This is a genomic window from Halomonas sp. BC04 (assembly GCF_000568385.1).
The window spans coordinates 1-50632 of record NZ_AZQX01000133.1; the positions used below are offsets into that span (position 1 = coordinate 1).

At 56.7% G+C, this 50632-nt stretch carries 48 protein-coding genes and 2 pseudogenes; 30 read left to right on the top strand and 20 right to left on the bottom strand.

Annotated elements, in window-relative coordinates:
* Positions 1-236 (top strand): annotated as a pseudogene (locus Q427_RS09280) (IS1595 family transposase); the annotation flags it as partial.
* Positions 237-395: 159 nt separating this feature from the next.
* A complete protein-coding gene (locus Q427_RS09285) occupies positions 396-1640 on the top strand; it encodes a hypothetical protein (protein WP_043513240.1) in 1245 nt (414 codons plus the stop codon).
* A 15-nt stretch (positions 1641-1655) separates the two neighbouring features.
* Here the strand turns inward: Q427_RS09285 and Q427_RS09290 are convergent, their stop codons facing one another.
* The 10 genes and pseudogenes from Q427_RS09290 to Q427_RS09335 all read right to left on the bottom strand — a co-directional run bounded on the left by Q427_RS09290 (position 1656) and on the right by Q427_RS09335 (position 9425).
* Positions 1656-2222, bottom strand: a complete 567-nt coding sequence (locus Q427_RS09290) for a dTMP kinase (RefSeq protein WP_051496252.1) — start codon at positions 2220-2222, stop codon at positions 1656-1658.
* A 1-nt stretch (position 2223) separates the two neighbouring features.
* The gene (locus Q427_RS33700) at positions 2224-3036 is read right to left on the bottom strand and encodes a B12-binding domain-containing radical SAM protein (RefSeq protein WP_269321215.1); all 813 of its coding nucleotides are present in this window, start codon (positions 3034-3036) and stop codon (positions 2224-2226) included.
* Positions 3037-3059: 23 nt separating this feature from the next.
* Positions 3060-3449: pseudogene (locus Q427_RS33705) on the bottom strand (cobalamin-dependent protein); the annotation flags it as partial.
* Positions 3446-3685 (bottom strand): hypothetical protein, encoded by a 240-nt coding sequence (locus Q427_RS09305; protein WP_051496253.1) that lies wholly within the window; start codon positions 3683-3685, stop codon positions 3446-3448. The gene Q427_RS09305 and the pseudogene Q427_RS33705, both read right to left, overlap by 4 nt.
* 96 nt (positions 3686-3781) lie before the next feature.
* Entirely contained in the window at positions 3782-5992 is a 2211-nt protein-coding gene (locus Q427_RS09310) for an ankyrin repeat domain-containing protein (RefSeq protein WP_043513245.1), read from the bottom strand.
* Between the two features lie 235 nt (positions 5993-6227).
* Entirely contained in the window at positions 6228-6647 is a 420-nt protein-coding gene (gene radC, locus Q427_RS09315; protein ID WP_442905470.1) for a RadC family protein, read from the bottom strand.
* 89 nt (positions 6648-6736) lie between these two features.
* Complete coding sequence (locus Q427_RS09320; protein ID WP_043513249.1) at positions 6737-7348, bottom strand: lambda exonuclease family protein; 612 nt, start codon at positions 7346-7348, stop codon at positions 6737-6739.
* A gap of 57 nt (positions 7349-7405) precedes the next feature.
* Entirely contained in the window at positions 7406-8152 is a 747-nt protein-coding gene (locus Q427_RS09325; protein WP_051496254.1) for an ERF family protein, read from the bottom strand.
* A 10-nt stretch (positions 8153-8162) separates the two neighbouring features.
* On the bottom strand, positions 8163-8348 hold the full coding sequence (locus Q427_RS09330; RefSeq protein WP_043513251.1) for a hypothetical protein: 186 nt from the start codon (positions 8346-8348) through the stop codon (positions 8163-8165).
* Positions 8349-8456: 108 nt separating this feature from the next.
* Positions 8457-9425: a DUF932 domain-containing protein gene (locus tag Q427_RS09335; protein WP_043513253.1), complete on the bottom strand. Its 969-nt coding sequence runs from the start codon at positions 9423-9425 to the stop codon at positions 8457-8459.
* A 1006-nt stretch (positions 9426-10431) separates the two neighbouring features.
* On the opposite strand from Q427_RS09335, the gene Q427_RS09340 reads away from it, so the two are divergent.
* The 24 genes from Q427_RS09340 (at position 10432) to Q427_RS31155 (ending at position 35973) form a co-directional block, all read left to right on the top strand.
* Positions 10432-11142 carry a YagK/YfjJ domain-containing protein gene (locus Q427_RS09340; protein WP_081785911.1) on the top strand — a complete coding sequence of 237 codons (711 nt, stop codon included), beginning with the start codon at positions 10432-10434 and terminating at the stop codon, positions 11140-11142.
* A gap of 695 nt (positions 11143-11837) precedes the next feature.
* Positions 11838-12152 (top strand): helix-turn-helix domain-containing protein, encoded by a 315-nt coding sequence (locus Q427_RS29955; protein WP_081785912.1) that lies wholly within the window; start codon positions 11838-11840, stop codon positions 12150-12152.
* Positions 12149-12649 (top strand): S24 family peptidase, encoded by a 501-nt coding sequence (locus tag Q427_RS29960; RefSeq protein WP_081785913.1) that lies wholly within the window; start codon positions 12149-12151, stop codon positions 12647-12649. Before Q427_RS29955 ends, Q427_RS29960 begins: the two co-directional genes overlap by 4 nt.
* A gap of 152 nt (positions 12650-12801) precedes the next feature.
* Positions 12802-14478, top strand: a complete 1677-nt coding sequence (locus Q427_RS09345; protein WP_043513259.1) for a DUF3987 domain-containing protein — start codon at positions 12802-12804, stop codon at positions 14476-14478.
* Positions 14479-14635: 157 nt separating this feature from the next.
* Positions 14636-14857: a helix-turn-helix transcriptional regulator gene (locus Q427_RS29965; protein ID WP_081785914.1), complete on the top strand. Its 222-nt coding sequence runs from the start codon at positions 14636-14638 to the stop codon at positions 14855-14857.
* Positions 14858-15452: 595 nt separating this feature from the next.
* A complete protein-coding gene (locus Q427_RS33710) occupies positions 15453-16247 on the top strand; it encodes a hypothetical protein (protein WP_231613578.1) in 795 nt (264 codons plus the stop codon).
* 326 nt (positions 16248-16573) lie between these two features.
* Entirely contained in the window at positions 16574-16963 is a 390-nt protein-coding gene (locus tag Q427_RS36780; protein WP_442905471.1) for a hypothetical protein, read from the top strand.
* Complete coding sequence (locus Q427_RS36785) at positions 16933-17487, top strand: WYL domain-containing protein (RefSeq protein ID WP_442905472.1); 555 nt, start codon at positions 16933-16935, stop codon at positions 17485-17487. The genes Q427_RS36780 and Q427_RS36785 overlap by 31 nt, the downstream gene beginning before the upstream one ends.
* A 25-nt stretch (positions 17488-17512) precedes the next feature.
* Positions 17513-19678: a DEAD/DEAH box helicase gene (locus Q427_RS32130; RefSeq protein ID WP_197030565.1), complete on the top strand. Its 2166-nt coding sequence runs from the start codon at positions 17513-17515 to the stop codon at positions 19676-19678.
* Positions 19651-21063 carry a DUF3883 domain-containing protein gene (locus tag Q427_RS32135; RefSeq protein WP_197030566.1) on the top strand — a complete coding sequence of 471 codons (1413 nt, stop codon included), beginning with the start codon at positions 19651-19653 and terminating at the stop codon, positions 21061-21063. The genes Q427_RS32130 and Q427_RS32135 overlap by 28 nt, the downstream gene beginning before the upstream one ends.
* Before the next feature lie 39 nt (positions 21064-21102).
* Complete coding sequence (locus tag Q427_RS31150) at positions 21103-22014, top strand: hypothetical protein (protein WP_155833505.1); 912 nt, start codon at positions 21103-21105, stop codon at positions 22012-22014.
* Positions 22015-22016: 2 nt separating this feature from the next.
* A complete protein-coding gene (locus Q427_RS32140) occupies positions 22017-22523 on the top strand; it encodes a DUF1156 domain-containing protein (RefSeq protein ID WP_197030567.1) in 507 nt (168 codons plus the stop codon).
* Entirely contained in the window at positions 22523-24670 is a 2148-nt protein-coding gene (locus Q427_RS09365) for a DUF1156 domain-containing protein (RefSeq protein ID WP_197030568.1), read from the top strand. The genes Q427_RS32140 and Q427_RS09365 overlap by 1 nt, the downstream gene beginning before the upstream one ends.
* The gene (locus tag Q427_RS32145) at positions 24667-24903 is read left to right on the top strand and encodes a hypothetical protein (protein WP_197030569.1); all 237 of its coding nucleotides are present in this window, start codon (positions 24667-24669) and stop codon (positions 24901-24903) included. Before Q427_RS09365 ends, Q427_RS32145 begins: the two co-directional genes overlap by 4 nt.
* Positions 24903-25625: a hypothetical protein gene (locus Q427_RS09370; protein WP_043513263.1), complete on the top strand. Its 723-nt coding sequence runs from the start codon at positions 24903-24905 to the stop codon at positions 25623-25625. Before Q427_RS32145 ends, Q427_RS09370 begins: the two co-directional genes overlap by 1 nt.
* Positions 25619-26458, top strand: a complete 840-nt coding sequence (locus Q427_RS09375; protein WP_197030570.1) for an AAA family ATPase — start codon at positions 25619-25621, stop codon at positions 26456-26458. Before Q427_RS09370 ends, Q427_RS09375 begins: the two co-directional genes overlap by 7 nt.
* 204 nt (positions 26459-26662) lie before the next feature.
* The gene (locus tag Q427_RS09380; protein WP_043513265.1) at positions 26663-27184 is read left to right on the top strand and encodes a hypothetical protein; all 522 of its coding nucleotides are present in this window, start codon (positions 26663-26665) and stop codon (positions 27182-27184) included.
* A 33-nt stretch (positions 27185-27217) separates the two neighbouring features.
* A complete protein-coding gene (locus tag Q427_RS28740; protein ID WP_051496255.1) occupies positions 27218-29719 on the top strand; it encodes an McrB family protein in 2502 nt (833 codons plus the stop codon).
* 7 nt (positions 29720-29726) lie between these two features.
* Entirely contained in the window at positions 29727-29981 is a 255-nt protein-coding gene (locus Q427_RS09390) for a hypothetical protein (RefSeq protein ID WP_043513267.1), read from the top strand.
* 68 nt (positions 29982-30049) lie between these two features.
* Complete coding sequence (locus Q427_RS09395; protein WP_043513269.1) at positions 30050-31720, top strand: DUF2357 domain-containing protein; 1671 nt, start codon at positions 30050-30052, stop codon at positions 31718-31720.
* Positions 31721-31725: 5 nt separating this feature from the next.
* On the top strand, positions 31726-32151 hold the full coding sequence (locus tag Q427_RS09400; protein ID WP_155833506.1) for a hypothetical protein: 426 nt from the start codon (positions 31726-31728) through the stop codon (positions 32149-32151).
* Positions 32151-32945 carry a DUF499 domain-containing protein gene (locus Q427_RS35225; RefSeq protein WP_197030572.1) on the top strand — a complete coding sequence of 265 codons (795 nt, stop codon included), beginning with the start codon at positions 32151-32153 and terminating at the stop codon, positions 32943-32945. Before Q427_RS09400 ends, Q427_RS35225 begins: the two co-directional genes overlap by 1 nt.
* A 26-nt stretch (positions 32946-32971) precedes the next feature.
* On the top strand, positions 32972-35014 hold the full coding sequence (locus Q427_RS09405; protein WP_269321216.1) for an ATP-binding protein: 2043 nt from the start codon (positions 32972-32974) through the stop codon (positions 35012-35014).
* Positions 35015-35100: 86 nt separating this feature from the next.
* A complete protein-coding gene (locus tag Q427_RS31155; protein WP_155833507.1) occupies positions 35101-35973 on the top strand; it encodes a hypothetical protein in 873 nt (290 codons plus the stop codon).
* Between the two features lie 84 nt (positions 35974-36057).
* Here the strand turns inward: Q427_RS31155 and Q427_RS09410 are convergent, their stop codons facing one another.
* A complete protein-coding gene (locus Q427_RS09410; RefSeq protein ID WP_155833508.1) occupies positions 36058-37926 on the bottom strand; it encodes a hypothetical protein in 1869 nt (622 codons plus the stop codon).
* A 327-nt stretch (positions 37927-38253) separates the two neighbouring features.
* Between Q427_RS09410 and Q427_RS31160 the strand changes: the two genes are divergently transcribed.
* From Q427_RS31160 to Q427_RS09425, 4 genes are all read left to right on the top strand, one after another.
* On the top strand, positions 38254-38421 hold the full coding sequence (locus tag Q427_RS31160; RefSeq protein WP_155833509.1) for a hypothetical protein: 168 nt from the start codon (positions 38254-38256) through the stop codon (positions 38419-38421).
* Between the two features lie 316 nt (positions 38422-38737).
* The gene (locus Q427_RS09415; protein WP_043513272.1) at positions 38738-41116 is read left to right on the top strand and encodes a hypothetical protein; all 2379 of its coding nucleotides are present in this window, start codon (positions 38738-38740) and stop codon (positions 41114-41116) included.
* A complete protein-coding gene (locus Q427_RS09420; RefSeq protein WP_043513273.1) occupies positions 41113-41304 on the top strand; it encodes a hypothetical protein in 192 nt (63 codons plus the stop codon). Before Q427_RS09415 ends, Q427_RS09420 begins: the two co-directional genes overlap by 4 nt.
* The gene (locus Q427_RS09425; RefSeq protein ID WP_043513275.1) at positions 41301-41591 is read left to right on the top strand and encodes a hypothetical protein; all 291 of its coding nucleotides are present in this window, start codon (positions 41301-41303) and stop codon (positions 41589-41591) included. Before Q427_RS09420 ends, Q427_RS09425 begins: the two co-directional genes overlap by 4 nt.
* Positions 41592-41612: 21 nt before the next feature.
* Here Q427_RS09425 and Q427_RS28745 read toward each other — a convergent pair whose 3' ends face one another.
* The 9 genes from Q427_RS28745 to Q427_RS33720 all read right to left on the bottom strand — a co-directional run bounded on the left by Q427_RS28745 (position 41613) and on the right by Q427_RS33720 (position 50257).
* A complete protein-coding gene (locus Q427_RS28745; RefSeq protein WP_051496256.1) occupies positions 41613-41927 on the bottom strand; it encodes a hypothetical protein in 315 nt (104 codons plus the stop codon).
* Positions 41924-42682 (bottom strand): tetratricopeptide repeat protein, encoded by a 759-nt coding sequence (locus Q427_RS09430; RefSeq protein WP_051496257.1) that lies wholly within the window; start codon positions 42680-42682, stop codon positions 41924-41926. Before Q427_RS09430 ends, Q427_RS28745 begins: the two co-directional genes overlap by 4 nt.
* 344 nt (positions 42683-43026) lie before the next feature.
* Positions 43027-43641 (bottom strand): condensin complex protein MksE, encoded by a 615-nt coding sequence (locus tag Q427_RS09435; RefSeq protein WP_043513277.1) that lies wholly within the window; start codon positions 43639-43641, stop codon positions 43027-43029.
* Complete coding sequence (locus tag Q427_RS09440; protein ID WP_043513279.1) at positions 43638-45056, bottom strand: hypothetical protein; 1419 nt, start codon at positions 45054-45056, stop codon at positions 43638-43640. The genes Q427_RS09435 and Q427_RS09440 overlap by 4 nt, the downstream gene beginning before the upstream one ends.
* Positions 45053-48052 (bottom strand): hypothetical protein, encoded by a 3000-nt coding sequence (locus Q427_RS09445; RefSeq protein WP_155833510.1) that lies wholly within the window; start codon positions 48050-48052, stop codon positions 45053-45055. The genes Q427_RS09440 and Q427_RS09445 overlap by 4 nt, the downstream gene beginning before the upstream one ends.
* Positions 48049-48498, bottom strand: coding sequence for a hypothetical protein (locus Q427_RS09450; RefSeq protein WP_043513283.1), 450 nt, complete (start codon positions 48496-48498; stop codon positions 48049-48051). The genes Q427_RS09445 and Q427_RS09450 overlap by 4 nt, the downstream gene beginning before the upstream one ends.
* Positions 48495-48902, bottom strand: a complete 408-nt coding sequence (locus tag Q427_RS09455) for a hypothetical protein (protein WP_043513285.1) — start codon at positions 48900-48902, stop codon at positions 48495-48497. The genes Q427_RS09450 and Q427_RS09455 overlap by 4 nt, the downstream gene beginning before the upstream one ends.
* 126 nt (positions 48903-49028) lie before the next feature.
* On the bottom strand, positions 49029-49532 hold the full coding sequence (locus Q427_RS33715) for a tyrosine-type recombinase/integrase (RefSeq protein ID WP_331280585.1): 504 nt from the start codon (positions 49530-49532) through the stop codon (positions 49029-49031).
* Complete coding sequence (locus tag Q427_RS33720; RefSeq protein WP_231613579.1) at positions 49505-50257, bottom strand: tyrosine-type recombinase/integrase; 753 nt, start codon at positions 50255-50257, stop codon at positions 49505-49507. The genes Q427_RS33715 and Q427_RS33720 overlap by 28 nt, the downstream gene beginning before the upstream one ends.
* Positions 50258-50632: the final 375 nt, after the last annotated feature.

A 50632-nucleotide genomic window follows, 5' to 3' on the forward strand; every position in this document is an offset into this window, starting at 1 on the left:
ATCATCGCCTGATCACACTCGATAATCAGCGAGTGATCGGCAAGGAATACCACATTCAGAACGTCAACAGTTATATCAGCCGATTGAAGGGCTGGATGGGGCGCTTTCATGGGGTGGGGACAGCGTACTTGCCGAATTACCTGGCATGGCGGCGGTTGTTTGAAACGGCGAAGCCAGCCGAGGAGTCGTGGCTACGCGCGGCGATAGGCGCCGACCAACAACAGATACCAACATAGCCCATTTTATACAGTATTCTCGACATCGTCGCTTCCAGGCAACAGGTAAGTGCTAATGAAAGTTAGCCACTAGGCTTTCCGGTGAGACTCGACAGAGCAGTGAGGCATCGGCGACCGCTGGCATGGCAACGCTCACTGTGGGCGACGTTATCTATTCTGTTGCCGCCGTCGACCCCACTGTCATCGCGGCTAGATATTGGTATCGGTCTTAGCTTTGGCGAACTCGCAGAACAGATTCTGGATGGCAACGACAGGGAGGTTCTAGGGGGTATCAGCCAGCTAAAGGGCTATGTGGCGGAAAAGGCTGTAGCCGCCCAACTGGCTGCAGCGGGCCACACCGTCAGCTTTCCTGAGGCTACCAACGAGCCCGGCTGGGACCTGCTGGTAGATGGGCAGGAGTTCCAAGTCAAATTTCATTCCACGCTAGATGGCCTGAGACAACACTTCGCGCGCTACGACTTTCCGTTCATCACGAATACCGAACTGGCCGGCCAGATTCCCGCAGTGTGGGCCGACAAGGTCTTTTTCGTTGATGGACTGAGCAACGAGCTGGTGGATCAGGTGACCCGTGAATCCCTGGGTGCCGGCGCAGAGATTCTCAACCCCAGTGTGATCAGCATTGCTGGCTCGATCAGCGCCGCTAGAGGCCTGCTAGCCTATCGTCGAGGTCAGTTGACCGGAAAGCAGGCTCTGGAGCAGATTCTGCTGGATGGCATGGTGCGCATGGGCTTAGCGGGCAGTGGCAGCGTGGTTGGGGCCAGCGTGGGCCTAATGATGTTTGGACCTGCTGGCGCCTGGGTGTTTGGCGCAGGTACGCCGGTGCTGTCGCAGATGCTGACCGCCAGGGTAACCGAAGTACTGCGCAAGCAGATCAAGGGAAAAGCTCATAGTTACTGGGAGGCCCAGGCCCATCTTGAGTTGGCCGCCCTGCAGTCACAGGTACTGGGGGCGTTGATCCACAAGCAGGATCAGTTGCAGAAAAAGCTGGCAGAGATACCAGACAACCTGGCTGGTGATTATCTGCGTTGGCGCCTGCAAGACGACTATTGCTTCTCCCAAGAGTGCCATCAGCGCTTGCTGCGCCTCGACTCTGTCACCCGCCCTCAGCCAGAACAGCGCTTGGCCGATACGTTACGCGTAATGACCGTGTGTGGCGTTCACCCCGCGATCTATCAGTCTGAGCTGCATGCCGTGACTGATAGGCTCAAAGAGCGTCCCGGACTGACCGGCCTGCTCGAACAGCAACGTTTGGAGCAGGCCGCTACCCAAGCGCGCGGTTTGGCCGAACAGCTTTGGCAGACGGCCAGCGAGAAGGCTCAGGAGCGAGGTTGGAAGGATAAGGCGAACGCACTGGCGGCCCGACGCTGGAAAAAGAGGAGGGGAAAGCGCGATGACAAGTTGTGATGACCCAACAGAGCGCTAAGCCTCGCCCAGCTTCTCCCGAATGGCTTGCGCAAGTATTGAGCAAGCGGCCTCTGGCTTGTGGTTACTAATGTCAACTACAAGGTTGGCACGAACCTGGAGCTCATCCAGCACGCATTGACGAAAGCCAAAACCCAAGGTCTCCATATCCTCACCGGTGGCGCCACGGAAATGAAGACGCTGCCGACGCTCTGGTTCGTCTAGGAGCAGCAAGACAGTCAAATCAGGCTGAGTTAAGATTTGAGTTAGCTGACCCAGGTCTTCTGTCATTCCACGTGCCTTTGCGTAGGCCAGCGTCGACGCCCAGTAACGATCCATGAATACCCAGCTTCCGCGCTCTGACAGGCTGCGTGCCTGCTTTCCCTGGCTGGAAACACTGGCCGCATAGAACAGTGCTTTGGCCAATTCATCATCGGTAAAGGCTTCCAGCACGGTCTGTCGGCAATCGCGCAACGCGGGACCTGGCGTACACATGGCGTGACCAGAAAAACGCTCTGCCAGCAGACGGACTAGTGTTGATTTTCCAACGCCATCCAACCCCTCAATTGCAATAAAGCCTCCCATTTCAACTTTCCTCCAGCGCCAGAGCGATGCGGGCCATCTCGGCATTATCCGCTTTGGAAAAACTATTGCTTTCTACCACGACAGGAATACGCTGATCGAGGCTTTCCCTAAACCCGTAGCGCTCTTTCTGCTCGTAGAGCGGCGTGCCGCGAAGCAGCATCAAGGGCCAGGCCCGCACACGCGGAACTTGCTGCTGGAGGCACCAGTCAATGCTAGCTTGGAAACTAGCGAGGGTCTGATTGGGCAGTCCATAGATTAAGGAAACCTCGAAGTCTATCTGGCGCTCATGCAGTTCCTGGATCTTCTTCCCAACGATCTGCATGTTGTTGGGCCGGTCGATAGCGCGATACTCGGCCTCTATGGTGGTCTGCAGACCAAACTCCAGCGTCACATCAAGCCCTTCGAGCGCAGCCAGAAATTCGGGTTTACAGGTCTCGAAGCGACACTGCAGCGATAGCTTGGCATCAACGCCAGCAGCCTTGATGCTGTTCAGGACATCGACGGCACGTGCTGGATTGGTGTGAAAAACCGGATCCAGCACCGAGATGCGCTCTACCCCTGCAGCGGCAAACATTGCCAGCTCCCGTTCCAGACGCCGTGCGTCGAACCTCTGATGCTTAAGCCGATTGCCCGGCTCGCGGTGCTGACAGAAGGCACACCTGAAGGGACAGCCCCTCTGGGTCTCCCAGCGAATGCTGGTTCGTGGCTGGACCGTCCCCTGCAGGTACGGTGAAGGCAGGGCCAGCAAATCGTGATCTGCCTTGCGGCCCAAATCAGAGGAACCAGCGACATGGATGCCACAATCTTCGGGCAATTCCCTATGGCTATTGCCACCATCCCCATTTCCCCCTGACCACGAACGAAATAGTCCGCTTCTGGGTATATGGATTCTAAATGTCCTTTTCCCATGTAGGAGATCTGCGGCCCGCCGAGAACGATTCTTGCACCGGTGCCTTTGATCTGATGGATCAGAATCTGGACCTCTTGGTCGTTCCATACATAGGTGCCGAAACCGACCAGGCACCCGGGACCAGCCTCGGCAATCGCCTGGAGCAACTCGTGGAGCACATGATCTAGGGAGAATCCGGGGCTGTTGACTTGTGCGTCGATGATTCGGCATGGCACCTGATTGGCCTGCAGGGCCGCGGCAATCGAGCCGATACCAAGGCCGGTCTTGCCGTCCTGCGGCCGTCGCCAGTCCAGCGACACCAAAATGACCGGGTTCATGGCATCATCTCCTGCCGAGCATGCCGGTATTCCTCGGCGTGGCCTCGCAGGCGATGGCGTACATCGCGACGGAAGTTCTGGAAGGCTCGCCGGTCACTCGGTGTGAAGGGCACGATGACCATCCCGCTGTCATCGGGCGCGTAAAGCTTGTAGTGCCGTCCTTTGGAATAAGTCCAGCCAAGTCGAATCAGATCTTGCACGAGCTGATTGATATCCTTGTCCCTGCTGAAATGCATGGTGGTTCCTCCGTTGCGGTGTCTTGCTCGAAAGATGCAACAGAGGGGGAGTCGAAGCCCGACAGGTGACCGAAAAAAAAATCCAAAAGTGGCCGATCAGCGCGTGGCGCATTCGGGCAGGAGCATCAGCAAGTACTCGACGACCGCATGGCGCTGGTAGGAAACGGCAACCCACAGCGCATTCTTCTCGCTCAGGGGCGAGTCTTCCTCCAGCGAGGCCCAGGGGTCGCCACCCGCCTCGATCATGGCCTTGAGTACCTCCAGGTCGCCGATTTGGGCGGCAAACAGCGTGGGAGTCCAAGCCCCCTGGCTTCCATTGAAATCAGCATAGCGGCAATTCGGATCGGCACGGTTTGCTAGCAGCGTCATTACCACCTGCCGGCGCGCAGCGACAGGTCGATTGTAGTACTGCCTAATCGCTTCCAAGCCGTTCCTTTTCCACGGCTCGTCAAATTTTGCCATCCTCGTTTGACGCAGGACTGACAACTCACAGTCTAGAATGGCACCACCCTTGGCATCGAAGGCGTCCGCCGGAACACGCCCCTCCCGATAGGCGCTTCGTTGGCCAGGATCGCTGACATGGATGCTGTCATGCAACAACGCCATGGCATAAGCCAGGGCACTGGGAGACGTGAAGCATGGTTGTTCGACTTTCCCGCCCAGAGCGATCAGCCGGTCTGCAACGTCGGCATCGGCCATTTCGAGTGCAATCTTCAGCGGTGTTTCCCGCTTGGTGGAGACCGGGCGATTGACCGTGTCCGAGCTGACATCCAGTGTCAGCAGATACTGCAGGATACCTGGATCCTTGTGGTGGTAGGCACGGTGCAGCGCCAAGATCAGGGCATTCTCACCGGACTCGGGAATGGACACGTTCGGGTCGCCACCGGCCTGCACCGCTTTTCGGACGTCTTCGAGAGAGCCTTGCTTGACCGCATCCATCAGTGGTGTATAGCGGTCTCTCCCTTCGGCATGGGTACGTTTGCGGTTCGGATTGGCGAGATCTCTTGATGTCAGGGAAAAAGGCGTGCCAATCACCTCGAATCGCATGGTGGGTGGAATGCGCTGTTTGGCCTTCTGTGACGGGAACAATCTTTCGAACTCGAATGAAAGACGCCGCATCGCTTGCTTATCCAGTTCGCACTTAGGTGGGCGGTTCAGTCCGAGCAGAAAGCATTTGTCCCAGTAATGCTTGGCTCGCACCTTGTCGTCCACGCCGACTGCATGGCACAACGCCTCGTGGAGAATGGGGCGCTGATTAGGGCCAGCTCGCCACCAGGCCTGCCTGCAGGCCTCTTCATATAGCTCAAGTGCTCTCTTTTCCTCACCGAGATTGGCTTTCAGGCGTGCCGAGTGCCAGGACCATAGGTAGTGAAAGGCCGCACGATGAATCGAGCTGCCACGCTCATAGAGTTTACGGAACCAGTCGAGTCGCTCACGGATCCGCTGCTCGTTGCTCGAGACATCGCCGAACAGCTGATCGAGCTCGGCCAGCATGGGGGCTACCTGAACATGCAAGGCCAGGCTGCTGCGGTCGGCTGCCTCTCGCTTCAACTGCTCTCGGGCCTGCTGTTCGCTTTTCAGTTGATTCGAATCTTGCCTATCGTAGTCACGCTTGATGCTGTCGCGCAGGTCCACCGGCAAGGATTGAAGCGCTACCACCATAGCCAGCCAGCCGGTGAGTCGCTCTGCCTGTGTCGCTGACAGGCTGCTGCCGACAAACATATGCTGTGTCGTGGTGCGGTAAGGCCACAGTCCTTTGCGTACAGAGCTTCCTTGTTGCCAGCGCTTCAGCGTGCTCTCGTCAATCTCCCGAGTGTTGGCGAGCCGGTCCAGCAGCTGCATTTTTGACACGTCGCTCTGGCTCTCCGCTGCTTTTAGCCAGGCGGCGAAGGGTGCTTCCCACAAGGTTCTCATATCAAGGAGAGGGACTTCATGGCTGGCTCGGCGAATGAAGCCGGACAACTCGGGAATTACTACCAAACGCAGCAACACTTCCTTGGCTTGGGCAGAAATCATACCGGTGGTATCGGTGTCGCGAGCAAAGGATCGTAAGATATCGATGTGGCGCTGCCACGCCGAGTCAACCAGACGGTACCACTCAGCCCCGCAATCCTCGCGAATAGCCTGCAGCCACATGTCCCGACACTTCTGCAGCAGGTCAAAATTGCTTCCCTGACGCTTCTCGAGGGCTAGGTCGTCCAGATCCTTATCGAACCCTTTCTCCACGAAGTAGGGGCGATAGCCAGAGGTACTGATCAGGGCGCGTATAACTTCACTGGGCGTTTGAAGAATTATTCGGTTAGACATGGCTTTGTTTTCTCGGCTTATTATAACGATAACATCTCACAAGAAAATTGCTTTTGCACCTGTCCTTTGGTCCATGTTTATAATCAGTAGAGCCAATATCTACGCTCGTTTCGACTACTGTCATAGCCAAGGATGTTCCAATCAGGGAGCACAGTGAGATAAATAAAAAAATATGTATACAGAATGCCGGCACCATCCCATAGGGACGGCACCGGCTTTATGTGAGGATGTAAACTTAAAGATACCCGAGTTCCGCAAACGACTCACATCTCTCGCTACCGACCACGATGTGATCGATAACACGGATCTCCACCAGGTCCAGTGTTTCCTTCAGTCGCTGGGTGATGCGCCGGTCGGCGTCACTGGGCTCGGGATCACCGCTTGGGTGATTATGGACCAGAATGACAGACGCGGAATTATTGGCCAGTGCCTTCTTGACCACCTCTCGCGGGTAGACGCTCGCCGAGTCAATGGTGCCACGGAACAGCTCTTCAAATTTGATGACCCGGTGCTGACTGTCGAGGAAGATGGCACTGAAGACCTCATGCTCATAGTCTTGGAGCAGCACCTGAAGGTACTCGAAGGCCAGCGCCGGCTGGGTGATCTTGCGTCCTTTGGCCAGGCGTCGGCGGGCAAAGGCCTGGGCGATGCTCAACAGCTCCGCTTCGGTTATGGGGGCAGTGATATCGTAGGTGCCGGCGATTTCGCCGGCACTCAGCTTGCGATGGTTCTTGGTGTCTCTCCTCAGGCGGCCATGACCATGGCCATGCGACGCTCCAGTTCCTCGTAGAACGCCTCCACGCGCTCAGCGATGGTGCGAATCATTCCCTCGTCCCGGTAGGCACGCTTCACGAACAGCGGCATACCGGGCCAGTAGCTGACGAAATCGATCCACTCCCGCTCGCTGACCCACAGGCCACCCTGGCACTGGGCTACGTGCTCCTGGGGCAGCTCACCGTCCAGCAGCAGTTCGATCTGGTACTTGGGTAGCTTGGTCTTGATCTCGGCGAGACCGTTGCTGTCCACCAGGCAGTCTGGCGAGTAGCCCACCCCGTGGTTGAGGATGATGCCGACCTGCTCCAGCCGTGGTAGGCCGGCGGCCTCCTGGTAGAGCTCTCGCGCCACCGGTTCCAGCTGGTGCCCGCGCTGGGTGTGGGCATTCCCCTGGAAGGCCTCCAAGGGCTCACCGGTGATGCGCTCACCGATCAGTTGATGCATGTAGCTGATGGCGCCGGTACCGGAGCCTCCTGGCCCCTTGCCCTTGACCAGCAGGGTCTTCAGCTCGGACATGGTGACGATGCCCAGACGGGCGGCATGCCACTCGGGCGTGCCCTGTTCCAGTGTCAGGATCTGCATGACGATCTCCTTGTGACATGACGGCATAGCGGCGAGGGAGGCCCCCTCGCCGGTGACTCAGTGACGGTGATGGATGGAGGCCCGCTTCTGCAAAGAAGCGCGTAACTTGTCGAAATCACAGCGGGGGACCCGCTCGACCTCGCCGTACTTGCCGACGAACCACTCTTGAGTAGTGACGGGGCAGGCGGTGATCAGCTGCTTGAGCTGAGCCGCCTGGAATGCTGTGACCACCTTCCTCGGTGGCGCGGCGCCCTGGCCGTTGTCGTCCTGCCCCCGGGTGGTGATGTTGAGCAGCGCGCACAGCACGTAGCGTTTGCCATAGCTGGTGGAGGAGCCAAACGCCTGCACGGCGTTCTTGTTGCCGCTGACATCGGCCGGCAGCAGCATGCTGGTCTCTTCCCGATGCCCTTCCTGGTGCATCAGCACACCGGTGACCTGAATACCCCGCTCCTGGGTCTGGATACGGAAGCTCACCGCGAAGCCGTGTCGCTGCATGATGGGCCGCACGGTGTCGACGATATCCTCCAGGGTGGCGTAGGCACCGTTGTTGCCCTGGCCACGCTCGGTAATGCTTGGCAGTTCCGTCTGCATGGCCGCCATGGCGGCGCTGTAGGCCATCAGTGCCTGGCGGTCGAGCACGCGCTCCTGCATCTGCAGCAGGCGCTCCATCTTGTCGATATCGACATCAGGATTGAGTGCCGCACGTTCGATCACCTGGATGATCGCGGTGCTCTCCTGGAGGGGTTGGGCAACCGGCACCTGGCCGGCGGATTTGGCGTGCTTGGGGTGAATAGGCGTTGCCATGGAATTCTCCTTAGCGGTAGCGGTTGATGACTTCGTGAAGCTGGTCGACAGGGACCGGCTCCAGTGACACGACCACGCGATAGACCTGGCCCTCGGCCATCACGTGGGTTAGGGCTTCTGTTTCACCGGCCCCCAGCAGCTGGCGGGTCAGCAGAGTCAGGGCGCGGCAGATCTCGAATGTCATGGGCGGTTGCATTGGCACCTCCGAAAACAGAAACGCCCGGCCTTGAATGGGCCGGGCGCTATGACGTGATGAGGATGTGGAGTCGATAGGGGATGGAATGCACAGAACGGCTGACGACGATCAGGCCACCAGGGCCATGGCGGATTCCAGGGCCTTGTCCTTGAGGCTCGCCCCCTGGCCGAACCAGGCAGAGTCCATGCGGTAGTCGTTGCTGCGTGCCCGCTTCTCGTGATCGACGTACTCGGTGATGGCGTTGAGAAGGCCCCAGGCGGTGCCTTGAGCGGTGCATAGCTGAGAGCCCCGTCCTTCACCGTGATAAAGCTTCTGGACCCGATTGAGCGCTCGGTAGTTGGGCAGCTTGGAGGGATCGTCCAGCGGCGCCTCGGCATTGCAGATCACCGACTGGAAGTACGTCGCCACTTCCTCCTGGCTGACCTTGCGCTCGGCCAGGGTCTTGATGCGATACATGAAGTCATCCCACTGGGCGACCGAGATGCCCAGCTGCTGCTTGACCAGTTGAGGACGAAACTCGGTGCTGTGCGGCACCTTCACGCCTTGTGTCATGCCGTCCACGGCGATGGTCAGGGTGTTGTTGCACACCACCCGTACCGAGGTGGGTGTCGCCACCGTCGCCAGCGAGCCGTCACAGGACGTGGCCAGCAGCAGATAGGCGTTGACCTGATCCTGCCCCTTCAAGGCCGTGCCCAGCCCGCTGCGAGCCAGGGCCCAGAACTTGCGCCCGCCCTTGAGCACACCTGCTGTCTCCAGCTCATAGCCGGCGTACTCGGTCAGATCCCGGTAGAACTCCAGCACCTCCTCGGGCTGGACCACCTTGTAGCGCTGCGAGACCACCGACAGCGGGGCCTTGGTATCCGAGCGATGAAGCACCTTCTGCTCCGGGAAGGAGTGGATGCTGCCGAGGTGCCCCGCACCATCGGCGATAAAGCGCACCGGGGATTCCTCGATGTGCCAGTCCATACCGGCCTGCTGCCGCCAGACCTCCAAGGGTTGATGACGCGACAGCTGCTGTCCCAGGCCGTGCCAAGGGGTGTCGCCGACGTAAGCCATTTGTTCGATCAGATGTGCCATGAGAAATCTCCTCAACGGAAAAAAGCCGGCAGAGTGCCGGCGAGTAGATAGGTGCGAGAAACAGGATCACTTCAAAATACGGAAGGCGTGCCCACAGCCCAGACACAGCCAGGGCGTACCCTCACCGGGTGGAAACAGGCTCTGGATCATCTGCTTACCGGCGGTGGCGCCCGCGATTCCGCCCGTCGTGGCAGCCACTACCGCAGTAGCGACTCGACTGAGAGGGAACTGGGCTGATGACACCAGTAAGCGACCGGGTGAGTAGAGCGACGCATAGGCGCCCTTGAGAGAGCCAGCCAGTGCACCGGCGGTGGTGCCAGCTTGCGGGCGGTCTCAAGGCTAATGACGCGCTGCGAGGCACAGCGTGAGCAGGGTGGGGGCATAGCAGGTCTCCTGTACCGATGAAAAAGCCCCGGGGAGGGCTCAGCTCACAGGAGTGATATAGATCTGAAATAAATTCTACTGGCGAGCGTCATGTTATGAACGACTGTGGCCAGAGCGTCTGGCTTGCAATTATCTAGCTGAATAAATTGAAATTGTTTTTTAAAGCAAAACATCTTCTTCCAGAGAACAACGAACCCTTATCAGCGTTGTCGCACGGGGCTTTGCTTCTCCTGCTGGCTTTATTTCAATCCTGATATTTGCTCGGTAAGTAGTAGTATACATCAGCTAATGTAGGGATCGCGTGTCAGGGAGGAGGCCCCAAGCCTCCGACCGATCCATGTCGCAATAGCAAGTCATAACCGGCAAAGACCCTGCACTATCCAGAGCAGTAGCACCTCTCCGCTAGATATCGCTTCACCGACGTACTTGCCATCATACGTTCCATATCGCCCGCTTGGGCAAGTCCTTCCAATTGCTTCGGACGATGGCCGCGGAAACACGCGAGGTCTCGTCGTGATGTGAACTTCCCTTCCCGCTTTAGAAAACGATACCGCTTACACATACGGGCCACGACTCCATCGTCGTGGGCTTGACCGTGGGCACGTGTCGGGAGATAGACAGCATGAATATAACCACTACCGTAGGACAGCGCCTCCGTAAACGCCTCCCGGGCAACCCCGCTCTTCGCCTCTGGCATGAACCAAGTTATTGCGGCATGGCGGTACAAACGGCATCTGGCCCCTTGATCGAAAATTATCTAGAAACGACCCATCGTGTGTTGAGCCTGGCACTAGACGCCCACAGTAAGATTCTGGCCGTGCCTGTTCTCCTGTGTTATCCCAAAACCATGCCGCCGGGTAAGCTACTTCCCAACAACCTCGCCATCAGCCGTTTCCTGTATCTCTTGAACTGGGAGATGGACCTGATTAATACCGCCCATGCGCCCGACATGCGCGATCTCTGGTGCCGTGAACAGGTTACCAGCGATAAGCCCCACTATCACGCCTTGCTGTTCTTCAACGGCAATGCACTACAACGCCTCGGGTCGCTAAATGCCTTTTCGAAAGGCAGTATCGAGGCTTATGGTAGCGACTGCCTGTATCATCGTATTGTTCGTGCCTGGGCCTGGGCGATAGGTTGGCCGTTAGAGCAGATGCAAGGGTTGGTGGATGTCGCCGCAGATACCATCACCGACGAACTCTATGTGTATCATTTCCACCGTGACGATCATAACGCGATCCAACAGGTGTTCTATGCGGCCAGTTACATGTGCAAGGCATATTCTAAACCCATTGGCGACGGGGTACACTGCTTCGAGGGGAGTCGGAGATAGCGATCGATAACATCTCACATGTGGGCGTTTTGTTCTTATCCCTCTGCAAGGTGAACTTCAAGCCAATCAAGTCTGACGGTCTGATATGCATGTCTTCTCACTTGAAGGATTCGGGGGTCTTGGAGTGCGGAAACAGACCCCCTGTGAACTATCGAGACTTGCGAGTATTAAAGCAATAAGGAGGTAGCGTCCTGCGGTGGGCGGTTCGGCTCAGAAAAGATCAGTGTGAGGTTCAGGTTGGGTGGCGGTCATCGCTTAGGGTCGAGACCCTTGGGTCTTTGGGACGAAGCCCGCCTGCTAGGATCCGGGGCAGCGCAGCCTGATGTCCCGCTGTGAGCATGTTGCGCGTCAACTGAGGGTTTTGGGTCAGAATAAATTTAGACGAAAGTATTACCCTAGATCTCGCTGCTCTCCCAAGCCTTGGCGTGGCATCTGGTCGGAGAAGAGCGTCGCTGGGCCGATGCACAGTCAAATTACCTTGCAATAATGCGAACTTTTGCATTATTGCATCGAGGAAACAGCCAGCAGTAATTCTAAATTACATTTTGAAAGCACGTGCCGTGGAAAAAGTCCAGAATAAACATGTTGCGGGAGGCACCTGCCTTCACCTCAGGTCATCCATTGACTCGCAGGTTATTCAGCGGACACAATATTCATTGTGGTTAACTGAGCGCACTGATTAAAAAGGAATATAGATGACGGGTCTTAGAACTATTGGCTATCGATTGAGAAAGCTGATGGATGAGCACGGCATCAGCGAGAACGAACTAGCCAAACGTTCAGGCGTGCCACAGCCCAGCATCCACCGCATCGTCAACGACAAAATAAAGTCGCCAAAATACGAGAATGTGACGAAGTTGGCACGGGCCTTGGGGGTATCTCCTGAGTATCTGATGCATGGAGAACCAAGTACTGACGACACAGGTAGTGATGGTCCTGCCCAGGGAGAAGCTTTACACACCTTGGCAAGTGTATCCCTCGGTAAATCTTTAGCAGTCGGGCCTCCATGACCTCCTTTCCGTGGTCAGCTGTCGGGCCTATTGGTGGAACCGTTATCAGTGCGTTAAAAGCTCTGAAAGGGAGAAATCTCCCGACACCACCACCCGTCTATCTCTACCCAGAGATCTCCTGGCTCGAAGCAAAACAGTTGGAAAAGCTGAAAGACTCGGCTTTCATTTCAAAAAAAACCTATGCGTATTCAGGGCTTGAAGCGACCGGACATGGCTTCTGGCTTTCCATGAAGGGTGATGCCATGTCAGCACCGATTGGCCTTGTGCCGACGCTGCCTGAAGGCACCAAAGTTTTATTTGACACTGGTGCGCGCATCAAGCCCGGGAAGCTAGTGCTGACCTTGCTACCAGATAACGACACCCTGACATGTCGACTGCTGGTTGAGGAAGCAGGCGATCGCTTCCTGAAGCCACTCAACCCAGCCTATCCCCTGACGCCCTTTACATCCAAAACACTGCTCGTTGCTTCCGCCTTGGAGTCAAGATTTATTCTTTAAATTCAATCATATAAATTTTTTTGCATGAGAAATAGAAGTCAGTTGCCGCGGCAATTCACAAAGAATTGTTGAAAAGCTATTCACTATGAATTAGCTTGTGTGGTGAGCGTCATCCACGTTCACCACATCGCCTCGGACAAAGGAGCGGCAACATGCAGACCTACACACCAAGCGGACTCAGCGTAACGCAATCTCTAACCATGCTGTTCGAGAAAAACCAGCGTCCCTCGGCGCTTCCTTCAACGTGCGCGGCGTACCACCTCAGCCCACACGGCACGTTATTCGCCGACATCATTCAAGCTACCACCGAAGAGAGCCGAGCCCCTCAACTTCTCTGTATCCAGGCAGCTCTCGGGGTGGGAGCCTTTGCCTTGCAAGACAAGGTGGTGGTCGAAAGGCCCAACGATGGCAAGTCAATACCCGTCTCGCTCCTCGTGATCGGAATTGCCAAGTCTGGCGAACGCAAGTCCAGCGTGATGGAGGCGTTCATGGGGCCTGTCACTTCGTTCCTGGCTGCCCAGGAAGACAAGCATCTTCAGCCACGACAGCGTTACCTCGAGGAGGTGGAAATTTGGGAGAAAACACGCAGACGGTTAGTCAGCGCTTGCGCTGAAGCTCAAGCCCACAGCCTAGTTGACAGTGAGAAAAACTGTCACGCTAACAAGCAAAAACGTCCTCTCACCCTTCAACAAGCTGAAAAAGCACTGAATTTACATTTAGAAAGGAAGCCTTCACCACCTGCATCGGCTGGTGTCGGGGTCCTGAGCGACGCCACTCCCCAGGCAATTCCCAAATTTATTAAAGAGAGAGGGCTCCGTAGCCTTGGTATCATCACACCAGAAGGTGAGGAGATCTTGACCAATGGAATAAAGCATAAAAGCTCGATTCTCAATAAAGGCTATAGCGGCGAAGCCACTCAACGGTATCGCGTCGGCGAAGGCGATCAAAGCTACGACGTGCCCATCACGACGTGCATTTTCGTGCAGCCAGACGTCGCCCACCAAGCCTTTGGAGCGCCAGGCGCAAAGATGCGAGGCACGGGGATGAACGCCCGTGCGCTAATGGCTTTTCCAGCCTCAACGCAAGGTTTTCGTGCGTTATCACCGCCTGCCGATACCAGTTCAGGAACAATACTATCAGACATGCCTTCGATATCGAACCGCTCCTCCTTGGACATACCCCTCATCAACAGGAAATACCGCCGGTGGATTTCGAAACAACTCAACCGTTCACGTTGCTATTCCGAAATCAAGAAAGTGAAGCTAAAACTCATCAGAGAAGCCCAAGTACTCTGGTATCAGGCATATAACGAGTGCGAGGCTGAGATGCGGCCTGGCGGTCGGTACGAGCATTTTACTGATCTTGCCAGTAAGTTCCCCGATCAATGGCTGCGGGTGGCTGGCGTAATCCATGGTTATAACCACGAATTCAGCGACGATATTTCCGTGGATACCTTGAGAGTGGCCTTCAGCATCGTTAACGCTTTCTCCGTTGAGTTCGAGCGACTGTTTGCGCCGATTAAGGAGGAGGACAAGCAGCTATTCACGCTGGAAAAATATTTGCGCGGTAAGCGTCAGCAGCAGTTCCGCTACTTGCCTAAAAAGGTCATTACGGCTAATGGCCCACTGCGGCCTGTCAGTCGTTTGGATGTTGCTCTTCATACTCTATCTCAGCGTGGTGAAATCGGAGTTTTGACATATCCCCGTTATAACCAGAGAGGACATGCGACACGTCCGATTACCATCATTGATCTGTACCCACATCACCGCCATGACGAATGGTGTCTGCAGCAGGCGATAAATATGACGTACCAGCTCCAGAGCATCTGACGTGACTTTTCAAGACATATTGAAAGCGTGCTTTAACCTCTCATACAGACAAGAAAGTTTTTCTCATGAATATTTCCAATTACCTAGGGGAAGGTAGATAATGAAAACTCAGGCGACTGTAATATCACCCAATTACCGAGGTGCCGCGGGGAGCGCCATGCCGTCGCGGGATGATCGGTGCATAACAATACTTCGGGTTAAGGACGTTATCGCCAAGACAGGGCTTTCACGATCCACGATCTACAACAAGATTGACCCTAAATCAAAGGCACATGATCCATTGTTTCCCAAGCAAGTGAGGTTGAGCAGCCGTGCAGTTGGATGGTTCGAGTCTGAGGTTGATTTGTGGCTCATGAGCCAGGCAAACCTTCGGCACTAATAGAAATCAGGAGCTTGCCAGGGAAACCGTAGCAAACTGCCAACTCGCCCAAGATGTCCGCTCGTAGCCAAAGGGTCGACAGGAGCATACTCCGATCAGTAAAAGTATTGGCTCATCCAAGCAGGTATGATGCCTGAAACGGGGGACGCAAGGAGCTAGCCTTGTGAACCGTACCGGCTTTTTCGGAGACCTGTCGATATAGGCTGCTAGGAGATTGAGTTGGTTGGGAGCAGCACTCAAGGAGAACTATGGTCTTGCGATTCCAGCGCCGCATCACCCTCGCGCCGGGGCTGCGGCTGAGCCGCAGCAAGCGTGATCTTGCCCTGTCGGTGGGGCCGTGGGGCGTGGCCTTGGTGTCGGCCCCGTGGGGTGCATGGTCACGCCGGCCTTCCCGGCACCGGGCTGGCTTACCGCCAACAGTTCAATGCCAGCAATGGAGATCATCGGGGTGCTACCTCGGCGGCATCATCAGGCAGCAGCGCTGCGTCAGTCCTGGAGGCGCTGCTGGTCGAAGGCGCTTCCTTGCCGGTGCACTTGGAGGTTCGCGACAGCGGTCAGATCGATTACTTCCACGCTGATGGTCTCCGGATGAGCGATGCTGAGTCGCGCGTGCTGCGCCGCCATGCGGAAGGCTCTCTCCGAGCAACTGGAGGCACACTGCCAGCGGTTGCACGACGATCTTGTGCGGTTGGGGACGCTGCATGAGCAGACGCCCCATCCCGATGACAGCGGCTATGTGCCCCAGGGCTTTGAGGAGCCGCCGTCGTCACCGCCGGTGCCCATTACCCTTGCCTGGTGGCAGCGGTTCTGGCCGGCGGCCATACAGCGGGTCAAGCAGGAGAACGCCCAGCGGCAAGTGACATTCGACGAGCTCTATCGCCAGTGGGAGTGGCGCAAGACTGAGCATGACGCCCCTGAGTTTTCGCGTCAGCAGCGGGAAGAGGAGGGCGTCTGGAACGACCTGGATGCCATGGAGCAGACCCTGCGCGAGCGGCTGGAAGAGATCGAGTGGCCGCGAGAGACGACGATTGATTTTGATCTCGGATTTGACGAGCGCACGATCGCTGTGGATATCGAGCTACCGGCTGAGGAGGAAATGCCTGACCGCGAGTGGAGCATGCCCGCAAAGCGGTTGGAGCTCACGCCGAAAAGGCTGAGTGCCACACGGCAGCGCAAACTGTATCGCGACCACGTGCATGGCATCGCCTTTCGGGTCTTGGGTGCAGTCTTTGCCCGGCTGCCCGCCGTGCAGGAGGCCCGCGTCTCCGGCTACCGCTCGATCACCGATTCCGTGACAGGTGGCGAGCGAATCAATACCTCAAAAGCGTCAAGGTCACCCGTGCGCAGTGGAGCAAGGTCCTCTTCAATCAGCTGCAGCAAGTCGATTTAGTAGCGGCCATGGAGGCCTTCACCCTAAGGCGCGACATGACCAAAACAGGGATCTTCCGCGACATCCATCCGTTCAAACTGGTGTAGTAAAAACTGGGAAGGTGCGAAACAGGTGCACAAACGTCCATTTGCTGGTTCTCATCGCAAATCTGGAACCCTATGATCCGCCAATGGGGCGTCGGAAGGTTGTTGACCAGACTCATTCGAAAGACGTAGGCGCATAGTTGGTTTGACTCTAGTCGAGCTGTGTTAACTACTGTTACGATACCACCTATCACTTTCTGTTAGGTTGTGCTCGGTCAGGCACAGCGACGCTAGGAGCCGCAGGTGCCCAATGCAGCTAAGCACAAGCAGACCCACCAGTATGGGGCGCTATCGTCGCTATCCACATCGCAGCGAGAGCGGCTAGCCCACATCGACTTTACCCTGATGTTCAAGGGCGAGGCCGGGCGCGGCGATCTGATCGACCGTTTTTCCATTGCGCCGACCCAGGCCACCAAGGACTTCGCCCTCTACCATGAGCTGGCTTCGGCCAACATCGTCTACGACAAGTCCAAGCGTCTCCATCTGCGGGCATGCCCTTTATCCCGCTGTTCAATTATGACACTGCTCGGACCCTGGCCACCCTGTGTCAAGGTTATGGCGATGGCTTCCTGGGTACGTTGCCCACCTCGGTGCGCTGTGAGATGCCCCTTCAGCTCAATCAGCCAGATCTAGCCATCGTCGCGGCGGTCAGCGAGGCCATGCACAAAGGCTGTGCACTGGGGATTCGCTACGTCTCGCTCTCCAGTGGAGAGACTGAGCACGAGATCGTCCCTCATACTCTGGTCGATAACGGCCTGCGCTGGCACGTGCGGGCGTTCGACCGTCATTCTGATGAATTCCGTGACTTTGTGCTGACGCGCCTGCTTGCCACCTCTGTACTTGAACAGAACCTCGCCCAGGAGCATGAGGGCCTGCTGCACGACCGGCAGTGGAATCGCTTTGTCGACCTCGAGCTGATCCCTCATCCCTGTATTGACCACCCCCAGGCCATCGAACTCGATTACGCCATGCAGGAAGGGCGCCTGAGGGTAGAGCTGCGAGCGGCTCTGGCCGGCTACCTGCTGCGGCGCTGGAACGTTGATTGCTCCCCAAATCACGCCATGCAGGGTCCGGAGTATCAGCTGGCTCTAGCCAACGCGCAGGCACTGTATGGGGTGAGTAACCTGCAGTTGGCCCCTGGTTACGAGTCGGAATAACGCGCCATAGTGCGGAGGGAACTGCATGCTCAAGCTCGAAGACATCAAGCAGGACGCTCAGGTTCGTGGCATCAAGCCCGATGAGGTCGTGAAAGTAGTTGCCGTGGTGCCGGTCGGCACCGATGCGTTGACCATCTACTTCAAGGACGCTCAAGGCAGTATCCACGAACAGATGGTGTTCCGCAGCGACGAGGCCAACCTATCGCTGGCACAGGCCGGCCGCCCCTGGGCGTTCGATGCGCCGGGTGCCGACTTCAAGCTCGGCCTGGAGGCCTACCGCATCAGCCAGGCGGCACTGTTCGATCCCATGATGGCAGTGCACACATCCAACGTGGAGCCATTGCCCCACCAGATTTCTGCTGTCTATGAGGCCATGCTCCCCCGTCAGCCACTGCGTTTCGTCCTGGCCGACGACCCCGGTGCGGGTAAGACGATCATGGCCGGCCTGCTGATCCGCGAGCTTTTGATGCGTGCCGATGCCAAGCGCATCCTGATCGTCTCGCCCGGCGGGCTGACCGACCAGTGGCAGGACGAGTTGCTGGAGAAGTTCGGCGTTCAGTTCGAGATTTTTAGCCGCGAGAAGCAGGAGCAGTGCGCCTCTGGCAACTACTTCGACGAGCAGAACCAATTGATCTGTCGGTTGGATCAGCTCTCGCGCAACGAGCAGCTGCAGGAGAAACTGAAGAACACCGAGTGGGACCTGATCATCGTTGATGAGGCCCACAAGCTCTCGGCCAACTACTTCGGTAACAAGGTCAATAAGACCAAGCGCTTCCTGTTGGGAGAGCTGCTTGGCTCGATTACACGTCACTTCCTGCTAATGACCGCCACGCCCCATAACGGCAAGGAAGAGGATTTCCAGATCTGGCTGTCGCTGATCGACAGCGACCGATTCTATGGCAAGTTTCGAGAAGGCGCCCATAAGGTCGATGTTTCCGACATGATGCGGCGCATGGTCAAGGAAGAGCTGCTGAAGTTCGACGGTACCCCGCTGTTTCCTGAGCGCCGTGCCTACACAGCCAACTACGACCTCTCTGACGCCGAAGCATCGCTCTATGAGCAGGTCACCGACTACGTGCGCAACGAGATGAACCGCGCCGATGCGCTGTCGGGTAAGCGCAAGGGCACCGTCGGTTTTGCACTGACCCAGCTTCAGCGTCGGTTGGCCTCCAGTCCCGAAGCGATCTACCAATCGCTTAAGCGACGTCGTCGCAAGCTGGAAGACCGGCTCAACGAGATGAAGCTGATGGCACGCGGCCAGGCGCTCCGTGACGGCCAGATCGCGTCGACGCTTGGAAGCTATGTGATCCAGAAGCAGATTGAGTTGCCGGAGGACATCGATGAGCTGGACGAAGAACTCAGCGCCGAAGAGTACGAGCTCTACGCCGAGCAGGTAGTAGACCAGGCCACCGCCGCCGAAACCGTGCCGGAGTTGGAGGCCGAGATCGTCATCCTCAAGGATCTGGAGGAGCAGGCCTCACGCCTGGTCGCTTCCGGCAGCGATCGCAAGTGGGAGGAGCTCTCCCACCTGCTACAGGATAGCCCGCAGATGGTGACCGAGTCCGGCAGCCGTCGGAAGATGATCATCTTTACCGAGCACAAGGACACCTTGAACTACCTGGTGGACCGCATTCGCAGTCTGCTTGGCCGCCCGGAGGCGGTGATCACTATCCACGGCGGCACTAACCGCGACGACCGGCGCAAGGCTCAGGAACAGTTCCGCAACAGCCCCGACGTAATCATCCTGGTGGCCACCGACGCCGCCGGCGAAGGCGTCAACCTTCAGAACGCCAATCTCATGGTCAACTACGACCTACCCTGGAATCCCAACCGCTTGGAGCAGCGCTTCGGCCGCATCCACCGGATTGGCCAGACGGAGGTCTGTCACCTGTGGAACCTGGTGGCCAACGAAACCCGCGAAGGCGCAGTGTTCCAGAAGCTGTTCGAGAAGATGGAGGTCGAGAAAAGCGCCCTGGGGGGCAAGGTCTTCGACATCCTCGGTGAGGCCTTCGAGAACACCTCCCTCAAGGACCTACTGGTGGAGGCGATCCGATATGGGGAATCCCCTGAGGTCAAGGCTCGACTGGAGCAAGTGATCGACGGTGCGTTAGATACTGGCCATCTACGCGAGATCATCCGCCGTAATGCCTGGTGGAGCAGCACATGGGGTTGGAGGAGCTCTATGCGGTGAAGGAAGAAATGGAGAGGGCCGAGGCGCGCAAGCTGCAGCCCTACTTCATCCGCGCCTTCTTCATGGAAGCCTTCCAGACACTGCGTGGCGAGATGCGCCCACGCGAACCGGGTCGCTTCGAGGTTCGCCATGTGCCGGCTGCGATTCGCGAGCGCGACCGAGTGGTTGGCGAGACACGCACGCCGGTACTCAGAAAGTACGAGCGTATATGTTTCGAGAAGGAGCACGTGCGCCTGCCCGGCAAGTCCATGGCCGACCTAATCCACCCCATGCACCCGCTGATGCATGCCACCACTGATCTGGTACTGCAGGCGCACCGCAGCAAGCTTAAGCAGGGCGCAGTCTTAGTGGACCCCAGCGACGACAGCACTGATCCCAAGGTTCTATTCATGATCGACCACTCGGTGCGCGAGTCTCATAACGAGGCCGGCGCTAAGCCCCATGTGGCATCGCGGCGGCTACAGTTCGTGGAGATCGACGAGGACGGTAATGCCACTCACGCCGGTTGGGCGCCTCACCTGGATATGCAGCCCATCGACGAACATGACCTCGCACTGGTGCATGATGTGCTCAAGGCGCCGTGGATCACCAACGACCTAGAGGCTCTGGCATTGAATCATGCAGTACAGGCGCTGGTGCCCGAGCACTATCAGGAGGTGAAGGGGCGTCGTGAGCGCCAGGCCGATAAAGTGCTCAATGCCGTCAATGAGCGACTGGTGAAGGAGATCAACTACTGGTCCGACCGCTACATCAAGCTCACCGATGACATGAAGGCCGGTAAGCAGCCGCGAATGCAACCGGAGATGGCGAGGCGGCGTGTCGATGAACTGACCGAGCGCCTCAACCAGCGCCGACGCGAGCTCAACGCCATGAAGCAGGTGGTCTCCAGCACGCCGGTGGTCATCGGTGGGGCACTGTTGATCCCCCAAGGCCTGCTGGCTCATCGCAAAGGCGAGACCCAGTTTAGCGTCGATGCCCAGGCCCGCGCTCGCATCGAGCAGTTGGCTATGCAGGCAGTGATGGACGCCGAGCGTGCCATGGGCCACCAGGTGTTCGATGTCTCTGCTCAAAAATGCGGCTGGGACGTGACCGCCCGCCCACCGGCCAACGCGGACGGATCGATCCTGCCTGACCGTCACATCGAGGTGAAGGGCCGCGCCAAGGGCCAGAGCACCATCACCGTCTCACGCAACGAGATTATCTACGGCCTCAACCAGGCCGACAAATTCTGGCTGGCCATCGTCATCGTGGAGGGCGAGAGCGTCGAAGGACCGTTTTACGTACAGAGGCCCTTCACCAGCGAGCCCGACTTCGGCGTGGCCAGCATCAACTATGACCTGGGTGAGCTGCTCTCGAAGGCAGCCCGCTCAAAAGAGACAGTTTGAGACTATCGGTGGAAATTTTCCTTTTCGAGGGGGTCGGGCATGACAGATGAAGAAATATTTGACAGCCTTTGCCAGAATGCAATCGATTTTCTCAATCGTGCTCTTGATGAGCTGGAGGCGCAGCCAAAATATGCGCTTATAGACTTTGCAGCTGCGGTCGAACTGGTTTTCAAGGCTCGCCTTGTGCTAATTGGTTCAATGTGGGTGGCTGTCGAGCCTACTGAAGCCACTCCTCAGAAGTTTGAGCAGGGTAAGCTGCGCACAGTTGGTCTAGAGTTGGCGAGAAAGAGGATAGAATCTCTCACTGATGAATCCATTGATTCTTCAGCTTTCAAAGTCTTTCAAGCGGTAGCTCGACATAGAAATCGCGTGGTGCATTTCTTTCACTTGGGGCTAAATAAAAAGAGCCAGCGTGAAGCGGTGGCTGGGGAGATCTATGTAGCTTGGTACTACTTATACAAACTTCTCGAAGGGCCGTGGAGCAAGCATTTTTCACGTTACTCAAAAAGAATTTTTGATTACGGCACTAGATTGCAATCAATCACGCCATTCTTTGATGCAGTGTACCAGCGCTTGGTTAAAAACACACCAAAAGCAAGAAGCTATCAGAAATGTCCCGTGTGTAATTATCAGTCTTTGGATTCTCAGACTGACGACCGATACCAGTCTGCGATTTGCCATGTCTGTGGGTACGTTGAGCCCTCGCACAAGGCAATTCAGCAAGGCGAAGAAGATTTTGTTGCGAGCTGTGCTGCCTGCGATGGATATCAGACTGTGCTGGCGACAGGGTTTGGATTTAAATGCACGGAATGTGGAGAGAGCTTTTCAGAATGTAAAAGTTGCGAGTACTGTAATGAACACTGGGCAGGTGTTAGTGATCCTGACTATGGCGACTACCTGAGTGGCTGTAATTATTGCGATGGCGCGCTTTCAAGAATGATGGATGACTGACTATGCATATCAAATCCCCCAAGAAGCTGATCGAAGTGGCGCTTCCGCTGGATGACATCAACGTTGCGTCAGCCCGCGAGAAGTCGATTCGCCACGGCCACCCCAGCACTCTGCACCTATGGTGGGCGAGGCGACCGCTGGCGGCAGCACGGGCGGTCCTGTTTGCTCAGCTTGTCAACGACCCCGGCTACCAGCGTGAGTTGGGCTACGGCGTTAACAAGCAAGAAGCCGAGCTCAAGCGCGAGAAGCTCTTCGATATCATCCGTGACCTGGTGAAGTGGGAGAACACCAATAACGAGGAGGTGCTGAACCGCGCCCGTGATGCGATCTGGGAGAGCTGGAGGGAGACCTGCCACCTGAATCGAAACCACCCTCAGGCGGCGGACCTCTTCAACCCCGAGAAACTGCCAGCGTTTCATGATCCTTCGCCGGCGGTGGCGCTATCCCGCTCGAAGCCCAAAGGCTGGGGCTGGAGAGTTACGCCTCGGACCTCAACCCCGTGGCGGTAATGATCAACAAGGCGATGATCGAGATTCCGCCCAAGTTTGCCGGCCAGCCGCCTGTTGGCCCAATTCCAGAGGGCGAGAAGCAGCAAAAGATGCATGAAGACTGGTCGGGCGCCAAGGGCCTGGCCGAAGATGTGCGTCGCTACGGTCACTGGATGCGTGAGGAGGCCTTCAAGCGAATTGGTCACCTTTATCCCAAGGTCAAGATTACTTCGGATATGGTCGCTGAGCGGCCGGATCTTAAGCAATATGAAGGTGAAGAGCTGACTGTGATCGCATGGCTTTGGGCCAGAACAGTAAAAAGCCCTAACCCAGCCTACAGTCATGTTGATGTTCCCTTAGTTCGCTCCTTTGTAGTGTCAAGCAAAAAGGGCAAAGAGACCTGGGTTGAACCGGTGGTCGATGGAGATGGCTATCACTTCGAGGTGCGCTTGGGTAAGCAGCCTGCTGATGCCGCAACAGGGACTGTTGAGCGCACAGGCGGGACTTGCATCATGTCGCAGACGGCGATGCCCTTTAAATATATTCGTGCCGAAGGTAAGGCGGGGCGATTGGGGCTTCGCTTAATGGCATTGGTGGCTGAAGGCAGGCGTGGTAGGGTGTATCTGTCTCCCACGGAGGAGATGATTACGGCAGCCAACTCAGCTAAGCCAACATGGAAGCCAGAGCATTCTCTTCCAGTTAACCCTAGGGACTTCAAAACACCGAATTATGGCTTAAGCTCCTTTGGCGATCTATTCACCCCTCGACAACTGGTGGCCCTGACCACTTTCTCTGACCTAGTGCAGGAAGCCCGAGAAAAGGCCATTGCCGATGCTAAATCCGCCAGCCTGCCAGATAATTGTAGAGGCCTGGCGCAAGGTGGCTCAGGAGCGACGGCTTATGGAGATGCAGTAGCGGTCTACCTCGGTTTTTCAGTAAGTAAGCTTTCAGATGCTCAAACTAGCTTATGCCGATGGAAGCCTACTATGGATCAGTCTATAGCTACCTTTGGCAGGCAGGCATTGCCCATGGTTTGGGATTTTTCAGAGGCTAATGCCTTCTGCGGTAAGGCTGGTGATATTTTAACATCTCTCAAGAATATGATGAGAGTTCTTGATGGTTTTTCGCACCTTGGCCAGGGTATAGCAAGCCAAGCTGATGCAGCCTCTCAGGATGTGTCTTACGGGAAGGTTGTGTCAACAGATCCGCCTTACTACGATAATATTGGCTATGCTGATCTTTCTGACTTTTTCTATGTCTGGATGCGCCGCTCATTTCGGAATATTTATCCGGATTTGTTCGGGACTATGGCTGTTCCTAAAGCAGAAGAGCTGGTGGCGACACCTTACCGCCATGGCAGCAAAGAAAAAGCTGAAACCTTTTTTATGGATGGCATGACTCGTGCTATCCATAATTTGGCAGTCCAAGCTCACCCGGCTTTTCCTGTCTCCATCTACTACGCCTTCAAGCAATCAGAAACCAAAGAAGGTAGTACCACTAGCACCGGCTGGGTGACCTTCCTAGAAGCAGTGATCCAGGCAGGGTTTTCCATCGATGGCACCTGGCCGATGCGAACGGAAATGGGCAATAGGATGATTGGCTCAGGGACAAATGCTCTAGCTTCCTCTATCGTGCTTGTCTGCCGCAAACGCGAAACTAACGCCGAGTCTATCTCACGCCGCAACTTCCAGCGTCAGCTGCGCGAAGAAATGCCCGAGGCCCTGGAAACCATGATCGGTGGCGAAACAGGTCAGGCGCCTATCGCACCGGTGGATCTAGCGCAGTCAGCTATCGGGCCCGGAATGGCGATCTACTCTAAGTATGAGGCGGTGTTGAATCAGGACGGCTCAAAGATGAGCGTTCACGATGCCTTGGTGCTGATCAACCGCGCCATTACCGAATTCCTGAGCCCCGATTCCGGCAACTTCGATGCCGATACCCAATTCTGTGCCAGCTGGTTCGACCAGTACGCATGGAGTGCAGGGCCCTTCGGTGAGGCGCAGGTGCTGGCCCAAGCCAAGGGCACCACGGTGGATGGCGTCAAGGAAGCCGGCGTGGTCGAGTCTGGTTCGGGCAAGGTTCGCTTGCTGAAGTGGGGCGAGTATCAGTCCGAGTGGGACCCCACTACCGACAAGCGTACCCCGGTGTGGGAGCTTGCCACCAGATGATCCGACGCCTGCAGAACCATGGCGAGTCCGCCGCCGGTGAGCTGCTGGCCAAGATGCCGGAGAAGGGCGAAGCAATCCGCCAGCTCTCCTACCACCTCTACACACTCTGCGAGCGCAAGAAATGGGCGGAGGAAGCGCGTGCCTATAATGAGTTGATTGGCTCCTGGCATGCCATTGTGGCGGCGTCCCATGAGACGGGGCATGCCAATGAGCAGGTAGGGTTGGAGCTCTAATGTCCGAGCAAACGCAAATCTTCCTGGCACGTATTGCCCAGTTGGAGAAGCTTGCAGCCCGTGAGGCGCGACGGGAAGAGTCGCTTGGGTTGATGGCCAATGTGCGAATCGCGAAGGAGCGCAATGCGATCTTTCGACGCAATGCTAGTGACATCGAATTGCTGGCCAAGCTTCGCAATGTATTGGTGCATGAGCGTGACGCACGTTTCGGGCCGCGCTATCTGGCCGAGCCGCTGCCAGAGCTGGTGGCACAGCTGGATAACATCATTCAGCAGATCGAGAAGCCGGCCCTTGTGGCCCAGCACTTCCAGGTGGAAGTCCACGAATTTAAGCCAGATGACTCCATGGTAGAGGTGCTCCGCTTCCTCGCGGCTCAGGAGTATTCTCAGACATTTGTAAGGGTCGAGGGTGGGCTGAAGATCCTGACTGCTAACACCATACAGCGCTGGCTAGGCCACAACGCCACGGATGAGTTGATCGAGTGCACCGTGCCGGTCAGCCAGGTGCTGGAATACCAAGAGAAGACTGATGAGTTGCTGTTTGCGCCTCGTGCAACCACCCTGGTAGCGGCTCTGGATGCTTTCAATGGCGAAAACTACCCACACTTAGCCGCCCTGGTTATTACCGAGCATGGGCGAGAGAATGAGAGGCCCTTGGCCCTACTGACTCCGTCAGATCTCGGGCGTGTCACCCAGATACTGGAAGGAAAAGCGCAATGCTAAAGTCCCTGGAGCTACAGCAATTTACCCTGTTCCCCGAGGCCAGGCTGAGCTTCGCACCAGGGTTGAATGTCATCGTGGGAGAAAATGGCACCGGCAAGTCACATCTACTCAAGGTGGCCTACAGTGCTATTGCTAATGCCTTCGAACAGTCCAATGAGCCGAGCGTGGCCGATCCCACCAAGGCGCTGCTGCAGAAGAGCATCGCCGACAAGTTGATCAAGGTATTTCGTCCAGAGTCGCTGGGCCGGTTGGCAAGCCGTCGCCAGGGGGGGCATACCTGCAAGGTGGCTGTCTCCTTTGAGCAGGCAGCGCTCAATACGGCCTTCAGTTTCAGCACTCGCTCCCAGACCGAGGTCAAGATCGAGCAGCTGTCCAGCGCCTGGCAGGAGAAGGCCCCGGTCTTTATGCCCACGCGGGAGCTACTGAGCCAATATCACTGGCTGCTGCCGCTCTACGAAAGCCGCCATGTGGACATCGAAGAGCATCACATCGACCTCTGCAAGCTATTGGGTGCGCCGGCCATCAAGGGCGCACGGGAAAAGGCGGTGGCCGATCTGGTAGCCCCGTTGGAAGAGGCTATGGGCGGCAAGGTGGTGTTGGACAAGAATGGGCGCTTCTACCTGAAGATTGCCGGTCAGGGCAATCTGGAGATGCCGCTGGTGGCCGAAGGCCTGCGCAAGCTGGCGATGCTCGCTCGTTTGATAACCACCGGTTCGCTACTCGACAAGGGCTATCTGTTCTGGGATGAGCCCGAGGCCAACCTCAATCCCAAGCTGATCAAATTGGTAGCCGGGCTGCCTTCGCGCTCAGCCAGCAGGGCATTCAGGTGGTGATCGCGACTCACTCGCTGTTCCTGCTCAAGGAGCTGGAGCTGCTGGCTCGTGATGTCCAGGCGCCGAGGCGCAGCAGCGCTACTTTGCCCTGGTGAAGGGATCCGAGGGTGTGCAGGTGGAACAGGGCAGCCGCGTGGACGATCTGCAGACGCTGGTCCTGCTGGACGAAGAGCTTGCCCAATCGGATCGCTATTTGGAGCTGGCATGACGACCACGCTGACGGAACAGCAACTCGCCTTCACCTTCGCGGATGGGGTAGAGCCCTCGCAATATGACGAATGGTCCTTCTATCGCAACCAGTTTAATGCGGTCTGCGGTGGCACCAAGGCCATCGATTTCGTCTGTCTTGATGGCGACCATCTCTGGTTGATCGAGGTAAAGGACTACCGGCGGCATCGTCGCACGAAGCTGGTCGATCTAGGCGATGAAGTTGCCGGCAAGGTACGTGACACCCTCGCCGGGCTGGTGGCGGCCAGTTGCAATGCCAACGAGGCAGAGGAGCAACGGATGGCTCGGCAAGCACTTGGTCGCTCAAGGCTGAGGGTGGTGCTGCATCTGGAGCAGCCCCGCAACCCATCAAGGCTGTTCCCGCGCGCGGTTGATCCCGATGATGTGCTGCTCAAGCTGAAGCAGCGGCTCAAGGCCGTCGATTCGCATCCCAGGGTCGTCGACCAGTCCACCCTGGATGCTGACATGCCTTGGACGGTCGCTGGAGTGGCAAGATGAGTGTTACATCACGGAGTGGTAGCGAGGAACGGCATGAGCATTGAGCAGGCGATACCACAGCTTACACGCAGCGATGTAATCCGCACCATCGATGCCCTTGGCCAGCGCATACCGCCTGGTGAGCGCTTTTCATGCCTCTATCAGGGCCGTCGCTTTGATCCCAAGCAGCTGGTCGCGGAAGCGCTGTCGTACACTAAGCAGCACCAAGTGGACCCTGAGCACTTGGAGCAGGCGCTCCACGAGGCTTTTGTCGATGCGCTTGAAGAGCTCGAGTTTACCGTGGTCAGCAACCCGCGCCAGATCGGTGATACCAATCTGACGGTGATGGTCTATGAGGTAAAAAAACCGCCTCTGGTGCAGGAGAATTTCAAGCGCCTATTTTCCGCCAACCAGAACCGCTTCTACTGGAATCGCGAAAAGTTCTCTCGCCTGAACCAGGGCGCGCCGGTCTTCGTGGTCAACAACAGCGCTTCCAGGGCACTGTTCGGTTACGTTCAGGATACCTTGATCCGAGCCGAGTACGATCAGGAAAGCCATGTCAGTCGTTTTACCCACCAGGGCGAAATGTTTGAAGTCAGCGGTGAGTATCCCGAGTTTGTCTGCGTGGAGGTTAGATCGTTCCAGCACCCGCCAGCCGGCTGGCAGTGGAAAACCTTTGGCAGCGGAGAGCATTCATACATTTCTGGGCCTGAGGTGGGCGCCGGAGCCGCGAGAAACAACCTTGAGCGCGTGAATTTGCTACTCGAGGTTTTTGCACGAGAGGAAGAGATCGTCCTTCAACTGCAGACCTGTTATCAGGCACTGCGCAGCTATGTGGTCGATCACGAGGAGCCTGAGCAGCATCACGAGCCCCGCGTGTGGTATGTGATGCAGGGCAAGACCTTCACACCTCAGCAGGGCCTAGCCTACCTCTGGGCGCCGCTGGAGGGGAAAGGCGGCCGCTCCTTCAATCACTGGAAAGCCGTTGGCGACGTTAAGCCTGGCGATTTCATTGTTCACCACGCTGCAGGTGGGGTGCAAGCTATCTCCCGGGCGAGCTCGATGCCGTTCGTCGCCCAGCAGCCAGATGACGTCGACAATGAGTGGCGCGGTGACGGTCACCGAGTCGAGCTCGAGGTGCTGGTTCAGCTGAAAGAGCCGGTATCCCTGGACGTCATTCGGCAGAAGAAGGCCCAGCTACAGAAAGCCTTGGCCGATGTCCGCGGACCCTACAACCGGGACGGCACGGGCAACCAGGGCTACCTGTTCGAGTTTACCTGGGAGGCACTGGCGATTCTGCTCGAGGGACATACTCTGTCTCTGCCTGACGAGATTCAGCGCTGGTTGCCAGAACTTGAACAGATGAATGAAGACATCGATCCGACTCCTTCGGTCGATGTCGAGGAGCGTCGCCTGCCTGTCGGCGTGACCGAAACGCCGGCAAGAGAGTGGTTGCCCAGGGTGAAGGCCTATATGGCCAGCCAGGGATTCCATTACACGCTGCCGGAGGTGGCCAACTTCTATCTCTGCATGCGCACCAAGCCGTTGGCGATGTTGGCTGGCATTTCGGGTACCGGCAAAACTCAGCTGGTGCGACAGTTCGCTAAGGCCATTGGCTACGGGGACTCCGATCATTGTGTGTTGATTGCCGTCCGTCCCGACTGGTCCGATAGCTCGGATCTAATTGGCTATGCCAACATCCAGGGAAAATTCGAGACTAAGCCACTGCTGGACGTGATGGCTCGCGCCATCGAGCACCCCGATGAGCTCTACTTCGTTATCCTGGATGAGATGAACCTCGCTCGGGTCGAGCACTACTTCTCCGAGTTTCTTAGCTTTATCGAGACGCGTGAGCGCGACAACGACGAGGTTATTGTCACTGAGCCGCTGATCAGCCGCGCAGACGTGAACGGCGGTCGTCCGGTGTACCTGCCGCAAAACCTGATGGTGGTGGGTACGGTGAACATGGATGAAACCACCCATGCGTTCAGCCGCAAGGTGCTGGATCGAGCCAACGCCATCGAGATGAATGATATCGACTTGGCGTGGGTGAGCCCGGAAAAGGGTGTTATGACGGTTAATGGGATCTACGCCGATGCGCTGAAAGCGCCATACCTCAACTCCATCGACTTGAATGACACGCACAAGCGAGCGCTTGCCGACCCGGTGGCACTGCTCATGCGGGTCAACGAGATTCTCGAGCCGGCCGGGTTGCACTTCGGCTACCGTGTGCGTGATGAAGTGGCGTTTTATTTGACCCTCCATCGCGAGGATGGGCTGGAGAGCCTCGATGGCTTCAGCATCGAGGCGGCCATGGACTTCCAACTGATGCAGAAGGTGCTGCCGCGCATCCAGGGCAGCTCGCTGAGCGTGCTCAAGGTGCTGATACGCTTGCTGGGGCTGCTTGCAAACAAGCCTCTCGACGATGAGGCCGAGTACAGCAGCATCGAGAAAGAGATCACCCCGAGTGAAAGCCGCTACCCGCGGAGCGTCAAGAAGCTGCTGTTCATGCTGCAGCGCTTCCATGACGACGGCTTTACCTCTTACTGGCTGTGATGAAGATATGACGGCGCTCTGTTTCGATCACCCCGACGGCACTATTTGCCACCTTTCGGTCAGCGAGGTGACGTTGCCGCGGGCGATTCTGGCACAGCGGCATCACGAACAGCGAGCACGATTCAAGGCCTACGGCTTGAGCCTGAGTCTTGAAGACTCGGAGCTGGAAGAAGGAAGCCTAGAGGCTCCGCTGTTCTTCGAGTGGCAGCGCTGGAGTGGCTGTTTGAACCGGGCGAGGGGTGCCAATTCCAGCCACCATTGAGGCTGTTTGTTAACGATGCGCCTCAAGACCGGGTCAAATCCAGATCTCTGCACGGCCAGGTCCGCCTGATGGGCTCCACCAATCTGGAGAACAGCGTGGGGCTGACGCGCTTCGAGGTGCGTGACGCCAAAGCTAAAGTGCTGTTCGCGCTGGACAGCGAGGTGTTTCCGCAAAAGCTGGACTACAAGGATGATTTTCCAGCAATGCTGGATGAGATCACCGAGATCCTTTACTCCCTCGCGTTCGATGCCTTTACCAAGACCTTTGCCTCGACCCGGCCGCGCTCCACGTACCACCAGCTGACGTCCGAATGGCTTAACCTATTCAAGGTGCTCTACCGAAGCCTAGAGCAAAGTCTGGACACGTTGCTGCGCTCACCCAAGTCAGAGCTGCGTAAGGAGTCCCAGGTCAAGCCGATCCACCGCGTGAAGAGAGCGACACCGCAGGCGATCAAGGCGGCCACACAGCGACCAGACCGCTACTGCCGGGGCGGTGGGCTTGAGGTTGCGCCGGGCGTGCGGCTCTCCCACCTGAGGGAACAGCACAAGCGCATCAGCTACGACACCCAGGAAAACCGCTTCGTGGCCTGGGCGATCACCGACATCCTGCGCCAGATTCAGCGCACCGTGCGCCATCTGATCGGTCAGCTCGGGCTGAACAGCCAACGAGTCCAGTTGGAAGTAGAAGCGCTGGAGCGAAGCAAATCACACCTGAGGCGTCGTCTGAGAGGGCCTGTGCTTGGTGAGGTCGGGGCCTTCAATCATCAGATGTTCTTCTCGACCACGCTGACGATGGCGCCGGGGTACAAGGAGTTCTACCACCGCTTTCTGCTGCTGCGAAAAGGCCTGACTATGGCCGAGCACCCGTTGTTCAAGATGGACTACAAGGATATCGCCACGATCTACGAGTACTGGTGCTTCCTGAAGACCGTCAGGCTGCTGCGCGAGAACCCCAAGTACGACCTGGCCAGCAACGACATCGTCAAGCTGGAGCACCACCGCTTCAAGGTGAACCTGAAGAAGGGCAAACGCTCAGCCGTCAATTTCGTACAGCGTGGTACCGGGGACGATATCTCGATCTATTTCAATCGGTCGTTCCAGCGTGTTCCCTATACGTACACCTTCGATCAGCGGCCCGACCAGTTCATCGAGTTCTCCCGTAAGGGCTTCGGCAAGGACGGGGACAAGAAGTCGTTTAAGGTGGTCATGGATGCCAAGTACCGCTTCGACCGCGAGTCGAGCGGCTACCCATCAGCCTCCACTCCTTATGGTCCGCCCCTGGACACCATCGCTCAGTTGCACCGATACCGTGACGCGATTCTTTGGGAGGATAAAGCGGAGAGGAATCAAACTGTCAAAATGGCAAACAAGAGCATTGGCGGCGTGATCCTGTTCCCTTATCCCGAGGATGAGGAGGAGTTTATTCATCATCCCTTCTACCAGAGTATCGATAAGGTGAACATCGGTGCGATACCACTCCAGCCCGGCAGAACAAGGAAGAACACCCTGTTCCGCCAGTATTTGGATAGCCTGTTCGAGCAGCCGGGTGAGGTGATCACAGAGTCGCTCTACCGTTACGATGATCGGGTCTATCAGCAGCGCCGGCAGTCCAGCAAGGATCTGGTGATGGTGGGCTCATCCCTTCCCGGCAGCGAGAGGCACGACTGCAGTACCATTTCGACCATCAGGTCTACTACACCCAACGCCCGGCATCAGCGCGTTATCCGCTGCATGAGGTGAAGGCGGTGGCGCTCTATGACCAGTCCAGCCGCTTCATCATTGGCTGGGCTGATGTGGTGGGCGTCGAGGTGCTGCTTGGTGAGGAGCTCAAGAATACAGGCACCAGTTGGGCACCGAGCAGGCCCGGTCAGCCCTACTACGTCTACCGGCTTGGACCAATCCAGCGCGTCAGCATGCGCTCTGGCGGGCAGATGAAGGGTAATCGCACGGGGCGCTACTTCATAACCCGGCTGGGCCTGGAGGTGGCGCTTGAAGAGCAAGAGCCTCAGCTGCAGTTCATCAAGAGCTGGGAGCAATTCATCGAATGGAAGACCAAGAAGACACGCTACCCGGTGGTGCGTGTTCACAGGAAACGGTTTACCGATCCACTCACTGGCCAGCTAGAGAGTGAACTCGAATTCATCGCAGTACCAGACGTGGAGTCGTCGTAATGTCATTGAAAGCCTGGCGGGATATCGCTACGCCACACAAAGATGTGCTGGGAGGTACCTTCAAGCAGTCGGAGTTCGCTGCGGATATCACCCAGGTGGCGACCGGTACGGCACCGGAGGAGTATCAGGACGCGGAGAAATTTTTCTCACGCACCTATATCACCGAGGGCATGCGGTTACTGCTGATCTCGGTGGCTCAGCGCCTTGTCGGTCAGGGCGGCGACCCGGTGATCCAGCTGCAGACGGCTTTCGGTGGTGGCAAGACCCACACCATGTTGGCGGTCTACCACTTGGCGTCGCGGAAGACCTCCACCGACAAGCTGCACGGCATTCCTCCGGTACTGGATGAGGCCGGGATCCATGAGCTGCCGAGCGCGCGTGTTGCTGTGATTGACGGCATCAACATGGCACCGAGCCAGCAGTCGGTGAAGAAGGAAGGTCAGAAGGTGACCACCCTGTGGGGGGAGCTTGCCTGGCAGCTGTTGGGTGATGATGGCCTGGCCATGGTCAAAGAATCCCACGAACAGGGGACATCACCGGGCAAGCAGGTGCTAGTGGAGCTGCTGCAGAAAGCTGCGCCCTGCGTCATTCTGGTCGATGAGCTGCTGGCGTACATCCGCCAGTTTGAGCTGGGCAAGTCTTACTCGGCTGGCACCTACGACAGCAACATCAGCTTTATCCAAGCGCTGACCGAAGCAATGAAGGCGGTACCCAACGCCATCCTGCTTGCCTCGCTACCAGAGTCGGAGCTGGAGGTGGGCGGCACCATGGTCAGCAGACCCTCACCGCCCTAGAGAAGTATTTCGGACGCGTAGAGTCGGTGTGGAAGCCAGTGGCCACCGAGGAGGCCTTCGAGATCGTCCGCCGCCGGCTTTTTGAGAATGCCGGTGACCGGGCAGAGGTGGAGGAGATTAGCCGCCAGTTCTCGGACTTCTACCGGCAACATGCGGAGAAATTTCCTACTGAGACCCAATCCAACGAGTATTTTGAGCGGCTGTGCCGGTCCTACCCGATTCATCCGGAGGTGTTCGACCGCCTCTATGAGGACTGGTCGACACTGGACAAATTCCAGCGTACCCGCGGCGTGCTGCAGTACATGGCGATTGTGATCCACAACCTTTGGGTATCGGGAAACCGCGATGCGCTAATCATGCCGGGTTCTCTGCCGCTGGAAGATAGCAGCGTTCGCGATAAGAGCATTCACTACCTCCCTCAGGGTTGGCAACCGGTCATCGAACGTGAGGTGGATGGACCGCGTTCTGCCGCCCTGGACCTAGATAGCCAGATAGCACTGTTCGGTGGTGTGCAGGCAGCTAGGCGAGCGGCACGTACCATCTTCCTGGGCAGCGCGGCCTCTGGTAGTAGCCAGGCGGCTCGTGGCATCAAGCAAGAGCGCATTCTGCTGGGGACCGTTCAGCCCGGACAGTCGATCGGCATCTTCGAAGACGTGCTCAAGCGCCTGCGTGACCGGCTCCACTACCTCTATTCTGAGCAGGACCGTTTCTGGTTCGATACCAAACCCAACCTGCGCCGTGAGATGGAGAGCCGCAAGCAGAACATCAGCGACCCTGATGCGCTGATACCGCTGCTAAAGGAGCGCACCACTCGGCTGATGGGGCGAAATCACCACTTTGCCGGTATACACGTTTTCAATCAGTCGGGAGATGTGCCGGACGAATACGGATCAGGGCCTCGGCTCGTGGTGTTGCCTACCAATGCCGCATACAGCCGTACCGAGACCAACCAGGCATATAAAGTCGCCGAGGAGATCCTGCGCAACCGCGGGGAGCAGCCTCGGCAGAAACAGAACCGCCTCATCTTCTTAGCTGCAGACTTCGATGTCGTAAGCCGTTTGAAAGATCAAGGGCGTACTTTCCTGGCCTGGAAATCTATAGTTGAGGACATCGATACCGGGGCTCTCAACCAGGATCTTGCACATTTGCGACAGGCTAAGCAGAGCCGTGACTCAGCAGACTCATCGCTCTCACAGCTGATTCGCGAGACCTACAAGTGGTTGATGGCCCCGGTGGAGGAGTTCGTCAAAGGCAAGCCCACACTGGATTGGGAGGTGGTTCAAATCTCAACCACCACGTCGAACCTGGTCGAGACCATCGAGAATAAACTGCGAGAGGAGGAGTGGCTGATCTATGAATGGTCGCCGATTTTCCTGCGCAACATATTGTCTCAGTGGTACTTCAAGGACGGTCTGACTGAGATCAGCGCCCTCAAGGTCTGGCAGGACAGTTGCCACTACCTCTATCTACCGCGCCTGGTGAATGACAGCGTGTTCAAGAACGCCATGAACCAAGGTGTCGCCTCAGAGGACTTCTTTGGCTATGCCTCTGGCAAGGAGGGAGATACTTACCTTGGCTTTACCTTTGGGCAGGGCAACATCGGTGGCTTGGATAGCGAGGCGCTCATCATCGAGCGTGAAGCGGCAAAAGCCTATCGCGACAAGCGGTCAGCTGAAGCCGCCCAACGCGCCAGGGAGCAAGCGGCAAGTATCGGCGACCTTCCTCACGTAGGGGGAGGTGGCGAAGCCGGCGCGACGACAACTTCGGGTGGGGCTTCTGCCCCCATGGGGGGCTCAGCAGGCGAGGCATCTATGGTGGAGGCTACCAGTGCAATCAAGAAGCACTTCTACGGCACTGTCGGCCTTGACCCGGTCAAGGCCAAGATGGATTTCGCGACCCTGGCGGATGAGATAGTCGAGCAGTTCAACCTGCGAACCGGCGTCGAGGTGAAGATTTCAGTGGAAATTGAGGCCACGAGTGCCGATGGCTTTGATGAAGCCCTGCAGAGGACTATCAAGGAAAACTGCAACGTGCTGAAATTCAGCAGTTCGGAGTTTGAGGGGGAGTAGGGAAAGTAGTAACTTGCCTGGCTAGGCGGTATGCCTGCCAGGCAGATCTAGAAGTGCATTATACTTATTTCTTGGAGGTCACGGTCATGAGCTTTGATAATTATTCGATGGCCAACCTTTATACTGACTTGGAAATCGCGTCCGGTATACCTGGCCTTGTGTCTGGAAAGTGTGATGATGAAGGATTAAGTGAAGAAGAAGTTGATCATCAAGAAGAGCTCAGCCCAGCCCAGCAAGTTCGGCTTGGAAAAATTATTAAAATTGGAGGGGGAAATCCCGATTTCGAGAGTTTTAGGAGTTGTGCTATAAAGTTTATTCTTGAGGAGAATGTCGGTGCTATAATTCGAAGATTTTCGAAAAAAGAAGGTCTTCCTGATGCGTATTCAGAACTGGTTTTAAAAAGTGATTGCCTTTCTGTTTTAATAAAGGGTATGTTGGGGAAGGTTGCAAGAATTCCTCTTTCCAGTGAAGTGGTTAAAAGTATAGATTTTGCTTCTGGCTGGGCGCTAGACTCCCCTTTACCTCAGACGCCGTATCAGCGAGTGAGCGGCCTACAACGGTTCATATGGGATAAGGTCGACCAGTCCTTTGGGAAGGGTGCAGCACAAAAACTTCCTACCAAGCATATGCGTAATCTTTTGTCTGCAGCGAGGTTGCATATTAGTATAGCTGACATCCTTAATAAAGATGCTGTTTATGTCAGAGATGTAATGAGGATGTGCGCTCAGGATGCTGAAGAAGAGGAGCGATATGCTGAGCATGGAATGTCAGCTGGCCTGGTTTTTAAATCTGGCAAAAATTTTTACCCTAAATGGAAGGTGCGACATCTTAGGCATGTTGCTTATTATGCGCCTTCAATAGTGAGAAGTGCTGTATCGAAAATTGAAAATTTCGATATATGCTTGATAGGAGAAGGGGAGGCGAGAGAGAGCATAGTTCGTGAGTATATTTTCTGTTGATGCTATATAGTTCTTCGGTGCTTCAGAAATATTGGGCGAAGCAAGATTTCTGAAGCGGCCAAGAGAGATATAGTAATTCCCTCTCTAGTATTTCAGGGCCGAAGGCCTCGTGCGAAGCACTTGATTGGTAGCAACCCTGTTGAAAAGCTCAATGAGCCACTCTCTTGAAAGCAACTCTTCTTTTCTATAGGTTTCGCCAGCTACTATGAGGTTTTTAATCTCCTCAAAATCATACCTTACTAGGTCGGCATGGTCAATTTTGTTTTCTCTGCAAATTCTTTTTGAATAAGTAAATGAGTTTTCCATCACAAGCGAATGCTCTGTGACGTAAGAAAAGGCTTGTGCGTTATGAATTCTTTTTATTTTCGTATGCCTTTTGTATGCATCTTTGTTTCTTATGGTGTTGAAAATCTTATTTTTGTAGAGCGCAATGGAATTGTTGTTTTTTAGCCAGTATCTTCCGGTATCAAACCAGAACCCCTGATCAGCAACACATTCGACTTTTAAATCTCCCATTCTTTGAGAAATATAAGGCGATAAGTAATTAAAGAAATCCTGAAGCATCCGTTTCTCAATGGAGACATGTATCGAGTCAGTGTTCGTATAGCAAATCTCTGAGCCTTCAAATTCCAAGATGTATTCTAATGTCTTTATCATTTTGACGCGAGCATTGGATACTACTTGGCTGGTCAGGGAATGAATGTTATAGTCAGACTGAAAGTCTACGTGGGAGATTTTTATTCTCCCCTTTGATTCACGCGTCTTTATATACTTGCTGTTTAGTATTTTCTTCGCTGACTCAAGGTCAGGGCATTCGCTAAGATCAATGAATAAACTTTTCTTTATTTGTTCTATGATCTCTAGGTAGTTGTTAAAATTTAATGTGCAATATTTTTTTCTGGATGATGCGCTATATAGTGTCTGAAGCTCATGGGCTACTAGTTTTTTATAATGGCCGTGATTCTGCTTTTGTAAGTTGTTTTTTTCCGCATAAAGCCGTTTTGCCTTATTGAAAAGAGGGTGTCGTATAGTTGTTTTGCTTTCTATGCCATCAATAACTTTGACTTCTGAAAAATACTTGCTGTAAGCAACTAGTTCATTCTTGTGGAGAATTGTTTCTATGCTATCTTTCTCATCTAGCTTGAACAGGAATGATCTATTTGATTTCGTGAACTTGAGCGGGTGAAAGTTCCTGAAAAAATTGTTTTTGCAGCCTTTCAGTACGACTCTGTATATTCCATGATGAAGTTTTTTTAAATCACAGAAATGGTCATCAAAAGTCCTATATTTAAGGCCCCGAGGCTCGGCAAAATCACCTTCCATGCATGATGGATACATTGAATTATAGTCCAGAGCGACAACCACTCGTTCTTCCCTATTTTCAATAGTCTTGAATACTTCCTGTATCCCTGCCTGGCTCGTTAGTGCAAACCAGTGATCAAGAGAGTTCTTGAAGCGAACTTTTCTAGCAATATGGTAGAGATTTTTTTTTGAAGTGTGTCGTCCCAAAGATTTATCTTTAATTCCTTTTTTTCTAAGCCAGGAAATCCTATTTTTCATATACTCCACCCTTTTTTCAGGGATATGGAATAGTTTTGCATTTTTAAAAATAGGAAAGTTTTTTTCAAATGAATAAATTTTTGAGTTTGTCTCAACCTCCATCTCTATAAGTTGATATTTTTCTTTTTGTGTCAATACGAAAATACTGTTTCTATTTTCCTTTGGCAGGCTGAGCAAGAAGTCCCTTGCATCGTGCCACTTTCTATTATAATAAATTCTATTACCGTCGACTGCTATTAGCGTGAACTGATTTTCAGTGGCTTCTGATGGAGGTGTTGATGCGATACGCCTCAACATAGGGGCAGCACTTTCTGCATTCCCAAGGTGTGGAACAATATCATCAAACCGGCCACATGAAATTATGGAGCCAGTTATGCAGTGTTTGGTTATCATTTATTCTCGGTCTCGGTCTCGGTCTCGGTCTCGGTCTCGGTCTCGGTCTCGAGCTTAGGTTAAGGGTGAGCTTTGAATTTCTTCCTCAAGATACGACTCCCCCTCAGTAATTCCAAGCGTTCAATTTAACCTTACATTGCTTTTTCGCGCTACCGTGTAATATACATGCTGAGATTACTCCGTAAAGAGAGAAATTCAGCATGACCAAGCCACCTACCCCGACTACCCCAGCTTCACGCGGCGCTAAGACCGGTACGTTATGAAGATGTTGGTCCTGCCAAGAAGCCTTGCATCGAGGCCGTAAACTGTTTTGCCCAGGAGCAGGTGGTGCACTCCATCACCGGCGAGATCCTGATGGTCGAGTGGCACCATGGCCGCAAGGATAGGGTGGTAGTGCCCGAGCCGTCGCTATCCGAGTGGCTGCAGACGGTGCAGCTGATCAAGATGTATCTCTCTGCCTATCCCGAGGCCCGGTCGAGCGGGGTACCGGTGTGAATGAAGAACAAGCACCCGGAGGGGAAGAAGGGCGTGCCCTCGCTCAAGCCGGCGTCGGCCGTGATGATCGCGAGCTCACTCTGGCGATAACAGCCTAGCGCTCGGTGTCGTCCTATGGGCGGCAGCTGCGCGATGCACGCTTCTACCGCGACAAGTGGGCGAATCATCGGCCCGGGAGTCACTAGGTGCTGGCCAGTGGTTACTAGGTGGAGGCGGAGAAGACTGTGGGTGTGGAGCAGATACAGGGCTGACCAGCCTGCATCAAAGCTCTTACTTTGCCATACTCAACTTCGTTACGATTCCAGCCCGGAGGCGCATGAAGGAATATCAACCCACGTATTATGATGTTTCCCTTGCGCCAACCGACCTTCTAGCGGGGCTCGGCGGTGCCAATCGTGAGTTGCTTGCCACCTGCCTGGCGCTCTTCGACGATAGTCGGTGGCAGCGTCGTCTCGAAAAGCTCAACAACCAGGCGGCCGAGCGCATGGAGGCTCTGGCCAAGAGTTTGGGCCACCAAGTCGAGCAATGGCTTGACGGCTCCGACCGTTACGCATTGCCTCGACTACCGGCACCCGAGGTCGAGGATGGTGGCCGGGAGCTTAGCGAGAGGCAACGCTTCTGGCAGGAGTCCAGCTACAGCGATGACGCACTGCGCCTGCTGCTGTGGGTTCGCCTGAGGGTATCCCTAGGGCTACCTGCGCGCTTGACAAATACATTCCGTGGTTGCGGGTTTCTGGCCGACGACATGACCGCCCGACTGATTCATGTGCTGGATCCGCCTGGTTTGGTTAACTCTGGACGACGCTGGTTGCATCAGCGTGGCTGGCTCGCCAAGGGCCAGCACGCCACTACGCTGGATGATGTGGTGATGCCAGTCCTTGACGAATTGCTTGAGCAGGCGCTGATGGAGGAGGCGTCGCCGCCGACCCAAGACCAGCGCCATGAGATACTGAGACAGGCGATCGCGTCGCTCAACGAGCTGAGCGGCGAGGACCATAACCGTCTTCTCGATGAGACCCAGGCCAATCGCCGCAACGACGCAGCATTGCGCAATACCCTCCTGCTCGGAGGGGGGCTGCTTACCTTTTCTGGCAGCGTCAGCACAGCGGGTTTCTCTGCCTACATTCTGGCTGCCCAGGCCTCGGCTTTTATCCCTTGGGTCAGCGGTCCCGGTCTTGTCTCCTTCGTCTCGGTCATGTCCAACCCCATTACGGTTCTCGGGGTAGCAGGGGGTGGGAGCTGGTGGATCTTCCGTTCTGCCAACGAGAAAGTTAGGGTCGCGGTCGCCGCCAGGGTCATGGCCATGTTGACCCTGCAGGGCAAGCTCTGTGGCGGCTACGGTGTTGATGGTGCCAGACGCTGTTTCGCTCAGGCACCTGGCCTGCCAGATGGCGAAGGTGTCAGTACCAAGGAGCTCCAGCGATATCGCGACGAGTGGAAATGGCTATCAGAGCTTCCTGTACGCTCGACAGAATTGCCCCTCGATGAAGTGCTCAACGCCATGGCCCAGCCCATGAGGCAGCACACCGAAGACGCTTCACCTCTCGGCTCCCGACTTTCGGGTGAGTCTCCTCAGAGCGGCGAGGGGCAGGCCGCCGCTGCCATGGCAACACTCACTGTGGGGGACGTGCTCTACTCGGTCGCCGCGGTCGATCCGACCGTCATTGCAGCTGCCGACTTTTCCCGGGTCGACGATATCGGTGTTGGCCTGAGCTTTGCCGAACTATCAGAACAGATCCTTGATGGCAGCGACAGGGCGATACTCGGTGGCATCAGCCAGCTCAAGGGGTATGTAGCCGAGAAGACTGTCGCGGCCGATCTGTCGGCGGCAGGCCATACGGTGAGCTTTCCTGATGCCGCCAATGAACCCGGTTGGGATCTTCTGGTGGATGGACAGGAGTTCCAGGTCAAGTTCCATGCCACCCTGGGCGGTCTGCGGGAGCACTTTCAGCGTTATGACTACCCGGTTATCGCCAACACCGAGTTGATGGACCAGATCCCCGAGGAGTGGGCCGATAAGGTCTTTTTTGTCGATGGGCTGAGCAATGAACTCGTGGAGCAGGTGACTCGTGAATCCCTGGGTGCCGGCGCAGAGATTCTCAACCCCAGTGTGATCAGCATTGCTGGCTCGATCAGTGCAGCCAGAGGCTTGATCGCCTACCGGCGTGGGAAATTGACCGGAAAGCAGGCCATTGAGCAGATTTTGTTGGATGGGGTCGTGCGCATGGGACTGGCAGGAAGCGGCAGCGCAGTGGGTGCCAGCGTCGGTTTGATGATGTTCGGTCCCGCCGGCGCCTGGGTTTTCGGTGCCGGTGCGCCGGTGATGTCTCAAATGCTGACGTCCAGAGTGACCGAGCTGCTGCGCAACAAGGTCAAGAGTCAGGCGCACCTGGAGTGGGAGTCACAGGCTCATCATGAGCTGAATGCACTCCAGGCCAGGCTGCTGGAGGCATTAACCCACAAGCAGTCTCAGCTCGAGGCGAAGCTTGAGGCAGCACCCGCCAACCTTGCTGGTGATTACCTGTGTTGGCGACTGCAGGACGACCACGACTTCGCTCACGAATGTCAGGGGCGCCTGCAGGCTCTTGATTCGGTTGCCCGCCCACAGCCGGAACAGCGTCTGGCCGACACGCTTCGTGAGATGGCCATCTGCGGTATACATCCGGCGATCTACCAACCGAGTTGCGCGCCGTGATCGAGCGGATCAAGCAGCGTCCCGGCCTTGCCAGCCTGCTCGATAGGGAGCGCATGGAAGACGTCGCCAACAAGGCACGAAGCATGGCTGGCAATTTTTGGGGGCAGGCCTCGGAACGTATCAAAGAGTCTGGAGCGAAAGAGAGGGTGAGCGGGCTCATAAAGGGGTGGACCGACAGGATGCGATGATTTTACTCAGATCGCATATCAACTGGGAGGTGTTGCGGGGAGTGGAGATCATCGGCAACGATGATGCCACAGGGCTGGATTACTCTATGGATCAGGAGGAGGCCGCCGAGCGGGAGCAGGAGATACGCACGGCCATCGCCGAGATCCAGCGTGAGGAGGCTCAGGTCGCCGTCAGGGATAGTGACAGGGACGACGAGCTCTCCTCTTACCCCTTTGTGTGCTGTGGCACGAGCCTGGCTGGGCCGCGGCATCATTGTATGATTCTAGGAAGTGGCCGGGAACGGTGATCTCCCGGCCCAGCAGGCAACTTACTTGCCTGCCATGGTCTTGGCGGCTTCGTACTCGGCATCCAGGCCGGATTGGGTGTCCAACGATGGATCGATGCTCTTCAAGCCAACGTGCATCATCGACAGCAGCTGCATACCGGAGAAGTCGCCGTCGAGCGACTTGAGCGTGTAGCGCTTGTCGGGATCGTTGATGGAGAGGCCACTCTCGCCTAGTTTGGCAATTTCGAATACGGTCTTGGCAATTTCCTGTTGCTCCATCTTCGCGAACGTCTCGAACGCGCCGGTCATGTACATCACCGCATCCATGCGCAGGCCACCGTCGGCCTTGAACTTCATAGTGTCCTGAGCCAGACGGCTGAGCGCTTTCTTGGCCTCGGCGCAATCGGTGAGGAGGGCTCCAGCTCGATGATCCGCTTGTAGATGCCGCTGGCCTGCTCGACGTTTTGCGGACCAATCTCTTCCAGACTCAGTGCCAACCCGTATAGGGTGGTGACATCCTGCGGGTTGGCAGCCAGCGCCTGCTCGAAGAACGGTTTGGCGTCCGCGTGCTTGCCACGCTTGGCGAGCAGGCCAGCGAGGTTGCGGTTGATCCACATGTCGTTCGGGTGCTGCTTGGCAGCATCACGCAGGACGCTTTCGGCTTTGTCCAGCTGTCCGAGCTTGATGAAGGAGAAGCCCAACGCTGCATGAGCATGGGCGTACGCTGGCTCGACCTTGACGCAGGCCTGGAGCGGAGCGATCGATTCCTCGACCCGGTTCATCTCGGACAGGCAGACACCGTAGTTGTAAAGAATCTCAGGGTCGTCGGTCATCTCAGCCATGACCTCGAGTGCGGGTAGCGCATCCTCCAGGAATCGGTGTTCTAGCAAGCCCAGGATGTACTGCTTCGGGTCGACGCCCTCCTGGGGCACGGCCACCCCGAGAACATGCCCATCTTGGACGACAATCGCCGCTGTGTAGCCCTTCGCCGCGTACTGAAGGGTGATGGTCTGCAGGACCGCGTCCTCGAAGCCCGGGTCATCTCGTGGCGGCAGCCCATCGAGCTTGATGTCATCGAGGCTGCTTTTGAAGATTTCGGGGGCTTGGGGCATTGCGTCACCTGCAGAGCGGAGAATGAGTGTTGCGGGGGATGGTACCAAGGAATCCCGCAGGGGGGGAGGAGGCAGCTCGTAGCGCCTCGGCTTCCAGCTCAGGGAACAGGCTATGCCATATGGCTAACTGGTGATTGCCCTTGAGCCACTGGCTTCTGGAACTATAACAGTGCCCGCGTGGGTGCACCGGGCCATCTTTGCAGCAAAGCGAGCATACAAGAGGCACTGCCGTCGGTCAGCAGCACCTCCTCGAGGTGTTGCTCGGGCATTTTGATCTGCGCCATGGCCCGCGACGGGGCTGATCCCGTCGCAGACGCCATACCTCTGCCAAGAACTACGTCTTTTCAGTGAGCACTCGACTCTTGGCTAAACAGATCATCGAAGAACGCCTTCCCGGCCTCGGCGAGAACCAAGTTGCCCTTGTCGTTGAAGAAGGCAATCTCTCTGTCCACCAAGGCGACTTTCACCGCTTCTGGCAGCGGTTGGTCCATTTTGCAGGCCTTGAGGATCTGCACCATGGTCGGATCATTACCGATACTCTCGAGTACCTCGCGGGAGATGCCTGCCACGGGCAGCGTCATGGCCTCGAACATGTACCCCTTCTCCTGAACGCCTCGTCCGAGCACCAGCAATACCCCTTGAATCTGGCGAACCGAGCCGCTGCTCTCCTGGTCTCGGCTGTCGTCATCGCCCTGAGAGTGGCTGAGGGTGCGCACGTAGAAAAACCCCGGCCGCTGTACCAGCTCCATGCCCATGTTGGCGTAGGCCTCAACGTAGTAACGGTCGCGCTCTTTGTAGAGCTCATCGAACAGCGGGTTGGGTGCCATCTCGCCGTTCACATACTGGGTCTGGTTGATGACCTGGCCGGCAGTCAGCTTGCGAAAGGCTTCCTGGCTCAGGCGACGATTGACGACCGGCCGCCCGGGGTGTGTCTCTTGGGTGCAGGGAGTGTCGCTCATGCGGTGGTCTCCTTGGCGGGGGCTTCCCGGGGAATGAGGGGGTGATACGACAGCGCTAGCTCGCCGTGGGCAATCTCGTGATGGAGGAAGCGGGCGTGGAACTGGAAGTCTGGGAGTGCCATGACCCAGTCCAGGGCTTCGAGAAGATCCTTGAGGGTGTAGCCCTCAAGGTGGCTGCTGAGGAAGTTGTGCAGGGAGGCGTGAAGATCCTCGCAGTCATCAGGAATCGCCCATGCTTCGAGCAGCGCCTGAATCTCGTGCTGGCGCAATTGCTCGCGCAGCTCGGCTTCTGAGAGTCCCGCTCTCGCCGGGTCGACGGTGACAGTCCCAGCCTGGTCCAGCAGGGCACGCAGCTCTTTTATTCGCCTATCAGTGAACTCCTCGATATCGGCTCTGTGGTCGATGTCGTGCCACTCCAGGCGGGCAAAGCGCATCCGCTTGATTCCCGCGAAGGTGCCAGGTGACTGGATGGCGGGGTGGCGAAGCGGAATGTAGAGGTTGCGGAAGCTATCGTCATGGCGTTCCTCAGTGGCGAGCCGGATAGCATTGAACGCGCGCTCTATGGCGTCGTACTGCAGGCGCTGCTGCCGATTCTGGCGGACATAGCGCTCTAGCGATAGGCGCAGGGCGTCGATATCTTTGACGTAGCTCTGGATGGCATTGGCCGAGAATTGCAGCTCTTCATTCAGTGCCGGGTGGTCGCTCTCAGCAGCTAGCTTGGCGATGCGGCGGATGGCTGTGGTCGCCGGGATGCCTTGCTTGAAGCGCGTCTTGGGGTCGAGGAATTCCAGGGCCGGCAAAATGTAGCGCTGGTAGATCCGGTTTATATGCTCCAGGGCTTTTCGGGTTTCCGCCGCGCCCTTGAGGCTCGCTACGTCCTGCTGTTCTACCAGATCCGCCAGATGGCCCCCCTGAGCTTCAAGTGCCGCGACGCTCTCCTGCATCTTGCCAAGGGTATCCTGCATCCGCCGCCGGAGCAGGCGCAGCTCATCGGTGAAATTGTCGTTCTCCAGGTCGATTGCCAGCTCCTGGAAGGCCGCGAGGCTCTGGTTAAGGCCGTCACGCAGATCCTCAAGCTCGGCTTGGCTCAGCCCCCGCATGCGCCCGACATCGAAGTGACGTAGCATGTCCACGACGAAGGGCGCGAGCACCAGAGTGCCGCGGGCGGAATCAATGCGGATGATCAGCCGTTCGCGTAGCAAGTTCTCTTCAGCAAGAGTGTAGCGAATGCGCTCGCACTCCCGGTCGTTGCCCTGGGCGGCCTCCGCCTTGATGGCCTGGCGCACGATAGAGCGGTAGAGCCGGGAAGGGATCTCCACGTCCCCGTCGTGCTCCTCGATGTAGGCCACCAGCTGGGTGAAGAGTTGTCGGTGCTCGATGATCTGCTTGAGCACGAAAGGCGACTTGATGTTCATAGATCCGCCTCCTCTTCAGGGAGGGGCGCTCGTTCACTAACGGTGTCTGTCGCCTGCACGGTGAGCATCCCTTTCTGGGTGAGGGACTCGCAGAGGCCATGGTGAACGACAGTGCGATTCTCGGCATAGGCCCGGCTGGCGTGGAACAGACCCAGGTGGACGTAGTTGCTGAGCACCTGAGTGATCTTCGAGTCCCGGTTGGGGTTGGCCACGAATAGGCAATAGCCATGTTGCTCGGCCATTTGGCGAGCAGTACGCATATTGCGGGTGGCCAGGGAGCCGAATTCGTCCATTACAAGCGGCATCGTCACCTGGGCATCGCCGTCCATCAGGCGCGACATCAGCACCGAGAGCAGGTTGGTGGTGATCATCATGGTGGTGCCGTTGGACTGGGCATTCGTCGTCCAGCCGTCCTCGCCCCGTTTACGGTACTTGTAGTGCACGCCGGTGAGGATCTTATCGAGGCTTAGCAGGATGCCGGTACGCCGAGCATCGGAGTTGAAGAAGTCAGCCTGAAACGCCTTGAGCTGCTCGTAGACCTTGCTGTCCTGCAGTTCGTCGCTAAGGAGGTCGGCCTTCTCGAGGTCGGTCAGGAGCTGCTCGAAGCGCGGGTGCAGCCGGTAATCCACCCGCACCTCCTCGAGGTCGGAGATTGAAAACTGCCCCATCTCCGCATTGATGCCGCTGATGAAGGCGGATACCAGCTGCTTGGCGCTGCGCAGGATATCGACCTGGGAGTGGGTTGTTTTATTGTGGCGATCGACCTGATGGCGATAGGTGACCTCCTGGGTGTCGAGGTTGTCGAACACCGCCTTCAGCTGGTCGTGGAAATCGGCCAGCTGATCACCGGTGAAGGATATCAGGTGAGCCTGGCTATCGGCGTTGGGCAAAATGCTCATGGCGAGAAGTTTGCGGAGCTGCTCGTGCACCGTGTTGCGCAGGGCGCTCAGGTTATCGACATCCTGCTCGAGAGCCTCGATATTGGCCTCGCTGACCTCGCAGGGGGTCGGTGCCAGCACCTTGTGGCGTCCTTCGAGGACGTTGTTGGCATCCTTGCCGATGCGGTCGAGCCGCTGCCGGATCAGGCTCACCTGCTGGGCTTGGCTCTGGAGAGCCTTCTGCTCCTGCCGCAGAGTCTTACGTTTGTCATCGGCTTCCTTCCAGTCAGCCTCAGCTTTTTCGTGCTGGCGCTGATGCTTCTCCAGTTTCGCTCCAAGCTCAAGCAGCTCACTCTCCAGGGCATCTAGCTTTTCTGTGTTGGCGTCGATGGCGTTGAGCGCGTTTTTGTCCAGCTCGGCCTTACGCTTTTCTTGTTCGGCCAGTTTGCGGCGCTTGGCGATCTCTTCCGGGCCCAGAGTGGCTTCCTCCCTGAGCTTGTCGCACCGAGTCTTGTCATGCGCGATCTGGTCATTCAACTTGGCCAAATTGCCCTGCATGGTCTGGCGGGTCTGCTCGGCGTCATACCCATGGTAGGGGATGTCTCGTAGAGGGATTCGCTCCTGAGGCTGGCCCAACACCAAGTGACCATCTTCGGAGTGGAACTGTCTGCTGAACTCAGTGAACGCCTGCTTCTGCTCCGGAGTGAGTGCCCCATGGGTGGTTGCCAGTGATCTATTCAACGAGAAGAGAATGCTGGCATCACCTACCGTGAGGTCGTCCAGCAGGGTGGGAGTGCGATTGGCCAGCTGTTCATCCAGATGCCTGGCGCTGCGCAAGTTCTTCTCCAGGCGCTGGCAGACCTGGGCATACTCCTGCTGAGCCACAGCCTTATTGTCATAGCCCTTGATGGCGATGACCTGCTCGGCGATATGCGCCTCGAGGCCTTCGATGATTTCCTGGCGGGGCGTGCCGGCCGGAAACTCATTCAGGGTGGCATTGGCGGCGTTGATCTCCGTGCGCAGGCTGTGTGTCTGCTTGGCGGTCGCCTTGACGTCCGCCGCAGTCTCGGTAACGGTCCTGCCGCTGTCACGCTTGATGCGCTCGAGGGTATCTGCCCGGTTCTCGGCGGTGGTAAGGGTGTTGGAAGCAGTCTCCAGCGCCTCCGTCAATCGCTCTTCCTCGACGGCAACGCTGTCATCCAGATCGGCATACCCCTTGGCAGCTTGGCCACGTAGCTGCTGCTCGGATTGGAACTGCTCGTTGAATATCTCCCAGTGGCTGGAGGCGTTGCGGATGCGCGTAATGCGATCGCCTTCCTCTCGTAGTTGGTTGGCCTCCTCCACGATGGCGTTGAGGTCAAGGTTCAGCTCTTCCTGCTTGCGGCTTTTCTGGCCTTCGATGATAGTGGCCAGAGTGTCGGGCAGCGTGCGGTCGTCCGACGCCGAGATGTCGAAGGCGAGGTGCACCAACTTGCGCCAGGCGTCCATCTCTCGCTTGCCAGCACCATTGCGTAGGGGGAGCAGGCTAAACCGGCCGGCTTTCTTGTCGTAGGGTTGGTTGGTAAAGAGGCGCTCCTGAATGGTCTTCCAATCACTCAGCGGCTCACCACCCATATCCCGTAGTGCTGTCTTCACTCCCTGCAGGGTCATACTCTCGACCGGGGACCCGATTCCGCCATCAGTGCCAGCCTCAATATCCCAGAACAGTGGTTCGAGCTCTGCGTAAGGGCAGGGCACCACCATGCGAGCGTACTCCATCTTGTCGGTGGAGCTGCCACGATGCAGGACAATGCAGAAGTCGCCATGGGGGTTCTCGGCTTCCAGGATGATGAAGGCGCGGTCTTCCGGAAAGTAGTAGCGAAAGCTCGCCATTCCGTCATAGAGCTTGCCGTTGGTGCCCCGGAAGTTGAATTTGTTACCGCAGTTTCGGAAATTGATCTCAGGAAGAAAGAACAGCTTGAGGGCGTTGAGCATGGAGGTCTTGCCCAGGTTGTTCTCTCCGAACAGGGCCGTGTGATGGTCGATACGAATCTGGGTATAGGCAAAGGCCGCGCTGTTGACGAAGACCAGCTGTTTGAATCGAAATGTGTCTAAGGTATCAAATCCCAGATTCATCATGTGGTCTCCGTGCGGGGCGGTGTCGGGATCAGGTAGGTTTCCTGCTCGAGTTGCTTGCCGGTCTTGAAAATCAGTTCGCCGACATGGGCGCAGGGTGGTGAGCGGCGCATGTGTGTGGCCAGTTGTTCGCGCTGTCGCTTGTCGATCGAGCGAGTCGAGGTGGCCAGCCGTTCTAGCAAGTCGGCGGGGGCGAGGAAGTGCAGCGGCGGGAGGTTGCCTCGCTGGTAGAGGGTATCGCACATGCGTATCCCGCCGGGATCAGGGTCGAACAGACAGCCGATCTCCCGGTATTGCTGGAAGACCGGGGTCAGCAAGTGGTTGGTGATACTGTTACCGCTACCGTAGAGGATGTCCGCCTCCTGCCATACGGAGCCGAGCCCGCATTGATGCAGCAGCGCCAGTGTGCCGGCGAGGTTCAAGAAGTTCTCGAGGTTCTCTACGATCACGGCGCGCTCAGCAGGTGGGGGGGCGGCGCCAGGTCGATGGTGCCTTGAGAATCGATCAGTACGACCTGTGGGTGAAGTTGGCGCCGGCTGCGCACCGTGAGCATGGCGCCGCTCACCCGCGCGTTGTGGCTATTGCCAAGCGCGGCTTGGTCGATCCGGGGTGAGGCGTGCTCCACATCGATCGTGGCTTCCCACTGGTCAATAATCTCGGGGGCGATGCCGGTGTAGATCACGAAGTCTCGTTTAACATACTGGCGCTCGGCGCCGTCGAGCAGGTCGTCGATCACTAGGCCGAACTGATGTGCGGCATGGCGAAGTTTTGGTTCGTCTACCGGCGTTTCTTGCTTCAGTTTCTTCAGATATCCCAGGAACTGCGTCCGGCTGATGCGACGTTGTCTAGCCATAAAGCCTTCCCTGGCGGGAGCCCATGATGAAACCACTGTATCACGTTATATTGATACTACCCTTGGTGGCTGTAGCCGTATCTGGTCAAACCTGGCACAGCAGAAGGTGATTCAGAGTGATACGTATTAAGTACTAGTTATAAAGTCGCTCCACTCCTGCATCATTGCCCGCCGCTTCTCAAACAAGTCGCCACGTCGATAGGCCGCTTCCACCTTGTTCTCGATGGTGTGGGCCAGCGCCATTTCGGCCACGTCGCGGGGGTAGCTGGTGACCTCACCGGTCCAATCCCGAAAGCTCGAGCGGAAGCCGTGGGGCACGAAGTCACCACGCTTGCCGTCCAGTCCATAGCCCATGCCTCGCATCAGCTGCAGCATGGCCATATTGGAGAGGGGGCGCCCGTAGCGAGCTCCAGGGAAGACATACGGATTGCCCTTCACTCGCGGGAGTTGGGACAGCAGCTCCACCGCTTTCCGGGGCAGGGGCACTCGATGTTCCCGGCGTGCCTTCATCCGGTCGGCAGGGATCGTCCAGGTTTCATTGTCGAGATCGATCTCCGGCCACTCCGAGCGTAGGACTTCCGAAGTGCGCGTCGCTGTCAGGATCAGAAACTGCAGTGCCTTGGAGGAGATGCTGGTGTAGCCTGGAGCTCAGCCATGAAGGCAGCGACCTCTTCGTAAGGCATGGCAGGGTGGTGTGTCACCTTCTTTACCCGGGATGGCCTGGCCAGCAGCTTGTCGAGGTGCCCACGCCAGCGGGCCGGGTTGACGGGGTCCCGGTAGCTATGCGCCGCAGCGTAATCGAGAACGTTCTCTATCCGCCCCTGCACCCGCTTGGCCGTCTCGGTCTTGCTGGTCCAGATCGGTGACAGGATCTTCAAGACGTCCTGGGTGGTGACCTCATCAACCGGCTTGGCCCCGATCACCGGCCGCGCATAGGTCTTCAGGGTGCTGACCCACTGTCGAGCATGCTTGGCATTCCGCCAGCTGCGGCGGTGGGACATGATGTAGCGCGCGGCACAGCTGGTGAAGGAGGGCGTTGCATCCTCAGCTTGCTCTACCGCGATGCCGGCCTCCATGGGGTCGATACCGCTTTTGACGAGCTTGCGATTGTCGGATGCTCGTTCGCGAGCTTTCGCGAGGGACGTTTCCGAAAAGCTGCCCAGGCCCATGTAGCGCTGCTTACCCTGCAGCTTGAACCGGTAGATCCAGCTCACCGAACCTCCGGCGGTGACCTGCAGGTACAGTCCCTGGCCATCCCCGGTCATGCCTTTCTTACCTTCCTTTGCGAGCTTCTGTACCGCCTTGCTGGTGAGCTTGCCCATGAGCGTCCCCGTTGCGCCGCTGCGTGATGCCATGCAGCCTACCACAACCTGACCCACACTTTGACCCACACCTTTGATCTGTGATCAGCGGGATTGCATTAGCCTTCTCTGGACAAAAAATAAGAAATACCACTAATATATCAAGTGTTTAGTATTTATCTTTGGATGTTGTTGGATGCCATAAATACGGACTCCCCCTCCGCCACTGAATATCGAAAAAAGCCGCTGATTTCAGCGGCTTTTTCTTTGTTGGGCGTAACGACATCTGCTCCATACTGTCCATTTGGTTTTCCCCGAATCGTCTCGGAGCCTGTTGGACAACCCGGTAGCGCCTGACTCATCTCCGCGACAGCCCTTGCCTGGGTGCTTGGCGAAGCTGGATGTCACGACTGAAGTCTATGCCGGGGT

What these genes read in the sequence shown, in the direction of transcription:
- Q427_RS09290 (WP_051496252.1), bottom strand. Translation starts at nt 2,222, where the DNA reads ATGGGAGGCTTTATTGCAATTGAGGGGTTGGATGGCGTTGGAAAATCA.
- Q427_RS09305 (WP_051496253.1), bottom strand. Translation starts at nt 3,685, where the DNA reads ATGCATTTCAGCAGGGACAAGGATATCAATCAGCTCGTGCAAGATCTG.
- Q427_RS09310 (WP_043513245.1), bottom strand. Translation starts at nt 5,992, where the DNA reads ATGTCTAACCGAATAATTCTTCAAACGCCCAGTGAAGTTATACGCGCC.
- Q427_RS09320 (WP_043513249.1), bottom strand. Translation starts at nt 7,348, where the DNA reads ATGCAGATCCTGACACTGGAACAGGGCACGCCCGAGTGGCATGCCGCC.
- Q427_RS09325 (WP_051496254.1), bottom strand. Translation starts at nt 8,152, where the DNA reads ATGGCAACGCCTATTCACCCCAAGCACGCCAAATCCGCCGGCCAGGTG.
- Q427_RS09330 (WP_043513251.1), bottom strand. Translation starts at nt 8,348, where the DNA reads ATGCAACCGCCCATGACATTCGAGATCTGCCGCGCCCTGACTCTGCTG.
- Q427_RS09335 (WP_043513253.1), bottom strand. Translation starts at nt 9,425, where the DNA reads ATGGCACATCTGATCGAACAAATGGCTTACGTCGGCGACACCCCTTGG.
- Q427_RS09340 (WP_081785911.1), top strand. Translation starts at nt 10,432, where the DNA reads ATGAATATAACCACTACCGTAGGACAGCGCCTCCGTAAACGCCTCCCG.
- Q427_RS29955 (WP_081785912.1), top strand. Translation starts at nt 11,838, where the DNA reads ATGACGGGTCTTAGAACTATTGGCTATCGATTGAGAAAGCTGATGGAT.
- Q427_RS29960 (WP_081785913.1), top strand. Translation starts at nt 12,149, where the DNA reads ATGACCTCCTTTCCGTGGTCAGCTGTCGGGCCTATTGGTGGAACCGTT.
- Q427_RS09345 (WP_043513259.1), top strand. Translation starts at nt 12,802, where the DNA reads ATGCAGACCTACACACCAAGCGGACTCAGCGTAACGCAATCTCTAACC.
- Q427_RS29965 (WP_081785914.1), top strand. Translation starts at nt 14,636, where the DNA reads ATGCCGTCGCGGGATGATCGGTGCATAACAATACTTCGGGTTAAGGAC.
- Q427_RS33710 (WP_231613578.1), top strand. Translation starts at nt 15,453, where the DNA reads ATGCTGAGTCGCGCGTGCTGCGCCGCCATGCGGAAGGCTCTCTCCGAG.
- Q427_RS36785 (WP_442905472.1), top strand. Translation starts at nt 16,933, where the DNA reads ATGCCCCTTCAGCTCAATCAGCCAGATCTAGCCATCGTCGCGGCGGTC.
- Q427_RS32130 (WP_197030565.1), top strand. Translation starts at nt 17,513, where the DNA reads ATGCTCAAGCTCGAAGACATCAAGCAGGACGCTCAGGTTCGTGGCATC.
- Q427_RS32135 (WP_197030566.1), top strand. Translation starts at nt 19,651, where the DNA reads ATGGGGTTGGAGGAGCTCTATGCGGTGAAGGAAGAAATGGAGAGGGCC.
- Q427_RS31150 (WP_155833505.1), top strand. Translation starts at nt 21,103, where the DNA reads ATGACAGATGAAGAAATATTTGACAGCCTTTGCCAGAATGCAATCGAT.
- Q427_RS32140 (WP_197030567.1), top strand. Translation starts at nt 22,017, where the DNA reads ATGCATATCAAATCCCCCAAGAAGCTGATCGAAGTGGCGCTTCCGCTG.
- Q427_RS09365 (WP_197030568.1), top strand. Translation starts at nt 22,523, where the DNA reads ATGATCAACAAGGCGATGATCGAGATTCCGCCCAAGTTTGCCGGCCAG.
- Q427_RS32145 (WP_197030569.1), top strand. Translation starts at nt 24,667, where the DNA reads ATGATCCGACGCCTGCAGAACCATGGCGAGTCCGCCGCCGGTGAGCTG.
- Q427_RS09370 (WP_043513263.1), top strand. Translation starts at nt 24,903, where the DNA reads ATGTCCGAGCAAACGCAAATCTTCCTGGCACGTATTGCCCAGTTGGAG.
- Q427_RS09375 (WP_197030570.1), top strand. Translation starts at nt 25,619, where the DNA reads ATGCTAAAGTCCCTGGAGCTACAGCAATTTACCCTGTTCCCCGAGGCC.
- Q427_RS09380 (WP_043513265.1), top strand. Translation starts at nt 26,663, where the DNA reads ATGACGACCACGCTGACGGAACAGCAACTCGCCTTCACCTTCGCGGAT.
- Q427_RS28740 (WP_051496255.1), top strand. Translation starts at nt 27,218, where the DNA reads ATGAGCATTGAGCAGGCGATACCACAGCTTACACGCAGCGATGTAATC.
- Q427_RS09390 (WP_043513267.1), top strand. Translation starts at nt 29,727, where the DNA reads ATGACGGCGCTCTGTTTCGATCACCCCGACGGCACTATTTGCCACCTT.
- Q427_RS09395 (WP_043513269.1), top strand. Translation starts at nt 30,050, where the DNA reads ATGGGCTCCACCAATCTGGAGAACAGCGTGGGGCTGACGCGCTTCGAG.
- Q427_RS35225 (WP_197030572.1), top strand. Translation starts at nt 32,151, where the DNA reads ATGTCATTGAAAGCCTGGCGGGATATCGCTACGCCACACAAAGATGTG.
- Q427_RS31155 (WP_155833507.1), top strand. Translation starts at nt 35,101, where the DNA reads ATGAGCTTTGATAATTATTCGATGGCCAACCTTTATACTGACTTGGAA.
- Q427_RS09410 (WP_155833508.1), bottom strand. Translation starts at nt 37,926, where the DNA reads ATGATAACCAAACACTGCATAACTGGCTCCATAATTTCATGTGGCCGG.
- Q427_RS09415 (WP_043513272.1), top strand. Translation starts at nt 38,738, where the DNA reads ATGAAGGAATATCAACCCACGTATTATGATGTTTCCCTTGCGCCAACC.
- Q427_RS09425 (WP_043513275.1), top strand. Translation starts at nt 41,301, where the DNA reads ATGATTTTACTCAGATCGCATATCAACTGGGAGGTGTTGCGGGGAGTG.
- Q427_RS28745 (WP_051496256.1), bottom strand. Translation starts at nt 41,927, where the DNA reads ATGAAGTTCAAGGCCGACGGTGGCCTGCGCATGGATGCGGTGATGTAC.
- Q427_RS09430 (WP_051496257.1), bottom strand. Translation starts at nt 42,682, where the DNA reads ATGCCCCAAGCCCCCGAAATCTTCAAAAGCAGCCTCGATGACATCAAG.
- Q427_RS09435 (WP_043513277.1), bottom strand. Translation starts at nt 43,641, where the DNA reads ATGAGCGACACTCCCTGCACCCAAGAGACACACCCCGGGCGGCCGGTC.
- Q427_RS09440 (WP_043513279.1), bottom strand. Translation starts at nt 45,056, where the DNA reads ATGAACATCAAGTCGCCTTTCGTGCTCAAGCAGATCATCGAGCACCGA.
- Q427_RS09445 (WP_155833510.1), bottom strand. Translation starts at nt 48,052, where the DNA reads ATGATGAATCTGGGATTTGATACCTTAGACACATTTCGATTCAAACAG.
- Q427_RS09455 (WP_043513285.1), bottom strand. Translation starts at nt 48,902, where the DNA reads ATGGCTAGACAACGTCGCATCAGCCGGACGCAGTTCCTGGGATATCTG.
- Q427_RS33720 (WP_231613579.1), bottom strand. Translation starts at nt 50,257, where the DNA reads ATGGCATCACGCAGCGGCGCAACGGGGACGCTCATGGGCAAGCTCACC.